This is a genomic window from Isoptericola sp. NPDC057559 (assembly GCF_042801555.1).
Lineage (GTDB): Bacteria > Actinomycetota > Actinomycetes > Actinomycetales > Cellulomonadaceae > Isoptericola.
The window spans coordinates 175,494-229,272 of sequence record NZ_JBHVFQ010000004.1; the positions used below are offsets into that span (position 1 = coordinate 175,494).

Annotated in this window: 44 protein-coding genes, 1 tRNA gene and 1 pseudogene; 32 read left to right on the forward strand and 14 right to left on the reverse strand. The window is 73.0% G+C overall.

The genetic code is table 11. The features are described 5' to 3' along the window. Positions 1–102: 102 nt before the first annotated feature. From ACFU5J_RS06860 to ACFU5J_RS06870, 3 genes are all read right to left on the reverse strand, one after another. On the reverse strand, positions 103–1,809 hold the full coding sequence (locus ACFU5J_RS06860; RefSeq protein WP_430578216.1) for a serine hydrolase: 1,707 nt from the start codon (positions 1,807–1,809) through the stop codon (positions 103–105). A gap of 41 nt (positions 1,810–1,850) precedes the next feature. Continuing rightward, positions 1,851–3,206, reverse strand: a complete 1,356-nt coding sequence (locus ACFU5J_RS06865) for an exo-beta-N-acetylmuramidase NamZ domain-containing protein (protein ID WP_430575526.1) — start codon at positions 3,204–3,206, stop codon at positions 1,851–1,853. Positions 3,207–3,495: 289 nt separating this feature from the next. Continuing rightward, a tRNA-Leu gene (locus ACFU5J_RS06870) sits at positions 3,496–3,569 on the reverse strand. 131 nt (positions 3,570–3,700) lie between these two features. Between ACFU5J_RS06870 and ACFU5J_RS06875 the strand changes: the two genes are divergently transcribed. Together ACFU5J_RS06875 and ACFU5J_RS06880 are read left to right on the forward strand one after the other, a co-directional pair. Then, positions 3,701–4,387, forward strand: coding sequence for an ANTAR domain-containing response regulator (locus tag ACFU5J_RS06875; RefSeq protein ID WP_380244664.1), 687 nt, complete (start codon positions 3,701–3,703; stop codon positions 4,385–4,387). A gap of 231 nt (positions 4,388–4,618) precedes the next feature. Further along, positions 4,619–5,383, forward strand: a complete 765-nt coding sequence (locus ACFU5J_RS06880) for a GNAT family N-acetyltransferase (protein ID WP_430578217.1) — start codon at positions 4,619–4,621, stop codon at positions 5,381–5,383. 64 nt (positions 5,384–5,447) lie between these two features. On the opposite strand, the gene ACFU5J_RS06885 is transcribed toward ACFU5J_RS06880, so the two are convergent. After that, positions 5,448–5,882 carry a hotdog fold thioesterase gene (locus tag ACFU5J_RS06885; protein ID WP_430578218.1) on the reverse strand — a complete coding sequence of 145 codons (435 nt, stop codon included), beginning with the start codon at positions 5,880–5,882 and terminating at the stop codon, positions 5,448–5,450. Between ACFU5J_RS06885 and polA the strand changes: the two genes are divergently transcribed. Next, positions 5,881–8,634 (forward strand): DNA polymerase I, encoded by a 2,754-nt coding sequence (polA, locus tag ACFU5J_RS06890; RefSeq protein ID WP_430578219.1) that lies wholly within the window; start codon positions 5,881–5,883, stop codon positions 8,632–8,634. The genes ACFU5J_RS06885 and polA overlap by 2 nt on opposite strands. A 26-nt stretch (positions 8,635–8,660) precedes the next feature. Here polA and ACFU5J_RS06895 read toward each other — a convergent pair whose 3' ends face one another. Further along, a complete protein-coding gene (locus tag ACFU5J_RS06895) occupies positions 8,661–9,482 on the reverse strand; it encodes a class I SAM-dependent methyltransferase (protein WP_430578220.1) in 822 nt (273 codons plus the stop codon). 232 nt (positions 9,483–9,714) lie between these two features. Here ACFU5J_RS06895 and rpsA point away from each other — a divergent pair, with 232 nt between their 5' ends. After that, entirely contained in the window at positions 9,715–11,205 is a 1,491-nt protein-coding gene (gene rpsA / locus ACFU5J_RS06900; protein WP_430575531.1) for a 30S ribosomal protein S1, read from the forward strand. A 198-nt stretch (positions 11,206–11,403) separates the two neighbouring features. On the opposite strand, the gene ACFU5J_RS06905 is transcribed toward rpsA, so the two are convergent. Then, positions 11,404–13,287 (reverse strand): ABC transporter ATP-binding protein, encoded by a 1,884-nt coding sequence (locus ACFU5J_RS06905; protein ID WP_430578221.1) that lies wholly within the window; start codon positions 13,285–13,287, stop codon positions 11,404–11,406. 79 nt (positions 13,288–13,366) lie between these two features. Between ACFU5J_RS06905 and coaE the strand changes: the two genes are divergently transcribed. Further along, a complete protein-coding gene (gene coaE, locus ACFU5J_RS06910) occupies positions 13,367–13,999 on the forward strand; it encodes a dephospho-CoA kinase (protein WP_430578222.1) in 633 nt (210 codons plus the stop codon). 59 nt (positions 14,000–14,058) lie between these two features. On the opposite strand, the gene ACFU5J_RS06915 is transcribed toward coaE, so the two are convergent. Next, positions 14,059–15,513, reverse strand: coding sequence for a choice-of-anchor A family protein (locus ACFU5J_RS06915; RefSeq protein ID WP_430578223.1), 1,455 nt, complete (start codon positions 15,511–15,513; stop codon positions 14,059–14,061). A 223-nt stretch (positions 15,514–15,736) separates the two neighbouring features. Between ACFU5J_RS06915 and uvrB the strand changes: the two genes are divergently transcribed. The 3 genes from uvrB (at position 15,737) to ACFU5J_RS06930 (ending at position 20,229) form a co-directional block, all read left to right on the forward strand. Then, the gene (gene uvrB, locus ACFU5J_RS06920) at positions 15,737–17,851 is read left to right on the forward strand and encodes an excinuclease ABC subunit UvrB (protein ID WP_430575535.1); all 2,115 of its coding nucleotides are present in this window, start codon (positions 15,737–15,739) and stop codon (positions 17,849–17,851) included. A 264-nt stretch (positions 17,852–18,115) separates the two neighbouring features. Next, the gene (locus ACFU5J_RS06925) at positions 18,116–19,135 is read left to right on the forward strand and encodes a TerC family protein (RefSeq protein ID WP_430575536.1); all 1,020 of its coding nucleotides are present in this window, start codon (positions 18,116–18,118) and stop codon (positions 19,133–19,135) included. Then, entirely contained in the window at positions 19,132–20,229 is a 1,098-nt protein-coding gene (locus tag ACFU5J_RS06930) for a TerC family protein (protein WP_430575537.1), read from the forward strand. The genes ACFU5J_RS06925 and ACFU5J_RS06930 overlap by 4 nt, the downstream gene beginning before the upstream one ends. 62 nt (positions 20,230–20,291) lie before the next feature. Here ACFU5J_RS06930 and ACFU5J_RS06935 read toward each other — a convergent pair whose 3' ends face one another. After that, positions 20,292–20,588, reverse strand: coding sequence for a YciI family protein (locus ACFU5J_RS06935; protein ID WP_430578224.1), 297 nt, complete (start codon positions 20,586–20,588; stop codon positions 20,292–20,294). Positions 20,589–20,728: 140 nt separating this feature from the next. Here ACFU5J_RS06935 and uvrA point away from each other — a divergent pair, with 140 nt between their 5' ends. The 15 genes from uvrA (at position 20,729) to ACFU5J_RS07010 (ending at position 38,420) form a co-directional block, all read left to right on the forward strand. Further along, the gene (gene uvrA / locus ACFU5J_RS06940) at positions 20,729–23,758 is read left to right on the forward strand and encodes an excinuclease ABC subunit UvrA (protein WP_430578225.1); all 3,030 of its coding nucleotides are present in this window, start codon (positions 20,729–20,731) and stop codon (positions 23,756–23,758) included. 18 nt (positions 23,759–23,776) lie between these two features. After that, the gene (locus ACFU5J_RS06945) at positions 23,777–24,274 is read left to right on the forward strand and encodes an OsmC family protein (RefSeq protein WP_430575540.1); all 498 of its coding nucleotides are present in this window, start codon (positions 23,777–23,779) and stop codon (positions 24,272–24,274) included. Positions 24,275–24,537: 263 nt separating this feature from the next. After that, positions 24,538–25,980, forward strand: coding sequence for an N-acetylglucosamine/diacetylchitobiose ABC transporter substrate-binding protein (gene ngcE, locus ACFU5J_RS06950; protein WP_430578226.1), 1,443 nt, complete (start codon positions 24,538–24,540; stop codon positions 25,978–25,980). Next, the gene (locus ACFU5J_RS06955) at positions 25,977–26,999 is read left to right on the forward strand and encodes a carbohydrate ABC transporter permease (protein ID WP_430575542.1); all 1,023 of its coding nucleotides are present in this window, start codon (positions 25,977–25,979) and stop codon (positions 26,997–26,999) included. Before ngcE ends, ACFU5J_RS06955 begins: the two co-directional genes overlap by 4 nt. After that, on the forward strand, positions 26,996–27,895 hold the full coding sequence (locus ACFU5J_RS06960) for a carbohydrate ABC transporter permease (RefSeq protein ID WP_430575543.1): 900 nt from the start codon (positions 26,996–26,998) through the stop codon (positions 27,893–27,895). The genes ACFU5J_RS06955 and ACFU5J_RS06960 overlap by 4 nt, the downstream gene beginning before the upstream one ends. A 69-nt stretch (positions 27,896–27,964) precedes the next feature. Then, positions 27,965–30,058, forward strand: a complete 2,094-nt coding sequence (gene uvrC, locus ACFU5J_RS06965) for an excinuclease ABC subunit UvrC (protein ID WP_430575544.1) — start codon at positions 27,965–27,967, stop codon at positions 30,056–30,058. Then, on the forward strand, positions 30,055–30,990 hold the full coding sequence (gene rapZ, locus ACFU5J_RS06970; protein ID WP_430575545.1) for an RNase adapter RapZ: 936 nt from the start codon (positions 30,055–30,057) through the stop codon (positions 30,988–30,990). The genes uvrC and rapZ overlap by 4 nt, the downstream gene beginning before the upstream one ends. A gap of 17 nt (positions 30,991–31,007) precedes the next feature. Next, positions 31,008–31,964, forward strand: coding sequence for a uridine diphosphate-N-acetylglucosamine-binding protein YvcK (gene yvcK, locus ACFU5J_RS06975; protein ID WP_430578239.1), 957 nt, complete (start codon positions 31,008–31,010; stop codon positions 31,962–31,964). 50 nt (positions 31,965–32,014) lie between these two features. After that, positions 32,015–32,995: a DNA-binding protein WhiA gene (gene whiA, locus ACFU5J_RS06980; RefSeq protein ID WP_430575546.1), complete on the forward strand. Its 981-nt coding sequence runs from the start codon at positions 32,015–32,017 to the stop codon at positions 32,993–32,995. Positions 32,996–33,304: 309 nt separating this feature from the next. Further along, positions 33,305–34,309: a type I glyceraldehyde-3-phosphate dehydrogenase gene (gene gap / locus ACFU5J_RS06985; RefSeq protein WP_430575547.1), complete on the forward strand. Its 1,005-nt coding sequence runs from the start codon at positions 33,305–33,307 to the stop codon at positions 34,307–34,309. A gap of 174 nt (positions 34,310–34,483) precedes the next feature. Next, positions 34,484–35,683 carry a phosphoglycerate kinase gene (locus ACFU5J_RS06990; RefSeq protein WP_430578227.1) on the forward strand — a complete coding sequence of 400 codons (1,200 nt, stop codon included), beginning with the start codon at positions 34,484–34,486 and terminating at the stop codon, positions 35,681–35,683. A gap of 64 nt (positions 35,684–35,747) precedes the next feature. After that, positions 35,748–36,515, forward strand: coding sequence for a triose-phosphate isomerase (gene tpiA, locus ACFU5J_RS06995; protein ID WP_430578240.1), 768 nt, complete (start codon positions 35,748–35,750; stop codon positions 36,513–36,515). Between the two features lie 185 nt (positions 36,516–36,700). Further along, entirely contained in the window at positions 36,701–36,943 is a 243-nt protein-coding gene (gene secG / locus ACFU5J_RS07000) for a preprotein translocase subunit SecG (protein WP_430575549.1), read from the forward strand. 134 nt (positions 36,944–37,077) lie between these two features. Further along, on the forward strand, positions 37,078–37,443 hold the full coding sequence (locus ACFU5J_RS07005; protein WP_430575550.1) for an RNA polymerase-binding protein RbpA: 366 nt from the start codon (positions 37,078–37,080) through the stop codon (positions 37,441–37,443). A gap of 80 nt (positions 37,444–37,523) precedes the next feature. Further along, positions 37,524–38,420, forward strand: a complete 897-nt coding sequence (locus ACFU5J_RS07010; RefSeq protein ID WP_430575551.1) for a phenylalanine 4-monooxygenase — start codon at positions 37,524–37,526, stop codon at positions 38,418–38,420. Positions 38,421–38,502: 82 nt separating this feature from the next. On the opposite strand, the gene pgl is transcribed toward ACFU5J_RS07010, so the two are convergent. The 5 genes from pgl to tkt all read right to left on the reverse strand — a co-directional run bounded on the left by pgl (position 38,503) and on the right by tkt (position 45,302). Beyond that, complete coding sequence (gene pgl, locus ACFU5J_RS07015) at positions 38,503–39,300, reverse strand: 6-phosphogluconolactonase (protein ID WP_430575552.1); 798 nt, start codon at positions 39,298–39,300, stop codon at positions 38,503–38,505. Next, a complete protein-coding gene (gene opcA / locus ACFU5J_RS07020; protein WP_430575553.1) occupies positions 39,297–40,247 on the reverse strand; it encodes a glucose-6-phosphate dehydrogenase assembly protein OpcA in 951 nt (316 codons plus the stop codon). The genes pgl and opcA overlap by 4 nt, the downstream gene beginning before the upstream one ends. Positions 40,248–40,335: 88 nt before the next feature. Beyond that, positions 40,336–41,877 (reverse strand): glucose-6-phosphate dehydrogenase, encoded by a 1,542-nt coding sequence (gene zwf / locus ACFU5J_RS07025; RefSeq protein ID WP_430575554.1) that lies wholly within the window; start codon positions 41,875–41,877, stop codon positions 40,336–40,338. 82 nt (positions 41,878–41,959) lie between these two features. Continuing rightward, positions 41,960–43,078, reverse strand: a complete 1,119-nt coding sequence (tal, locus tag ACFU5J_RS07030; protein WP_430578228.1) for a transaldolase — start codon at positions 43,076–43,078, stop codon at positions 41,960–41,962. 100 nt (positions 43,079–43,178) lie between these two features. Continuing rightward, entirely contained in the window at positions 43,179–45,302 is a 2,124-nt protein-coding gene (gene tkt / locus ACFU5J_RS07035) for a transketolase (protein ID WP_430575556.1), read from the reverse strand. A 424-nt stretch (positions 45,303–45,726) separates the two neighbouring features. Here tkt and ACFU5J_RS07040 point away from each other — a divergent pair, with 424 nt between their 5' ends. The 5 genes from ACFU5J_RS07040 to ACFU5J_RS07060 all read left to right on the forward strand — a co-directional run bounded on the left by ACFU5J_RS07040 (position 45,727) and on the right by ACFU5J_RS07060 (position 50,483). After that, positions 45,727–46,737, forward strand: coding sequence for a heme o synthase (locus tag ACFU5J_RS07040; protein WP_430575557.1), 1,011 nt, complete (start codon positions 45,727–45,729; stop codon positions 46,735–46,737). Positions 46,738–46,764: 27 nt separating this feature from the next. Further along, complete coding sequence (locus ACFU5J_RS07045; RefSeq protein WP_430578229.1) at positions 46,765–47,766, forward strand: site-specific tyrosine recombinase XerD; 1,002 nt, start codon at positions 46,765–46,767, stop codon at positions 47,764–47,766. A gap of 125 nt (positions 47,767–47,891) precedes the next feature. Then, entirely contained in the window at positions 47,892–48,824 is a 933-nt protein-coding gene (locus ACFU5J_RS07050; RefSeq protein ID WP_430576461.1) for a ParA family protein, read from the forward strand. Continuing rightward, a complete protein-coding gene (locus ACFU5J_RS07055; RefSeq protein ID WP_430578230.1) occupies positions 48,808–49,761 on the forward strand; it encodes a segregation and condensation protein A in 954 nt (317 codons plus the stop codon). Before ACFU5J_RS07050 ends, ACFU5J_RS07055 begins: the two co-directional genes overlap by 17 nt. Then, positions 49,758–50,483, forward strand: coding sequence for an SMC-Scp complex subunit ScpB (locus ACFU5J_RS07060; RefSeq protein ID WP_430578231.1), 726 nt, complete (start codon positions 49,758–49,760; stop codon positions 50,481–50,483). The genes ACFU5J_RS07055 and ACFU5J_RS07060 overlap by 4 nt, the downstream gene beginning before the upstream one ends. An 11-nt stretch (positions 50,484–50,494) precedes the next feature. Here ACFU5J_RS07060 and ACFU5J_RS07065 read toward each other — a convergent pair whose 3' ends face one another. Next, positions 50,495–50,917, reverse strand: coding sequence for an organic hydroperoxide resistance protein (locus tag ACFU5J_RS07065; protein WP_430575561.1), 423 nt, complete (start codon positions 50,915–50,917; stop codon positions 50,495–50,497). Between the two features lie 130 nt (positions 50,918–51,047). Here ACFU5J_RS07065 and ACFU5J_RS07070 point away from each other — a divergent pair, with 130 nt between their 5' ends. From ACFU5J_RS07070 to ACFU5J_RS07085, 4 genes and pseudogenes are all read left to right on the forward strand, one after another. Continuing rightward, entirely contained in the window at positions 51,048–51,668 is a 621-nt protein-coding gene (locus ACFU5J_RS07070; RefSeq protein WP_430578232.1) for a TetR/AcrR family transcriptional regulator, read from the forward strand. 84 nt (positions 51,669–51,752) lie between these two features. Continuing rightward, on the forward strand, positions 51,753–52,622 hold the full coding sequence (locus tag ACFU5J_RS07075) for a pseudouridine synthase (protein ID WP_430575563.1): 870 nt from the start codon (positions 51,753–51,755) through the stop codon (positions 52,620–52,622). Between the two features lie 71 nt (positions 52,623–52,693). Further along, positions 52,694–53,398 carry a (d)CMP kinase gene (cmk, locus tag ACFU5J_RS07080; RefSeq protein ID WP_430578233.1) on the forward strand — a complete coding sequence of 235 codons (705 nt, stop codon included), beginning with the start codon at positions 52,694–52,696 and terminating at the stop codon, positions 53,396–53,398. A 109-nt stretch (positions 53,399–53,507) separates the two neighbouring features. Further along, a pseudogene (locus ACFU5J_RS07085) lies at positions 53,508–53,779 on the forward strand (ribosome biogenesis GTPase Der); the annotation flags it as partial.

Sequence of the window (53,779 nt, forward strand, 5' to 3'; positions counted from 1 at the left end):
TCATCCGCCCCGCCCGCCGGGCGCCGCGGCGGGGGGGGGGGGGGGGGGGCGGCCCCCCCCCCCCCCCACGCCCCCGGCGTCGTTCCGTCCGGTGGAGGCCGGTCAGCGGGCCACGAGCCTCCAGCCCACGGCCTGGAACCCTCCCGGGTCCGCCTCGCCGTCGAGCAGCAGCCCGCCCTGGGCCCGCGCGACGACGTCGTCCACGAGGACGCCACGGCCGAGATAGAGCGGGTCGGTCACGACGCGCCAGCGCACCAGCTGCGAGCCCGGCGCGAGGTCGGCGCGCGCCTGCGTCCACCGGCGGGTGCCGGAGCCGGACGTGACGCCGTCGGGGTGGTCGACCGGGCCGCGGTCGCGCACGACGAACGGCAGCGGCGCCCAGGTGGCCCCGCCGTCGGCGGAGGTCTCCAGGTGCAGCAGGTCGCTCTCCTCGGTGTCGAGGTAGAGGTCGAACGCGAGGCGGCCCCCCTTCGCGGGGACGTCGAGGGCGGTGGTGAGGGTCGACGTGGTGGCGTTCGCGTCGCCGGAGAACCAGGCGTCGTCGCCGCGGCTGGCGTCGATCCCCTGGGCGTAGGCGAGGCCGTGCGTCCACTCGCGCCGCGCGCCGTTGACGCTGCCCGAGTCGCGCGACGGGTGCACGCGGTTGGTCAGCAGGATCGCGAACGAGTGCGTGTCGAAGTCGATGACGATCGACGTGCCCGTGTACCCGGTGTGCCCGGCCGTGTGCGGGCCGGACATCGCGTCCATGTACCACCGCTGGTCCAGCTCGAAGCCGAGCCCGTGGTTGTCCCCGGGGAACGCGGTGTTGAAGTCGGTGACCATGAGGCGCACCGACGCGGGGGACAGGATGCGGGCCTTGCCGTACCGGCCGCCGTTGAGCAGGGCCTGGGACAGGACGGCCATGTCGCCGGCGGTCGAGAACACGCCCGCGTGACCGGCGACCCCGCCGAGGGACCAGGCGTTCTCGTCGTGCACCTCGCCCCGGACGACGCCGCGCGGCGGGCTGGACTGGTACTCGGTCGCCGCCGTGCGGTCCACGGCGGTCGGGTTGTACCCGGTGTCGGTCATGCCGAGCGGGCCGGTGATCCGGTGCGCCACGACCTGGTCGAGCGGCTCGCCCCGCAGCTTCTCGACGAGGACGCCGAGGGTGATGAGGTTGAGGTCGCTGTACAGGTAGCGGGTGCCGGGTGGTGCGTCGAGCGGCTGCGCCATGACGGCCGCGATCCGCGACTCGCGGTCGGGGTAGGCGCTCCAGAGCGGCAGCCACGCCACGAAGCCGGAGGTGTGGGTGAGCAGCTGCCGCACCGTGACCTGCTCCTTGCCGCCGGCGGCGAACTCCGGCAGATAGGTCGCGACCGGCTCCTCGAGCCCGACCTTCCCCTCCTGGATCAGCTGCACCACGGCGATCGACGTGAAGAGCTTCGACACGGACGCGAGGTCGAAGATCGTGTCCTCGCGCATGGGGACGCGCTGGTCGGCGGGCAGTGCCACACCCTGGTCGCCGTACGCGACCGCCCAGCCGCTGGCGTCGGTGCGCACGACCTTGCCCTCGTACCCCATGAGCCCGACGGCCCCGGGATAGAGGGGGTACCGGGCGCTGCCGACCGGCTGCTCGTGCGAGCGCACCTGGGCGACGGCGGCCTCGATGGGCGCCGGGTCCAGCCCGACGTCCGTGGGGGAGGCCGTGCCGAGCGTGGTCGACGGCGGCATGAACTTCACGGCGGGCCCGCCGCCGGCCGCGGCGCTCGTGGTCGTGGCGTGCACGAGCGGCACGACGAGGAGGCCGGCCGCCAGCCCCGCCGCGATCATCGCGCGACCTCGCCGAGCTCGTCCCGACCCCACCGGGCGGCTCACGACCGCGGCCCGCGGTAGAGGAGGTACTGCCGGCGCCGGCGGTCGAAGTCGGCCAGCTCGTCGTGCCAGGCGGCGACGACCTCGTCGGTGGTGGCGCCGCCGTCGATCTGCTGGCGCAGCCGCGGGGAGCCGGTGAGCTTGTCGATCCAGAAGGGCCGCGCGGTGTCCCACGCGTCCTGCCGCCACTCGAACTCGGGGTACAGCTCCGCGGCGGCGACGAGCATCGCGACGCCCGTGCGGACGGGGTCGAAGCGGGCCGGGTCGTCGACGGTGACCTGGACGCCCCCGCACACGGTGTTGGCGTGCTTGTTGAACGTCGGGTTGAAGTAGGCCTCGCGGAAGAGGACGCCGGGCAGGCCCGCGTCCGTGAGCGCCTCCGCCCAGCGGTGGTCGACGAACGGCGCGCCGATGAGCTCGAACGGCCGGGTCGTGCCGCGCCCCTCGGAGAGGTTCGTGCCCTCGAACATGCACGTGCCGGGGTAGGCGAGCGCGGTGTCCGGGGTGGGCATGTTGGGGCTCGGCATGACGAAGTCGAGGCCGGTCCCGGCGAACGTGACGTCGCGACGCCAGCCCGCGACCTCGACCACGTCGAGGCGGGCGAGGCGGTCCCCGACGACGTCGGGCAGGAACTCGCCGTCGAAGAACCGGGCGAGCTCGCCGACCGTCATGCCGTGCGCCTGCACGATCTCCTTGGCGCCCACGCCCGAGGTGAACGCGCTGGTCATCATCGGCCCCCGGGCGGTGCCGCCCACGGGGTTGGGGCGGTCCAGGACGACGAAGCGCGAGCCCGTCGCCACGGCGGCCTGCATCGCGGTCCACATCGTCCAGATGTACGTGTAGAAGCGGGCGCCGACGTCCTGGATGTCGAAGACGACGGTCTCGACGTCGGCGGCGGCGAACATCTCGGTCATCTTCGCGACCCCGGCGCCGTAGGCGTCGTAGACGGTCAGGCCGGTGCGCTCGTCGACGAACGTCCCCTCGGAGCTCCCCGCCTGCGCGGTGCCGCGGAAGCCGTGCTCGGGCCCGAACACGCCGACGAGGTCGACGGCTCCGGACGCGTGCATCTCGTCGACGACGTTGCGCAGGTTGCGCAGCACGCCGGTCGGGTTGGTGATGATGCCGACCCGCTCGCCGCGGAGCGTGGCCCAGCCGTCGGCGTGGGCGCGGTCGGCGCCCGGGACGACCTGCCGGGCCGGCACGCCCGCGCCCGCGGACGTGCCGGGCCGGGCCTGTGCGCCGAGCGCGGCGAGGGGGACGGTCGCCGCGCCCAGCGCGGTGCCGGTCAGGAGCTGGCGGCGGTTGAGCCGTGGGCCGCGGTCGGCCGGTGGGCGGGCGTCGGGATGGTGGCGCATCGTCAGGGGTCCTTCCTGCCTCATGCTGCGTGCAGGGCGTCCCGGGGCGTCGTCGGGCCCGGGTCGTCCCGCGAGGAGCGCCGGCGTCGTCGCCGGCGTGATGGTGCCGTCGCGGCCCGCCTCGTCGCGGGACGAGTCGGCGCCGGACACGTCGCGTCTTCGTCAATGGTTGCCCCGCAGGGCCATGCTCCTGAAAGTTACCGACACCGGGAGGCCGCGGCAAGGGACCCGGGCGGGGAGGTGCGGGAGCGGTGCTGCGGCGGGGGCGGGTCCCCGGGAGTGCGTGAGGTGCCCCGGGCGGGATTCGAACCCGCACTGGATCGGGTTTGAGCCGATTGCCTCTGCCGGTTGGGCTACCGGGGCGGTGCGAGCCCCATCGAACCACAGGTGCAGGTCGCGGGCCGAGCCGCCCAACTCGGGCGCGCGGGCGACGCGCGACCCGTCGCCCTCGTCACACCCGGCACGGGACGCGGCGCCCCGTCGCGACCACTAGGATGGGACGCGTGACCGACGAGAAGCCCCACGACGCGAAGCCCGAGGCGACGGTGCCGCTCGACCTGCCGCCCCTGATCGATCAGGAGCCCGAGGCCCCGAAGACGCCGGAGCGACCCGCGCGTCGCGCGGTCGTCGTCGAGGACGAGGCCCTCATCCGCATGGACGTCGTCGAGACGCTGCGCGAGGCCGGCTTCGACGTCGTCGGCGAGGCCGGCGACGGCGAGACCGCCGTCCGCCTCGCGACCGAGCTCAAGCCCGACGTCGTGGTCATGGACGTCAAGATGCCCGAGCTGGACGGCATCTCGGCGGCCGAGCGGATCGGCAAGGCGCACGCTGCGCCGGTCGTGCTGCTCACCGCGTTCTCGCAGACCGAGCTCGTCGAGCGGGCGCGCGACGCCGGCGCGATGGCCTACGTCGTCAAGCCGTTCACCCCGGCGGACCTGCTGCCGGCCGTGGAGATCGCCATCTCCCGGTACCAGCAGATCGGCGCCCTCGAGTCGGAGGTCGCGGACCTCACCGAGCGCTTCGAGACCCGCAAGCGCGTGGACCGCGCCAAGGGCCTGCTGATGACCAAGATGGGTCTGAGCGAGCCGGAGTCCTTCCGCTGGATCCAGAAGACGTCGATGGACCGCCGCCTCACCATGCGCGAGGTCGCGGACGCCGTCATCGAGCAGGTCGGGGCCTGACTCGCAGGGCCGTGGCCCGGTCGCAGGACTCGTCCTGCGACCGGGCCACGGCCATTGTGCGACGTCCTGTCGGCCGCTATCGTCGCCTGGGTGTCGTAACCGATCTGTGATATTCATGCTTCAACGACCGTGAGTCCGGGCGCCGCCCGGACCGGTTCCCGAGCAGTCGGGTGGGAGGTCTCCCGCCCCGCCGGGGGCAGGGGACGCGGTCTTTTCGTCGAGGAGGTGCCGATGCGTGCAGCGGTCGAGGTCCGGCTGGCCGAGCAGGACGACATGGTCGCCGTCGCGCACCTCGCCGAGCGTGCGGTCGAGGAGTCGCCGTCGGCGGTGCAGGGTTCCCCTGCCGACGCGTCGCGGCTGCTGGAGCACCTGAGCGTCCTGCTGGGCGCGGGTGGTCAGGTCCTCGTCGCGACCCACGAGGACGAGATCGTCGGCTTCGCCGTGCTGCGCGTCATCGACCCCCTGCTCTTCGCGACGACCACGAGCCTGTACGTCGACGCCGTCTTCGTCTCCCCGGCGGCGCGGCGGCGCGGCGTCGGCCACGCGCTGATCGCGGCGGCCGCGGCCGTCGCGGGGGAGCGCGGCGCCGAGAACGTCTACTGCGCACCCGCCCCCGGCGCGCGGGGGATGCACCGCTTCCTCGCCCGCCTCGGGTTCGCCCCGACGTCCGGGCACCGCGTGGTCGCCACGGCGACCCTGCTGCGCCGCCTGGCCCAGGAGAACCCCCGGTCCTCGCGCGCCGCGGTGCGCGTCGGGCGCCGCGAGGCGACCCGGGCCGCGATCGAGGACCTCGTGGCGCGACGCCGGCGCGCCCGCGCCGCGGGGCTGCCGACCGGCCCCGTGGACCTGCGGGCCTTCCAGGAGGAGCGGGACGCCGCTCTGCGCGAGGCGGCCGAGCGGGCCGCCGACGGCTCGGAGGGCGGCGCGGACGAGGTGCTCGGCGAGCTGGGCGTCGTCCCGCGGCGCGACGCCACGAGCGAGTCCGTCCCCTCCTGAGCCCGCGGGCGCGCCCGGGCCGCACGGCCGCCGAGCGGCCGGTCCCGTGTTCCGTCGACGCGGCCTAGCGGCCCTCGAGGATCATGCAGGTCAGCCGCGCGGTGCACACGCGCCGGCCGGCGTCGTCGGTGACGACGATCTCGTAGGCCGCCGTCGACCGCCCCAGGTGCAGGGCGCTGGCCTCCCCGTGCACGGTCCCCGACCGCACCCCGCGGTGGTGCGTGGCGTTGAGCTCCAGCCCGACGGCGGCGCGCCCCGGCCCGGCATGCTGCTGGGCGGCGACCGACGCGAGCGTCTCCGCGAGAGACGCCGTCGCCCCGCCGTGCAGCAGGCCCGCGGGCTGCGTGTTGCCGGCCACCGGCATGGTGCCCGTGGTGAGGTCGGCGGCGACGCCGGTGAGCTCGATACCGAGGCGCTCGATGAGCGTGCCGCGGCTGGCGGCCGCCCACTGGTCCAGGGTGCTGGGGAACTCGGGCGTGCCGGTGGAGGTGTCAGCCATGGGCGATAGGTTGGCACCCGTGACGACCTCCGCGCGAACCGGGACCCGCCCACGCCTCCTCCTGATCGACGGCCACTCCATGGCCTACCGCGCGTTCTTCGCGCTGCCGGACACGCTGGTGACCTCCAGCGGCCAGGTGACGAACGCCGTCTACGGGTTCACGTCGATGCTCACCAACCTGCTGCGCGACGAGCAGCCGACGCACGCGGCCGTGGCGTTCGACGCCGGCCGCGTGACGTTCCGCACGGAGCGGTTCCCGGAGTACAAGGGCAACCGCGACGCGACGCCCGAGGTCTTCCGCGGCCAGGTGCCGCTCATCAAGGAGGTCCTCGAGGCGCTGCGCATCCCGGCGCTCCAGCGCGAGGGCATCGAGGCCGACGACATCCTGGCGACGCTCGCCCGCGAGGGCGCCGAGGCGGGCCTGGACGTGCTGGTCTGCTCGGGGGACCGCGACTCGCTGCAGCTCGTGAACGAGCGCGTGACCGTGCTCTACCCGAAGCGCGGGGTCTCGGACCTCGCCCGCATGACGCCGGAGGCGGTCGAGGAGAAGTACGGCGTGCCCCCGCACCAGTACCCCGACCTCGCCGCGCTGGTCGGGGAGTCCAGCGACAACCTGCCGGGCGTGGCCGGCGTCGGGCCCAAGACCGCCGCGAAGTGGGTCACCACCTACGGCGGTCTGGACCCGCTCCTCGAGCACGTGGACGAGCTCAAGGGCAAGGCAGCGGGGAACCTGCGCGAGGCGATCGACCAGGTGCGCCTCAACCGCGAGCTGAACGCGCTCCTCGACCGCCTGGAGCTGCCCCTCGCGATCGACGACCTGAGCCTGGCCGGGTTCGACCGCGAGGCCGTGCACCGGGTCTCCGACACCCTGCAGTTCGGCACGCTGCGCGACCGGTTGCTCGCCGTCGACCCGGCGGCCGAGCCGGCCGAGGAGGCCGCCGTCGCGGGGGTCCAGGTCGACCTCGCCGCCCTGGAGCCCGGCGGGCTGGGCGACTGGCTCGCGGCCCGAGCCGGGCGCGCTCTCGGCCTGGAGGTCACGGGCACCCCGACGCCGGGCGCGGGCGACGCCTGGGAGGTGGCGGTCGCGGAGGGGCCCTCGGACGCCGGCCAGGGCGCGGCCGCCGTCGTCGACCTCGCGGACGTGACGCCCGAGGACGAGCGCGTCCTCGCCGCATGGCTCGCGGACCCCGACGCGCCCAAGGTCGTGCACGGCGCCAAGGCGGCGTGGCACGAGCTCGCCGGCCGAGGGCTCGACCTGCGCGGCGTCACGTTCGACACGGAGCTCGCGGCCTACCTGTGCTACCCGGACCAGCGCGGCTACGACCTCGCCGACCTCACGGTGCGCCTCCTCGGGCGCGAGCTGTCCGCGGGCGAGGCGGCCGACGCCGCCGGCCAGGGCGCGCTGGACCTGGCCCTCGACGGCGGGGACGACGCCGACGACCCGCGGGCCCGGCAGGCGGCCGTCCGCGCCGCGGCCGTCGTGGAGCTCGCCGAGGCCCTCACGGGGCAGCTCGCCGACCGCGGGGCGGCCGACCTGCTCGTCGACCTGGAGCTGCCGCTGACGGCCGTGCTGGGCCGGATGGAGTCCACCGGCATCGCCGCGGACGTCGAGTACCTCACCGAGCTCGAGCGCCAGTTCGCCTCGATGGTGGCCGACGCGGCGGCGGACGCCTACGACGTCATCGGGCGGCAGGTGAACCTCGGTAGCCCGAAGCAGCTGCAGGAGGTGCTCTTCGACCAGCTCGGGATGCCCAAGACCAAGAAGATCAAGACGGGCTACACCACCGACGCCGCGTCGCTGCAGGACCTGTACGTCAAGACGGAGCACCCGTTCCTCGAGCACCTCCTGGCGCACCGGGACGCCACCCGCCTGCGCTCCACGGTGGAGGGCCTGCTGAAGTCGGTCGCCCCCGACGGGCGGATCCACACGACCTTCCAGCAGACCATCGCCGCCACGGGCCGGCTGAGCTCCACGGACCCCAACCTGCAGAACATCCCGATCCGCACCGAGGAGGGCCGCCGCATCCGCCGCGCCTTCCGGGTCGGGGAGGGCTACGAGACGCTGCTCACCGCCGACTACAGCCAGATCGAGATGCGGATCATGGCGCACCTGTCGGGCGACGAGGGGCTCATCGAGGCGTTCCGCTCGGGGGAGGACCTGCACCGGTACGTGGGCTCGCGCGTCTTCGAGGTGGCCCCCGAGGACGTCACCGCCGAGATGCGCTCGAAGATCAAGGCGATGAGCTACGGCCTCGCCTACGGGCTGAGCGCGTTCGGCCTGTCGCAGCAGCTCACGATCCCCACGGGCGAGGCGCAGTCGCTGATGGACGACTACTTCACGCGGTTCGGCGGCGTGCGCGACTACCTGACCGGCGTGGTGGAGGAGGCGCGCGCCACCGGGTACACGGCCACGATCCTGGGCCGCCGGCGCTACCTGCCGGACCTCACCAGCGACAACCGGCAGCGCCGCCAGATGGCCGAGCGCATGGCGCTCAACGCCCCGATCCAGGGCAGTGCGGCGGACATCATCAAGGTGGCGATGCTCGGCGTCCAGCGCGAGCTGGACGAGCGCGGCCTGGCCTCGCGCCTGCTGCTGCAGGTGCACGACGAGCTCGTGGTCGAGGTCGCGCCGGGGGAGCGGGAGGCGGCCGAGGACGTGCTGCGCTCCCAGATGGGGTCGGCGGTGTCGCTCGACGTCCCGCTGGACGTGTCGGTCGGCGCCGGGCCCACCTGGCACGACGCCGGTCACTGACCGCCACGGCCGCCCGACGGGGCCGGTCAGTCCTTGGTGGTGACGAACACCGCGGTGCCCGGCAGGACGGCGCCGCGCTCGGGGCTCCAGCCGCCCCAGGTCGCGGTGTTCCACGCCGGCCACTCGGGCTCGACGACGTCGCGGAGCCGCAGCCCGGCGGCGGCGACGTCGCGCACGTGGTCGCCGACGGTGCGGTGGTACTCCGCGTACCGGACCTCGCCGCGGTCGTCGGCCTCCACGTAGGGGCGCCGGTCGAAGTACGACCGGTCCGCGGTGAGTCCGCGGGTCGTGGGGTCGTCGGGGAACGCCCAGCGCACGGGGTGGGTCACGGAGAACACCCACCGGCCGCCGGGGCGGAGCACGCGCGCCGCCTCGGCGTGGACCCGGCGGGCGTCGGCCACGAAGGGGATCGCCCCGTAGGACGTGAAGACCACGTCCGCGCTGCCGGCGGCGAACGGCAGACGGCGGGCGTCGGCCTGGACGAGCGGGACGGCCAGGCCGGTGGCGTCGTTGAGGTGCGCGGCGCCGGCGAGCATCCGGGCCGACACGTCGGTGGCGACCACGCGGGCCCCCCGGGTCGCGAGCCACCGGGCGCAGTGCGCGGCGCCGGCGCCCACCTCGACGACGCGGGCGCCCGACACGTCGCCGAGCAGCCCCGCCTCGGCCTCGGTCAGCCCCTCGGGGCCCCAGCGGAAGCCCGCGTCGCCCAGGAAGTCGCCGTGCTCGGCGAGGTACTCGGCGGCGTTCTCGTCCCACCATCCGCGCGAGGCCGCGTTGCCGGCGTCGTCCGGGACGTCCTGATAACCCGCGTGCGAGATCGGGCGCGGCGCGGGAGGATGGCGGCTCACCCGGTCATCGTGGCACGGGCTCCGGACGGGCGGTCGGCGGTCACGTCGGCGGCGCGGCCGGCGCGTTGACCCATCGCAGCGCCGTCGATAAGATGTTCGGCGGTGCAGTGCGCCCGAGGACGTCTTGACCTTCGGATCGCAGACGTGCGGATCGCTTGTCGCGTCGCCTCCCGGTGCACGTACCACAGACCCTGTCCGCACTACGTCCTGTCCGCATCGGAGCATCTACTCAATGACCATCTCCACCACGAAGTCCGCCCCCCAGGTTGCCGTCAACGACATCGGCACCGAGGAAGACTTCCTTGCCGCCGTCGACGCCACCATCAAGTACTTCAACGATGGTGACATCGTGGAAGGCACGATCGTCAAGGTCGACCGCGACGAGGTCCTCCTCGACATCGGTTACAAGACGGAGGGCGTGATCCCGTCCCGGGAGCTCTCCATCAAGCACGACGTCGACCCGGGCGAGGTTGTCGCCGTGGGCGACGCCGTCGAGGCTCTCGTCCTCCAGAAGGAGGACAAGGAGGGTCGCCTGATCCTGTCCAAGAAGCGCGCCCAGTACGAGCGCGCCTGGGGCACGATCGAGAAGATCAAGGAGGAGGACGGCGTCGTCACCGGCACCGTCATCGAGGTCGTCAAGGGTGGCCTCATCCTCGACATCGGTCTCCGTGGCTTCCTCCCCGCCTCCCTCGTGGAGATGCGTCGTGTCCGCGACCTCGCGCCGTACGTCGGCAAGGAGATCGAGGCCAAGATCATCGAGCTCGACAAGAACCGCAACAACGTGGTCCTGTCGCGCCGTGCCTGGCTCGAGCAGACGCAGTCCGAGGTTCGCTCCACCTTCCTGCAGACCCTGCAGAAGGGCCAGGTGCGCCCCGGTGTCGTCTCCTCGATCGTCAACTTCGGTGCGTTCGTGGACCTCGGCGGCGTCGACGGTCTGGTGCACGTCTCGGAGCTGTCCTGGAAGCACATCGACCACCCGTCCGAGGTCGTCGAGGTGGGCCAGGAGGTCACCGTCGAGGTTCTCGACGTCGACTTCGACCGCGAGCGTGTCTCCCTGTCGCTGAAGGCGACGCAGGAGGACCCGTGGCAGACCTTCGCCCGCACGCACGCCATCGGCCAGGTCGTGCCCGGCAAGGTCACCAAGCTGGTGCCGTTCGGTGCATTCGTCCGCGTGGAGGACGGCATCGAGGGTCTCGTGCACATCTCGGAGCTGGCCGTGCGCCACGTCGAGCTGCCCGAGCAGGTCGTCAGCGTGGGTGCCGAGGTGTTCGTCAAGGTCATCGACATCGACCTCGAGCGTCGCCGCATCTCGCTCTCGCTCAAGCAGGCCAACGAGGGCATGGACCCGGAGTCCGAGGACTTCGACCCCGCGCTCTACGGCATGGCTGCCGAGTACGACGAGAACGGCGAGTACAAGTACCCCGAGGGCTTCGACCCGGAGACCAACGAGTGGCTCGAGGGCTTCGAGACGCAGCGCGAGGCCTGGGAGGCGGAGTACGCCAAGGCGCACGCCCGCTGGGAGTCGCACCGCGAGCAGGTCCGTGCGGCCATCACGGCCGACGCGGACGCGGCCGTGAACGACGCGGTCCCCGGCAGCAGCTCGTCGAGCAGCAGCTCCTCGTCGTCCTCCTACTCGTCGGCCCCGCCGGCGCAGGAGGCCGCGGGCACGCTCGCCTCGGACGAGGCGCTCGCCGCGCTTCGCGAGAAGCTCACCGGCAACTGATCCGGCCGGGTCGGCAACGACCCACCGGACGCCCACGGCGGCCCGTCACCCCTCGGGGTGGCGGGCCGCCGTCGTGCGTGCGGGGGAGTGCGGTGGCGCCGGTCGCGGACGACCGGTCGCGGGATGAGGCGTGGGGCTCCGCTGCGCCCGACGGCGCAGGGGCCGCCGGTCCGCGCGCGGCCCGGGCTCCGCGCCTGCCTAGTCGGTCGGGGACGGTTCGGCGTCGGCGAACTGGGTGGCGTAGAGCTCGGCGTACAGGCCGCCGGCGGCCAGGAGCTCGGGGTGGGTGCCGACCTCGACGACGCGGCCCTCGGCCAGCACGACGATGGCGTCCGCGGCGCGGACGGTCGAGAGCCGGTGGGCGATGACCAGGGAGGTCCGGTCGGCCAGAGCCTGGTCGAGGGCCGCCTGCACGGCGGCCTCGGACTCGGAGTCGAGGTGCGCCGTGGCCTCGTCGAGCACGACGACGTCAGGCGCCCTGAGCAGGAGCCGGGCGATGGCGAGGCGCTGGCGCTCCCCGCCGGAGAGGCGGTAGCCGCGGTCGCCCACGACCGTGTCGACCCCCTCCGGCAGCCGGGCGACGAGGTCCCAGATGCGCGCCTGCCGCAGGGCTCGCTCGAGGTCCTCGTCGGAGGCGTCGGGGCGGGCGAAGCGCAGGTTGGCCGCGACGGTGTCGTGGAAGAGGTGCGCCTCCTGGGACACCACGCCGACGGTGCCGCGCAGCGAGGCGGCCGTGACGTCGCGCAGGTCCGTCCCGGCGATCCGCACCGCCCCCGAGGTCGGGTCGTACATGCGCGACACGAGCTGGGAGATGGTGGTCTTGCCGGCACCCGACGGCCCGACGAGCGCGACCATGGCGCCCGCGGGCACGGTGAAGGAGACGTCGTGCAGGGTGTCGCCGGTGGGGTCCGAGCTCAGCGTCGCGACGGACTCGAGCGAGGCGAGCGAGACCTCGTCGGCGGTCGGGTAGCGGAAGGTGACCCGGTCCAGCTCGACGGAGGCGCCGCGGCGCGCCACGGCCTCGCGGAGGTCGACGGCGCCCGGCTTCTCGGCGATGGCGGGCTCGAGGTCGAGCACCTCGAGCACCCGCTCGAAGCTCACCAGGGCGGTCATGACGTCCACCTGGACGTTCGACATCGCGGAGAGCGGGCCGTACAGGCGCCCGAGATAGGCGGTGAGTGCCACGACGGTGCCCACGGTGAGCTCGCCGGCGATCGCCTGCAGCCCGCCCAGCCCGTAGACCAGGGCGATGGCGACGGAGGCCAGCGTCGTGAGGCCCACGCGGAACCAGGTGCCGAGCAGCGCCGTGCGTACGCCGAGGTCGCGCAGGTGGCCCACCTGGGCCGCGTAGCGCTCGCTCTCGAGGTCGGGGTCGCCGAAGACCTTGACGAGGTGCGCGCCCGCGACGTTGAAGCGCTCGTTCATCATCTGGCCCGCGTCCGCGTTGAGGTCGTAGCCGGTGCGCGCGAGCGTGGCGAGCCGGCGGCCGAACCAGCGCGCGGGGAGCACGAACGCGGGCAGCAGGACGAGGGACACCAGGGTGAGCCGCCAGGACATGGCGAACATGGCGGCGAGGGTGAACGCGATCGTCAGGCCGTTGGACACCACGGTCTGCAGGGTGGAGGTGAACGCCTGCTGCGCGCCGAGGACGTCGCCGTTGAGGCGCTGCACGAGGGCGCCGGTGCGCGCCCGCGCGAAGAACGCGAGCGGCATCCGCTGCACGTGGTCGAAGACGGCGGTGCGCAGGTCGAGGATGAGTCCCTCGCCGACCCGCGACGAGAGCCACCGCTCGGCCACGGCCAGCGCCGCGGCCGCCAGCGCGATGGCGACGGCCGCCGCCGCCATCGAGACGACCAGAGCGCGGTCGCCGTGCGCGATGCCGTCGTCGATGAGGCGCCGGAACAGCAGCGGGGTCACGGCGCCGGCCCCGGCGCTGAGCACCAGGAGCGCGACGAAGCCGCTGAGCTGGGCCCGGTACGGCCGGGAGAAGGCGAGGATCCGCCGGAGGGTCGAGCCTGTCAGCCGCCGGTCCTTGACCGACGAGTCCTTCAGGTACGAGCGCATCATGCCGCCGCCCGCCATGCCACCTCCCCCTCGCGCCGCCGCCTGGTGCCGTGGGCGCTCATGGCGGGAAGCCTACGCCGGGGGCAGGATGGTCCCCATGCTTCGCATCGGCCTCACGGGCGGCATCGCCGCAGGCAAGTCCGTCGTCGCTCGCCGCCTCGCCGAGCTGGGCGCCGTCGTGATCGACCACGACGTCCTCGCGCGCGAGGTGGTGGCCCCCGGCACGGTCGGGCTGGAGGAGGTGGTGGCGGCCTTCGGGGACGGGGTGCTCGCCGACGACGGCTCGCTGGACCGGCCGGCGCTCGGTCGGCTCGTGTTCGACGACGCGGCGGCCCGGGAACGCCTCGAGGGCATCCTGCACCCCGAGATCCGGCGGATCGCCGCCGAGCGGGAGGCGCTGGCCGGTGCGGCCGACGACCGGGCGGTCGTCGTGCACGACATCCCGCTCCTGGTCGAGACGGGGCAGGCGGACCACTTCCACCTGCTCGTCGTGGTGCACGCCCCGGCCGAGCAGCGGGTCCGCCGCCTCGTCGAGGGGCGCGGGCTCGACGAGGCGGCGGCGCGCGCCCGGGTCGCGGCCCAGGCGACGGACGAGGAGCGGACCGCGGTCGCCGACGTCACGCTCGACGGGGCGGGCACCGAGGACCGGCTGCGCGAGCAGGTCGACGCGCTGTGGCAGCGGCTGTGCGCCGAGGTCGACGAGGAGTCCGCCGCCGCGGCCGAGGCCTGACGCGCGACGGCGCCCGGAGCGCCGACACGGTCGCTCCGGGCCTGCCGCCGGGCGCCGGCTCAGGCCCCGGCGTCGGCCCCCGCCCGGCGGCGTCGCAGGGCCACGAGCAGCGCGCCCGCCCCGAGGAGCGTCGCGCCGAGCGCCGCCGTCATGACGACCGCCGCGCCGGTCCGGGGCAGCTCCGCCACCTCGTCCGGTCGTCCGGCGACCGGGGCCGGGGCGTCCGTGCTCGCCAGGACGTCCGCCGCGACGTCGGCGTCGGGGGTGCCGGCGTCGCCGCCCCCGTCCACGATCGTGCCGGACGGCGTGCCGGCCGACGGCGTCGGGGCGGGAGAGGTGGCCTCCGCCGACGGGGTGGGGCCGGGCGCCGGCTCCGTCGGGGTCGGCGTCGGGGTGGCGCCCTCCTCCTCGCCCTCGTCGGGGGTCGTCTCCCCGGGAGGGGTGGTGGTGCCCTCGCCCGGGACCGTGTCGCACTCGCCGGCCCACGGGTAGTTGTGGTGCTCGAGCCCGCTCCCTCCCGTCCCGAGGTCGAGGTCGCCGCCCACCCACAGGCGCCCGTTGGTGTGGGCGCCCTGACGGACGTCGGCGCGCGGCGCGAGGATCGAGCCGACGAGCTGGCTGCCCCCGGCGAGCTCGAGCGTCGCGGCCTGACCGAAGTTCCACACGATCCGCGGCGCCCAGGCGCCGAGCGCCGCGCCGTCGTCGATCCGGTCGCCGACGGTCCCGGCGGCCGCGTGGACCGTGCCGAGGCGCGCGTCGACGCCGCGCACGTTCACGACCACGCCGGCGTCGCCCACGTGGGTGAGCACGAGCGTGTCGAGGCCCGCGGCCTCGGCGGTCGTGATCGAGAAGACCTGCGGGTCGGAGACGTCGTCCCCGACGAGCGTCGGGTACGCCCCGGAGGTGTCGAGACGCCCGGTGGGCGCGAGGTCGGTGAGTGCGGCCGAGACCGCGTCGAGGTCCGCCCCCGCGCGCGCGGCGATCGCGGCGGCGTCGGGGGAGCGCTCCACGCTCGCCCCGCCGTTGAGCTCGATCTCGCCGCTGGTGGCCCCGCCGGTGCGCAGGTCACCGCCGCCGGGCACGCCGTGGTTGACGTCCAACCGCGAGCCCGGGGCCACGGTGACGTCGCCCACCGAGACGAGGACGTCGCCCGGGGTGGGCACGACGCCCGAGCCGACGCCGACGCGGCCGAGGTTCAGCAGGCCGGCGTCGACCGTCGTGCTGCCCGCCACGACCAGCCGGCCCTCGCTCTCCGCCGCGGCCTGGTGGGCCACGTAGTCGCCGCCGACGTACACCGCGACGCCCGAGTCGGTGGAGGTGAGGCCGCCCTGGGGCCCGGGGAGGAGCCCGAGCGAGCAGACAGGGTTGCCCGACCCGCCCGTGGTGACCGTCGCGGGGAGTGCTGCCGCACCCCCCGCGACCGTCCCGGCGGCGACGACGGCCGCCCCCAGGCCCAGCGCGAGCGGGCGGAGCAGGAGCCGGGAACGGGCAGGGCGAGGGGCGGTGGCGCGCATGGGTCTCCAGGGTGAGGGCGGCCCGTCGCACGGTCTTCGGGCCAGGGCCGGACGGTCGGTCCCGCGCCCGGGCCGAAAGGGGGTCCGCCCGGGCGCGGGCTCGCCGCCACCCTAGGGTTTGCGTGGAGACCTGACAAAACCGATGTCGGATATTTCACCCGCCCGTCCGGAGCGGAGGAGTCCGAGCAGGCCTCCTGTCGGAGGGTCGCCGTACGGTGGTGGCATGCGACCCGTGACCGACCTGCAGCGTGCGGTGGCCCCTTTCGAGGTGGTGTCCGAATACCAGCCGTCCGGTGACCAGCCCACGGCGATCGCGGACCTGACCGCGCGCGTGCAGGCGGGGGAGAAGGACGTCGTGCTGCTCGGTGCCACCGGTACCGGCAAGAGTGCGACGACGGCATGGCTCATCGAGAAGCTGCAGCGGCCCACCCTCGTGATGGCGCCGAACAAGACCCTCGCCGCGCAGCTCGCCACGGAGTTCCGGGAGCTGCTGCCGAACAACGCCGTCGAGTACTTCGTCTCGTACTACGACTACTACCAGCCCGAGGCGTACATCGCGCAGACGGACACCTACATCGAGAAGGACTCCTCGATCAACGACGAGGTCGAGCGCCTCCGGCACTCCGCGACGTCGTCGCTGCTGACCCGTCGCGACGTCGTCGTGGTCGCGTCCGTGTCCTGCATCTACGGCCTCGGCACACCGCAGGAGTACGTCGACCGGATGGTGCGGCTCGACGTCGGCGACCTCGTCGACCGCGACGACATGCTGCGGCGCTTCGTGCAGATGCAGTACACGCGCAACGACACGGCCTTCACGCGCGGCACCTTCCGGGTCCGGGGCGACACGGTCGAGATCATCCCGGTGTACGAGGAGCTCGCCGTGCGCATCGAGATGTTCGGCGACGAGATCGAGTCGATCCAGACGCTCCACCCGCTGACGGGCGAGGTGATCCGGTCGGAGCAGAGCGTGTACCTCTTCCCGGCCACGCACTACGTCGCGGGGCCGGAGCGCATGGAGCGCGCGATCGGGGGGATCGAGACCGAGCTCGCCGACCGCCTCGCCGAGCTCGAGCGGCAGAACAAGCTGCTGGAGGCGCAGCGCCTGCGCATGCGCACCACGTACGACATCGAGATGATGCGCCAGATCGGCACCTGCAGCGGCATCGAGAACTACTCGCGGCACATCGACGGTCGCGAGCAGGGGTCGCCGCCGAACACGCTGCTCGACTACTTCCCCGAGGACTTCCTGCTCGTCATCGACGAGTCGCACCAGACGGTGCCGCAGATCGGCGCCATGTTCGAGGGCGACATGTCCCGCAAGCGGTCGCTCGTCGAGCACGGGTTCCGCCTGCCGAGCGCGATGGACAACCGGCCGCTGCGCTGGGAGGAGTTCGTCGAGCGGATCGGCCAGACGGTCTACCTGTCCGCGACGCCCGGTGACTACGAGCTGTCGATGTCGGACGGCGTCGTCGAGCAGGTCATCCGCCCGACCGGGCTGGTCGACCCCGAGGTCATCGTCAAGCCGACCACGGGCCAGATCGACGACCTGCTGCACGAGATCCGCGAGCGCGTCGACAAGGACGAGCGCGTGCTCGTCACCACCCTCACCAAGAAGATGGCCGAGGACCTCACGGACTACTTCCTCGAGAAGGACGTGCGGGTGCGCTACCTGCACTCGGAGGTGGACACGCTGCGGCGCGTCGAGCTGCTCCGCGAGCTGCGGCTGGGGGAGTACGACGTGCTGGTGGGCATCAACCTGCTGCGCGAGGGCCTCGACCTGCCCGAGGTGTCGCTCGTCGCGATCCTCGACGCGGACAAGGAGGGCTTCCTGCGGTCGGAGCGGTCGCTCATCCAGACGATCGGCCGCGCGGCCCGGAACGTCACCGGCCAGGTGCACATGTACGCGGACAAGATCACGCCCGCCATGCGGTACGCGCTGGACGAGACCGACCGCCGCCGCGCCAAGCAGGTCGCGTACAACACCGAGCGCGGCATCGACCCGCAGCCGCTGCGCAAGAAGATCGCCGACGTCACCGACATGCTGGCCCGCGAGGACATCGACACCCAGGAGCTGCTCTCCGGCGGGTACCGGAAGGCGCCCGCCTCGGGCCAGGGGCGGGGCCGCGCGCCCGTCCCGGGGTCGCCGAAGGAGGGCGCGACGACGGGCAACCGCCTCGCCGGCGCGGCCGCGGGCGAGCTCGCGGAGCTGATCCAGGAGCTGAGCGACCAGATGCACGCCGCCGCGGCGGAGCTGCAGTTCGAGGTCGCCGCCCGGCTGCGCGATGAGATCGGCGGCCTGAAGAAGGAGCTCCGGCAGATGCAGGCGGCCACGGCCTGAGGCGAGGTCGTCACGTCGGGGCGGCGCCGGAGGGCCTCGGACCTGCGTCGTCGCGTCGGATTCGCCCCCTGACGTGCGCGGATTCGTCGCCCGGGGTGTCATGTAGGGTATGCGGGTTGGAGGGGAGTACCCCGCCCACGATGAGGTCGTCATCACGTCCGGCACCGACGCCGGTCCGGCCTCTTCGGCCCGGACGCACGGCGCGCAGCCCGTCCGGGTGGGGAAGACCTCCGGTGCTCAGTGCTACGTACCGGAGGTTTGTCCATGAACGTGCCCTTGTGGGTCTGGATCGTCACCGTCGTCGTCATCCTGGCGATGCTCGCCGTCGACTACGTCGGCCACGTGCGCACCCCGCACGCCCCGACGCTCCGCGAGTCCGCCACGTGGTCCCTCGCCTACGTCGCGGTCGCCCTGGTGTTCGGCGTCGTCGTCTGGATCGTGTGGGGCGGCGAGTACGGCGGGGAGTACTTCGCCGGCTACATCACGGAGAAGTCGCTCAGCGTCGACAACCTGTTCGTCTTCGTCCTCATCATGACGAGCTTCCGGGTGCCCCGGGAGTACCAGCAGCGCGTGCTGCTCATCGGCATCACGATCGCCCTGGTGCTGCGCACGATCTTCATCGCCGCGGGTGCCGCGATCATCGCGAACTTCGCCTGGGTCTTCTACGTCTTCGGCGCGTTCCTCATCTGGACCGCGATCGTCCAGGCCCGCTCGGGCACGGGGCACGACGAGGAGTGGAACGAGAACGGCGTCCTGCGCCTGACGCGGCGACTGTTCCCGACGACGGAGACCTACGTCGGCGACAAGATGATCGCGAAGATCGACGGCAAGCGGTTCATCACGCCGATGCTCATCGTCATGGTCGCGATCGGCAGTGCCGACCTGCTGTTCGCCGTGGACTCCATCCCCGCGATCTTCGGCCTCACGCAGGAGACGTACCTCGTCTTCGCGGCCAACGCCTTCTCGCTGCTCGGCCTGCGACAGCTCTACTTCCTCGTCGACGGCCTGCTCGACCGGCTCGTCTACCTCAACTACGGCCTGGCGGCGATCCTCGGCTTCATCGGCGTCAAGCTGGTGATCCATGCCCTGCACACCAACGAGGTGCCGTTCGTCAACGGCGGGCAGCACGTGGAGGCGATCCCCGAGATCCCGACCACGGTCTCCCTCGGCTTCATCGTGGTGGTGCTCGCCGTCACGACGATCGCCTCCCTCGCGCGCGACCGGCGGGACAGGCAGGTCCGAGCGGCCGCCGAGCCCGCTTCCACCCCTGAAGGAGATGCATGACCCACGAGCTGCCGTTCTGGTTCGAGGCGGCGTCGCTCGCAGCACTGATCCTGCTGCTGGCCGTCGACCTCGCGATCGTGGGCCGCCGACCCCACGTCCCGTCGATGAAGGAGAGCGGCCTGTGGGTCGCCTTCTACGTGGGCCTGGCGCTGGTGTTCGGGCTGGTCATGCTCGCGGTCGGGGGCGCGGCGCCGGCGGGCGAGTTCTACGCCGGCTGGCTCACCGAGTACTCGCTGAGCGTCGACAACCTGTTCGTCTTCGTCATCATCATGTCCCGTTTCGCCGTGCCCAAGCAGCACCAGCAGATGGTGCTCATGGTCGGCATCATCATCGCGCTCGTGCTGCGGGGGGCGTTCATCCTGGCGGGCGCGGCCATCCTCGAGCAGTTCGTGTGGGTGTTCTACCTGTTCGGGGCGTTCCTCATCTACACCGCGATCAAGCTGGTCGCGGGTGACGACGAGGACGAGTACAAGGAGAACGTCGCGATCCGCATGCTGCGGCGCGTGCTGCCGCTGAGCGAGAAGTACGACGGGGCGAAGGTGCGCACCGTCGTCGACGGCAAGAAGCTCTTCACGCCGATGCTCGTGGTCTTCGTCGCGATCGGCTCGACGGACCTGCTGTTCGCGCTCGACTCGATCCCGGCGATCTTCGGCCTGACGAAGGACCCGTTCATCGTCTTCACCGCGAACATCTTCGCGCTCATGGGCCTGCGGCAGCTGTACTTCCTGCTGGGCGGTCTCCTGGAGCGGCTGGTGTACCTGCCGATCGCGCTCGCGGTCATCCTCGGGTTCATCGGCGTCAAGCTCATCCTCGAGGCGCTGCACACCAACACGCTGCCGTTCCTCAACGGCGGCGAGCCGGTCGAGTGGGCGCCGGAGATCCCGATCTGGCTGTCGCTCGTGATCATCCTCGGGTCGATCGCGATCGCGACCGTCGCGAGCCTCGCGAAGACGCACCGCACCGCCGTGGTGGCGGCAGAGGCCACGACGGGCGCGCCGGAGGGCGCGACGGCGACCGACGTGGCGGGTGGAGGCACCGCTCCGGAGGGCACGGCCGAGACGACCCCGTCCGGTCCGGAGGCGCCCGGCCGCTGACGGTGGCCGCGCACACGACGAGGGCCCCGGACGACACGTCGTCCGGGGCCCTCGTCGTCGGGTCAGGCGGCGAAGCCGCCGATCACCGGCACGAACTCTCGTGCCGCACGGTGGGCGACCAGGCCCTCGCGACGCATCGGGTCGGCCCCGAGCAGCTCGAGGGCGGCCGTGGCGTCGTCGGCCTCGACGACGAGGAGGGCGCCCCCGGGCTCGCCGTCGGGGGTGGCGGGCAGCGGGCCGGACACGTGCAGCGCGCCGGTCTCGTGCAGGCCGCGCAGGAACTCCCGGTGCTCGGGCCGGACCTCGGCGAGGCGGTCTGGGTCGGTGACGTAGACGTAGGTGACGGCGAAGACGGGCATGGCCGTATCCAAGCACCCGCCGGTCGGGGGAGCGGCCCGCGTCCAGGGGCCCGGCCCGGTGTCGCGGTGTGACCGGATCGACGCCCCCGTTCGCATAGAACGCCTGTACGAATGTCGGCGCGCCGACGTAGGATGCCCGGGTGAGCAACCGCCTCGTCATCTCCGGCGCCCGCGAGCACAATCTGCGCAACGTCGAGCTCGACCTCCCGCGTGACGAGCTCATCGTCTTCACCGGTCTGTCGGGCTCCGGCAAGTCCTCCCTGGCGTTCGACACGATCTTCGCCGAGGGGCAGCGCCGCTACGTGGAGTCCCTCTCCGCCTACGCGCGCCAGTTCCTCGGGCAGATGGACAAGCCCGACGTCGACTTCATCGAGGGCCTGTCGCCCGCGGTGTCGATCGACCAGAAGTCGACCAACCGCAACCCGCGGTCCACGGTCGGCACGATCACGGAGGTCTACGACTACCTCCGCCTGCTGTTCGCGCGCGCGGGTACGCAGCACTGCCCCGTGTGCGGCGAGCCGGTGCGCTCGCAGACGCCGCAGCAGATCGTCGACAAGCTGCTGGAGCTGCCCGAGGGCACCCGCTACCAGGTCCTGGCCCCGGTCGTCCGTGGGCGCAAGGGCGAGTACGCCGACCTGTTCGCCGAGCTGCAGACGCAGGGCTTCGCCCGCGCGCGGGTCGACGGCGAGGTGGTGCAGCTGACGAGCCCGCCGGCGCTGGAGAAGAAGCTCAAGCACGACATCGAGGTCGTGGTCGACCGCCTCGTCTCCCGCGACGGGGTGCAGCGGCGGCTGACGGACTCGGTGGAGACGGCCCTGCGCCTCGCCGGCGGGCTCGTCATGGTGGAGCTCGTCGACGCCGACATCGACGACCTCGACCGCGTCCGCAAGTTCTCCGAGAAGCGGGCGTGCCCCAACGACCACCCGCTGGCGCTGGACGAGATCGAGCCCCGCACCTTCTCGTTCAACGCCCCGTACGGCGCGTGCCCGGAGTGCACCGGCATCGGCTTCCGGCTCGAGGTCGACCCCGACCTCGTCGTGCCCGACGAGGAGAGGACGCTGCGCGAGGGCGCCGTCGTGCCCTGGGCGCTGACGTCGTCGGAGTACTTCGAGCGTGTCCTGACGGCGCTGGCCGAGGAGATGAGCTTCTCGATGGACGTGCCGTGGCGTGCGCTGCCGCAGCGTGCCCGCGACGCGATCCTCTTCGGGCGCAACCACCAGGTGCACGTGCGCTACAAGAACCGGTGGGGCCGCGAGCGGCAGTACTCCACGGGCTTCGAGGGCGCGGTGACCTTCCTGGAGCGGCGGCACCGGGAGACCGAGTCCGACTGGTCCAAGGAGAAGTACGAGGCCTACATGCGCGAGGTCCCGTGCCCGGTGTGCTCGGGCGCGCGGCTCAAGCCCGAGGTCCTCGCCGTCACCGTCGGCGGTAAGTCGATCTGGGACGTCTGCCGGCTGCCGATCGACGAGGCCAAGCGGTTCCTCGACGGCCTGGAGCTGGGGCAGCGCGAGCGCGCGATCGCGACCGAGGTCCTCAAGGAGATCCACGCCCGGCTCGGCTTCCTCGTCGACGTCGGCCTGCACTACCTGTCCCTCGAGCGCCCGGCCGGCACCCTGTCGGGCGGCGAGGCGCAGCGCATCCGGCTGGCCACGCAGATCGGCTCCGGTCTCGTCGGCGTGCTGTACGTGCTCGACGAGCCGTCCATCGGCCTGCACCAGCGGGACAACCGCCGTCTGATCGAGACCCTCACGCGCCTGCGCGACCTCGGGAACACGCTGATCGTCGTCGAGCACGACGAGGACACGATCCGGGCCGCGGACTGGATCGTCGACGTCGGCCCCGGCGCCGGCGAGCACGGCGGGCGCGTCGTGCACTCCGGGGACTACGCCGGGCTGCTCGAGGCCGAGGGCTCGATGACGGGCGCCTACCTGTCCGGTCGGCGCTCGATCGCGCTGCCGGCGGAGCGTCGTGCGACGGACCCCCGCCGCAAGGTGACGGTCGTCGGCGCGCGCGAGAACAACCTGCGCGGCATCGACGTGTCGTTCCCGCTGGGCGTGCTCACCGCGGTGACGGGCGTCTCCGGCTCGGGGAAGTCCACCCTCGTGAACTCGATCCTGCACACCGTGCTCGCGAACGAGCTCAACGGGGCGCGCCAGGTGGCCGGCCGGCACACCCGGGTCACCGGCGTGGACCAGCTCGACAAGGTGGTGCACGTCGACCAGGGGCCGATCGGGCGCACGCCGCGGTCCAACCCGGCCACCTACACGGGGGTGTGGGACCGGATCCGCAAGATCTTCGCGGAGACGGAGGAGGCGAAGGTCCGCGGGTACGGGCCGGGCCGCTTCTCGTTCAACGTCAAGGGCGGGCGCTGCGAGGCGTGCAACGGCGACGGCACGCTGAAGATCGAGATGAACTTCCTGCCGGACGTCTACGTGCCGTGCGAGGTCTGCCACGGGGCGCGGTACAACCGCGAGACCCTCGAGGTGCACTTCAAGGGCAAGACCGTCGCGGACGTCCTGGACATGCCGATCGAGGAGGCCGCGGAGTTCTTCGCCGCGTTCCCGGCGATCTCGCGCTACCTCACCACGCTGGTGGAGGTCGGCCTCGGCTACGTGCGGCTCGGGCAGCCCGCCCCGACCCTGTCCGGTGGCGAGGCGCAGCGCGTCAAGCTCGCGAGCGAGCTGCAGAAGCGGTCCACGGGCCGCACCATCTACGTGCTGGACGAGCCGACGACGGGCCTGCACTTCGAGGACATCCGCAAGCTGCTGGGCGTGCTGCAGTCGCTGGTCGAGAAGGGCAACACCGTCCTGGTGATCGAGCACAACCTCGACGTCATCAAGAGTGCCGACTGGATCGTCGACATGGGCCCCGAGGGCGGCTCCGGCGGCGGCACGGTCGTCGCGGAGGGCACCCCGGAGGAGGTGGCCCGGGTCGAGGCGAGCCACACCGGCACGTTCCTCGCGCGCATCCTCGACGAGCACCCGGCCGTGCCCGTGGCCGGCCGGACGTCGACGCGCAGCGCCGCCGCCACCTCGGCGTCCTCGGCACCCCGGACCCGCAGCTCCGCGAAGGGTGCGGGCACGGCCAAGGGCAAGGGCGCCGCGAAGGCGAAGGAGCCCGGGAAGGGCAAGGGCACGACGAAGCGGTCCGGAGGGCGCAGCGCGGCGTGACGCCCTAGCGTGTGGGCCATGGGTGCGCACCACAACTACGCCGTCACCGTGTCCTGGCCCGACCCGGGCGGGGGCGGGGCGGGCACGACGTCGTACACCGCCTACTCGCGCGACCATCAGGTCGTGCTGGCCGGCAAGCCCGCGCTGGCGGGCAGCGCCGACCCCGCGTTCCGCGGCGACCCCTCCCGGTACAACCCGGAGGAGCTCTTCGTCGCGAGCCTGGCGCAGTGCCACATGCTGTGGTTCCTGCACCTCGCGGCGGAGTCGGGACTCGTCGTGCGCGAGTACGTGGACGACACCACGGGCACGATGCGCGTGGAGTCCCGCGGCGAGGGCCAGTTCACCGACGTCACCCTGCGTCCGCGCGTCACCGTCGACGCCGGACCCCAGGCCACGGACGAGGCGGTGAGCGCCCTCCATCACCGTGCCCACGCCCTGTGCTTCATCTCTCGCTCGGTGAACTTCTCGGTGCTCATCGAACCGGCTCCGGTGCGTCTCTCCGCGCCCGCGGGCTGATCGCGCCGGTGCCCTGGAGCGGGTGATCTATACCAGTACGGTCACAGGTCCGTGTTGCCTGTTGACGTGGCGCCGTCGCGTGAATATTTTCCACTCCATCGCTCCAATGGAGGAGAGATATTTCCGTGAGCGTTGCGGGCCTCCGCACACGCCCACAGAGCGCGAGACGAGGAGGTCGGCGCAAGCGCCCCGCGCGGGGCAGTGCAGGCACCGGTTGACGGGGCGCCGCGAGGCGCACCCTGACACGAAGGGCATCTACGAGGATGACCAGCAACTTCACCACCAGCACCACCACCACTCCTGAGCCCAGCCGTCGGTCCGTTCTCCGGGCCGTCATGTTCACGGCCGCCGCGGTGCCGTTCGGCCTGCCCCTGGCAGCCTGCGCCACCGGCGGCGGCAGCAACGAGGGCGAGAAGTCGGCGTCGCCCACGGGCAATTCCGACCCGAAGAACCCGTTCGGCATGGCGGAGAACACGACGGTCGACGCCGTGATCTTCGACGGCGGGTACGGCGTCGACTACGTCGAGTTTGCGGGGAAGGTCCTCGCGGGCCTGCACGCGGGCTCGACCGTCAAGGTCTCGCCCTCCACGCAGATCGCCACCGAGCTCCAGCCGCGGTTCGTCGGCGGCAACCCGCCGGACCTCATCGACAACTCCGGTGCCCAGTCGATCGGCTTCAACACGATCCTCGACCAGCTCGAGGACCTGACCGACGTCATCGACGCGCCGAACGTCGAGGGCACGACCATCCGCGACACCCTCTACGAGGGCGTGCTCGCCCCGGGCACGTACGGGGACAAGTTCGCCGCCCTCAACTACGTGCTCACGGTGTACGGGGTCTGGTACTCCGGCAGCCTCTTCGACAAGAACGGCTGGACGCCTCCCGCCACGTGGGAGGAGGCCAAGGCCCTCGGCGCGGAGGCGAAGAAGGCCGGCAAGTACCTCTTCCTGTGGGGCACCGAGGCCGCGACGTACTACCAGACGCTCGCCATCGAGTCGGCCATCAAGGAGGGCGGCGACGAGGTCCGGCTGTCGCTGGAGAACCTCAAGCCCGACTGCTGGTCGCAGGACGCGCTCCAGGCGACCTTCACGATCATGAAGGAGATCATCGACGCCGGGTACTTCAAGCCCGGCGGCTCGGGCACCCAGTTCACGGCCGCCCAGGCGCAGTGGAGCAACAAGGAGGAGGCGCTGCTCTACCCGTCGGGGTCCTGGATCGAGAACGAGATGAAGGACCAGACGGCGCCGGACTTCCAGATGAAGGGCGTGCCGAGCTTCTCGGTGACCTCGAGCCCGGCGATGCCTGCCACGGCCCTCCACTCGACGGCCGGCGAGCCGTTCATCGTGCCGTCGCAGGCGAAGAGCGTCGCGGGCGGCAAGGAGCTGCTCCGCGTCATGCTCTCGAAGGAGTCGGCGACGAACTTCTCCAAGACGAAGCTCGCTCCGACCATCGTCAAGGACATCGTGCCCGCCGACGGGTTCGGGTCCACGGCGCTGGTGTCCCAGACCGACATGCTCAGCGCGGCCGGGACGGACATCTTCACGTTCAACTTCGTCAACACCTACGGCATGAACCAGGAGCAGCTGCCGATCTGGAACTCCTTCCTCGACGGGAAGAAGTCGGTGGCCGACCTGACCAAGGAGCTGCAGGCGATCACCGACCGGATCGCCAACGACGACACCATCGACAAGATCGAGGTGTCATGAGCGCCATCCCTGGCGCCGGGCAGGTTCTGCCCACCGACGAGGGAACTCTTGCGGGGCCCGGCAACGGGCCCCGCAGGGGGCGGGCCGGTGGGGTGTCGTTCGACAGCGTCAGCTTCTTCGTCGTCTGCCTCGGCATCCCGCTGGCGCTCTTCCTCGTCTTCGTGATCTGGCCGTTCATCCAGGCGGTGTTCTACGCGCTCACCAACTGGTCGGGCTTCACCGCCGACTTCGACATCATCGGGCTCTCCAACTTCACCACGCTCGTGCAGGACCCGCGGTTCATCAACGCCGTCGGCAACAGCGTCATGTTCGGCATCTTCATCCCCCTGATCACCATCGTGATCTCGCTGGCGTTCGCCATCCTCATCACGGTGGGCGGATCGGGCATGGGGCAGGTGCGGGGCGTCCGCGGGTCGGGCTTCTACCGTGTGGTCTCGCTCTTCCCCTACGTCATCCCGGGTATCGCGGTCGGCATCATGTGGCGCCTGATCCTCGACCCGAGCAACGGGCTGGTCAACGGGGTGCTCACCGGACTCGGGCTCGACAAGTTCCAGTCGTTCGCCTGGCTCGGCAACGTCGGCACGGCGATGCCCGTGACGATGTTCGTGGTCGTGTGGGGCTTCGTGGGGTTCTACATGCTGCTGTTCATCGCTGCCATCAAGAGCGTCCCCTCGGAGATCTACGAGGCGGCGCGGATCGACGGCGCGGGACGCTGGCGCACGTCGTGGTCCATCACCGTCCCGCTCATCCGGGACAACGTGCAGACCGCCTACATCTACCTCGGGATCATCGCCCTCGACCTGTTCGTGTACGTGCAGGCGCTCAACCCGACGGGCGGCCCGGACAACTCGACGCTCGTGATGTCCCAGCAGCTGTTCCGCACGGCGTTCACGGAGGGGAAGTTCGGCTACGCCAGCGCCATGGGCGTGGCGATGGCCATCGTCACCCTGGTGTTCGCCGCGCTGGTGTTCACCGTGAACCGCCTGACCGGCGGCCGGGACGAAGGAGGCCGCCGATGAGCGCCAACACGCAGGTGGCGCGCGACGCGGCGGCTCCGGCCCCGCGGATCAAGCCCACGGGCAGCAACGGGGGCGACAAGGTCGCCGCCGGGGTGTCGCACACCGTCCTGGTGATCTGGTGCGTCCTCGTGATCGCGCCGATGATCTGGGTGTTCATCGGTTCGTTCAAGACGAGCTCGGAGATCTTCGCCTCTCCGTTCTCGCTCCCGTCGAACTGGTCGTTCATCAACTACGAGCACGCGTGGGTGGACGCCGAGATCGGTCGGGCGTTCGTCAACACGATCATCGTGGTCGGCTCGGCACTGATCCTCGTGATGCTCCTCGGTGCGATGTGCGCCTACGTGCTCGCCCGGTTCGAGTTCCCGTTCCGGCGGGCGATCTACTACCTCATGCTCGTCGGGCTCACGTTCCCGGTGTTCCTCGCGATCGTCCCGCTGTTCTTCGTGATGCAGAACGCCGGGCTGCTCGGGACGTTGCCCGGGCTGATCGTGGTGTACGTGGCGTTCGCGCTGCCGTTCACGGTGTTCTTCCTGTACTCGTTCTTCCGCGGGCTCCCGGACGAGATCGCGGAGGCCGCCGCGATCGACGGCGCCGGCAACTGGCGCACCTTCTTCCAGGTGATGCTCCCGATGGCGACGCCGGGCATGGCGTCGGTCGCGATCTTCAACTTCCTCGGCCTGTGGAACCAGTTCATCCTGCCGATCGCGCTGAACCCGGAGCAGGACAACTACGTGCTGTCCCAGCGGCTCGCCGCGTTCGTGTCCTCCGCGGGGTACGCGGTGGACTTCGGCGCGATGTTCGCGGCCGTGGTCGTGACCATCGTGCCCGTGCTGATCGCCTACGTGATCTTCCAGCGACAGCTCCAGGGCTCGGTCACGGCCGGCACCAACAAGTAGGGGAGCGCCCCGGCCTCGGGCGGCCGGTCGGCAGGGGGAGACGTCGGTGGCCTGACCTAGGCTGACGGCATGGCCGACCCTGCGACCTACCGCCCGAAGCCGGGGGAGATCCCCACGTCGCCCGGCGTCTACCGGTTCCGCGACCCGCACGGCCGCGTCATCTACGTCGGCAAGGCCAAGAACCTGCGTGCGCGGCTGTCGAGCTACTTCCAGGACGTCGCGCACCTGCACCACCGCACCCAGACGATGGTCACGACGGCCGCGTCCGTCGAGTGGACGGTGGTGGGCACGGAGGTCGAGGCGCTCGCCCTCGAGTACTCGTGGATCAAGGAGTACGACCCCCGCTTCAACGTGAAGTACCGGGACGACAAGTCGTACCCGTACCTCGCGGTCACGATGGCGGACGAGGTGCCGCGGGCCCAGGTGATGCGCGGTGCCAAGCGCCGGGGCACGCGGTACTTCGGCCCCTACGGCCACGCCTGGGCGATCCGGGAGACCCTCGACCTGCTGCTGCGGGTGTTCCCGATCCGCACCTGCTCGTCCGGCGTCTTCCGGCGGGCGCACCAGACGGGCCGCCCCTGCCTCCTCGGGTACATCGACAAGTGCTCGGCGCCGTGCGTCGGGCGGATCAGCGTCGACGACCACAAGCAGCTCGCGCAGGACTTCTGCGACTTCATGGCCGGCGACACGCAGCGCTTCGAGCGCCGCCTCACCGCGCGGATGAACGAGGCCGCGGCGTCCATGGAGTACGAGCAGGCCGCCCGCCTGCGCGACGACATCCAGGCGCTGCGCCGCGCCACCGAGAAGAACGCCGTGGTGCTCCCCGACGCGACGGACGCCGACGTCTTCGCCCTGGCCGGCGACGAGCTGGAGGCGGCCGTCCAGGTGTTCCACGTGCGCGGCGGGCGCATCCGCGGCCAGCGCGGCTGGGTCGTGGAGAAGGTCGAGGACGTCACCGACGAGGAGCTGGTGGAGCACCTCCTCCAGCAGGTCTACGGCGCCGTCGAGGACGCGCGTGCGGCGGCGGACGGGGCCGAGGGCGACGCCGAGGCGCGTGCGTCGGCCCGCCGCGAGGCCCGGGACGCCGTCCCGCGCGAGGTGCTCGTCCCGGTGCTGCCGCCCGACCCGGCCCAGATGACCGCGTGGCTCACGGGCCTGCGCGGCGCCCGCGTGGAGCTGCGGGTGCCGCAGCGCGGCGACAAGCGAGAGCTCGCGGGGACCGTCAGGGCCAACGCCGAGCACGCGCTGGCGCTGCACCGGACCCGGCGTGCCGGCGACCTCACGACCCGCAGCCAGGCGCTGCGCGAGATCCAGGAGGCGCTGGGCCTCGAGTCGGCCCCGCTGCGCATCGAGTGCTACGACGTGTCCCACACCCAGGGCACGTACCAGTCGGCGTCGATGGTGGTCTTCGAGGACGGCCTGCCGCGCAAGAGCGAGTACCGCACGTTCTCGGTGCGCGGCCCCGAGGGCGACGGGGCGCGCGACGACACCGCGGCGATGCACGAGGTGATCACGCGCCGGTTCCGGCGGTACCTGGCGGACCGGCTCGCCGCGGGCGACGTCGAGCTCGACGACGCCTCGGACCGGGACCAGGACGAGACCTCGACGGGAGCCACGCGGCCGCGGTCCGGGGAGGTGCCGGCCGAGGAGCCGGGGGAGCGCAAGCGGTTCGCGTACCCGCCCAACCTCGTCGTCGTGGACGGTGGCCCCCCTCAGGTCGCGGCGGCGCAGCGGGCGCTGGACGAGCTCGGCGTCACCGACGTGGCGCTGTGCGGCCTCGCGAAGCGCCTCGAGGAGGTCTGGCTGCCGGGCGAGGACTACCCGGTCATCCTGCAGCGCTCGTCGGAGGGCCTCTACCTGCTCCAGCGCGTGCGCGACGAGGCGCACCGGTTCGCCATCACCCAGCACCGCCGCCGGCGGAGCAAGGGCATGACGGTGTCGGTCCTCGACGACGTCCCGGGGCTCGGCCCCACCCGGCGCAAGGCGCTGCTGACCACGTTCGGTTCGGTGAAGCGGCTGCGGGCGGCGAGCGTGGACGAGATCGCGGAGGTCAAGGGCATGGGCCGGCGCACGGCGGAGGCGGTCGTCGCGGCGCTCGCCGCCGACGGGGGCAGCGCGCCGTCGTCCCAGGACGGTCCGGGCACTGGCATGCTGGGCGCATGAGCGAGCCGGAGCCCACCACCGTCCCGCAGGGCATCCCCGAGATCGAGGCGACGACCCCCGCACCGGAGCCGTCCGACCCGGAGGTGCTGATCATCACCGGCATGTCGGGCGCCGGGCGGTCGCGGGCCGCGGGCGTCCTGGAGGACCTCGACTGGTTCGTCGTCGACAACCTCCCGCCGCTGATGATGGTGCCGCTCGTCGACCTCATGACGCGCGCCGGCTCGTCGGTGGAGCGGCTCGCCGTCGTCGTCGACGTCCGCGGCCGCGAGTACTTCGCCGAGCTCACCCGCGCGCTGCTGCACCTGCGCGAGGCGGGCGTGAACTACCGCATCCTGTTCCTCGACGCGCGGGACGAGACGCTGGTGCGCCGGTACGAGAGCGTCCGGCGGCCGCACCCCCTGCAGGGGGAGGGGCGGATCCTGGACGGCATCGCCGAGGAGCGCCGCCGGCTGGCGTCGATCGAGGAGCGCGCGGACGTGGTCATCGACACGTCCGAGCTGTCGGTGCACGACCTCGCCCGCGAGGTGCGGGCCGCGGTGGCGGACGGCGCCCCGGACGCGCTGCGCGTGAACGTGCTCGCCTTCGGTTTCAAGTACGGCATCCCGCTGGACGCCGACCACGTGGTGGACGTGCGCTTCCTGGCGAACCCCTACTGGATCACCGAGCTGCGGCACCTCACGGGCCGCGACGCGCCCGTGCGCGAGTACGTCCTGGCCCGGCCCGGCGCGCGGGAGTTCGTGGACCGGTACGTCGCCGCGCTCGAGCCCGTGCTGGCCGGGTACCTCGCGGAGGAGAAGCGGTACGTGACGATCGCCGTCGGCTGCACCGGGGGCAAGCACCGGTCGGTCGCGATCGCGGGCGAGATCGCCCAGCGGCTGCGCGACGCCGGGCAGCGCGTCACCCTCACGGCGCGCGACCTGGGGAAGGAGTGACGACGCCGGCCCTGAGCATGGGCGCGCCCGCGGTCACCGCGCTGGGCGGCGGGCACGGGCTGTACGCGAGCCTCTCGGCGCTGCGGCTGATGTCCGACCGGCTCACCGCGGTCGTGACCGTGGCGGACGACGGCGGCTCCTCGGGCCGGCTCCGCGACGAGCTGGACGTGCTCCCGCCGGGCGACCTGCGCATGGCGCTCGCGGCGCTGTGCGACGACTCGGAGTGGGGCCGCACCTGGAGCGACCTGCTGCAGCACCGGTTCGTGTCGGGCGGGAGCCTCGACAAGCACGCCATGGGCAACCTCATGATCGTGGCGCTGTGGGAGCTGCTGGGCGACACGGTGACCGGGCTGGACTGGGTCGGCAAGCTGCTGGGTGCGCGGGGGCGGGTGCTGCCCATGGCGTCGGTGCCCCTGGTCGTCGAGGCGGACGTGCGGCGCGACGGCGTCGCCGGGTCCGATCGCCTGGAGACCGTCGTCGGGCAGTCGCGCGTGGCGTTGACGGAGGGCCGTATCGAGCAGCTGCGGCTGGTCCCCGCGGACCCCCCGGCGTGCCCGGAGGCGGTCGAGGCCGTGCGGTCGGCCGACTGGATCGTGCTGGGACCGGGGTCCTGGTACTCGTCGGTGCTGGTGCACCTGCTGGTCCCCGAGCTCGCCCGGGCGCTGCACGAGACGGACGCGCGCATCTGCGTGACCCTGAACCTGGCCGCGGAGCTCGGCGAGACGCAGGGGCTGACGGCGACGGGCCACCTCGAGGCGCTGCACCGGCACGCCCCCGGGCTGCGGGTGGACGCGGTCCTCGCGGACCCGTCCGCGGTGGAGGACGTCGACGAGCTGGCCGACGCCGCGCGCATCATGGGGGCGGAGCTGCTCATGCGCCAGGTACGCCGCGGGGACGGCAGCGCGCGGCACGACCCGCTGCGTCTGGCCGCTGCCTACCGCGACGTGTTCGAGGGGATCTACGGCGACGTCTGACGCCTTCCTCCGGCGCCGAGAGTGCTTGCCGCGCGTGGCAGGATGACGCCATGGCGCTCACGGCAGAGGTGAAGGACGAGCTCACGCGGATCAAGGTGACCCGGACGTCGTGCCGCAAGGCCGAGGTCTCGGCGACGCTGCGGTTCTCGGGCGGGCTGCACATCATCTCGGGCCGCGTGGTCATCGAGGCGGAGCTGGACGACGAGGCGGCCGCGGCGCGGCTGCGGCAGTCGATCACCGAGCTGTACGGGCACACCAGCGACCTCATCGTGGTGCAGGCCGGCGGCCTGCGGAAGAACAACCGCTACGTGGTGCGCGTGGTGCGCGACGGCGAGTCGCTCGCCCGTCAGACCGGGCTGCTGGACTCGCGCGGGCGCCCGGTGCGCGGCCTCGCGCCCGAGGTCGTGTCGGCGGGTGTCGCCGAGGCGGAGGCCGTGTGGCGGGGGGCCTTCCTCGCGCACGGCTCGCTGACGGAGCCCGGCCGCTCGATGGCGCTGGAGGTCACGTGCCCGGGACCGGAGGCGGCACTGGCGCTGGTCGGCGCCGCCCGCCGGCTCGGCGTGCAGGCGAAGTCGCGCGAGGTGCGCGGCGTGGACCGCGTGGTGGTGCGCGACGGGGAGGCGATCGGCGAGATCCTGCGCCGGATGGGCGCCGTCAGGACCCGGGAGGTCTGGGAGGAACGACGCGCGCGGCGCGAGGTGCGCGGCACCGCGAACCGCCTGGCGAACTTCGACGACGCGAACCTGCGCCGGTCGGCCCGGGCGGCGGTGGCGGCGGGCGCCCGCGTGCAGCGGGCGTTCGAGATCCTCGGCGAGGAGGTGCCGGACCACCTGCGGCAGGCGGGGGAGCTGCGCCTGGCGCACAAGCAGGCCTCCCTCGAGGAGCTGGGCCAGCTGGCGGACCCGCCGCTGTCGAAGGACGCCGTGGCGGGCCGGATCCGCCGGCTGCTGTCGACGGCCGACAAGCGCGCGATCGAGGTGGGCATCCCCGACACGGAGGCCGGGCTGAGCCCGGACCTGCTCGACCTCTGAGGGGCGGGGGGCGGGGGCGGCGCGGACCGTGCCCGCCGCTCCGCGGGCCCAGGGCGCACGCCCTGTCCATATGGTCAGACCACACGTCTCACGGCAGCCGCGAGGGTCGGCGGTACCGCCGATTCGGGTATAGGCTCATGACGTCAGGTGACGACGACGTGACCCAAGGCTGACCGCCCGGAGGAAGACGTCGGGGGTCCCAGTCCCAGGGTCGCGGCGTGAATCATCAGCGCGCCCGTCGTGGCGCGCGGAAGTCGGCATCAACCGTGTGCGCCGGACCCCCACCGGCGCGCCCTGAGGAGGGCAATCGTGACCATCCGCGTCGGGATCAACGGCTTCGGTCGGATCGGACGGAACTTCTACCGCGCTCTCGTGGAGTCGGGTGCGGACATCGAGGTCGTCGGCGTCAACGACCTGACCGACAACAAGACTCTGGCCCACCTGCTGAAGTACGACACGGTGCTGGGCCGCTTCCCGAAGTCGGTCGACTTCGACGACGACAACATCATCGTCGACGGCCACAAGATCCGTGCGCTCGCCGAGCGCGACCCCGCCAACCTGCCCTGGGGCGAGCTGGGCGCGGACATCGTCATCGAGTCCACCGGTTTCTTCACGGACGCCACCAAGGCCAAGGCGCACATCGACGCCGGCGCCAAGAAGGTCATCATCTCCGCCCCGGCGAAGAACGAGGACGCGACCTTCGTCATGGGTGTGAACAACGACCAGTACGACCCGGCCGCGCACCACATCATCTCGAACGCGTCGTGCACCACGAACTGCCTCGCGCCGCTGGCCAAGGCCCTCAACGACTCGATCGGCATCGAGCGTGGCCTCATGACCACGATCCACGCGTACACGGGTGACCAGAACCTGCAGGACGGCCCGCACAAGGACCTCCGTCGCGCCCGCGCCGCCGCGCAGAACATCGTGCCCACCACGACGGGTGCCGCCAAGGCCGTCGCGCTGGTGCTCCCGGAGCTGAAGGGCAAGCTGGACGGCTACGCCCTCCGCGTCCCGGTCATCACCGGCTCGGCCACGGACCTCACCTTCGAGGCGCCGCGCGAGGTCACGGTCGACGAGGTCAACGCCGCGGTCAAGGCCGCCGCCGAGGGCCCGCTCAAGGGCACCCTCGAGTACGTCGAGGACGAGATCGTCTCCTCGGACATCGTCACCAACCCGCACACGAGCATCTTCGACTCGAAGCTCACCAAGGTGATCGGCAACCAGGTCAAGGTCGTCTCCTGGTACGACAACGAGTGGGGCTACTCCAACTCGCTCGTCGCGCTGACCGTTCACGTCGGCGAGAAGCTCTGACGACTCCGGCGCCCGACATCGCTCGAGCGTGAGTCACGACGTCCGCGTGCGCGCCGAACCCCGGCCGCGCACGCGGACGTCGTCATGTACGGAACAGATCACCCCCCGCCCGGGACGCACGGCCGCCCGACGGCCGCACGGCACGCACCGGGCCCTGACGGACAGGTGTGCCTCATGAAGACCATCGACTCCCTGGGCGAGCTGCGCGGCAAGCGCGTCCTCGTCCGCTCGGACTTCAACGTGCCGCTCGACGGCACCACCATCACGGACGACGGCCGCATCAAGGCCGCGCTGCCGACCCTGCGCCGCCTGGTCGACGCCGGCGCCCGCGTCGTCGTGACGGCCCACCTCGGCCGCCCCAAGGGCGAGCCGAACCCCGCCTACTCGCTCGCGCCCGTGGCCGCCCGCCTCGGCGAGCTGCTCGGCCAGGACGTCTCCCTCGCGGCCGACGTGACCGGCCCCTCGGCCCAGGAGACGGTCGCCGCGCTGGCCGACGGCCAGGTCGCGCTGCTGGAGAACGTGCGGTTCGACGCCCGGGAGACGTCGAAGGTCGACGCCGAGCGCGAGGAGCTGGCCGGCGAGCTGGCCGCGCTGGCCGACGCGTTCGTCTCCGACGGCTTCGGCGTCGTGCACCGCAAGCAGGCCTCGGTCTACGACGTGGCCAAGGTGCTCCCCGCGGCCGCCGGCGACCTGGTGCTCAAGGAGGTCGAGTCGCTCTCGCGCGCCACGACCGACCCGCAGCGCCCGTACGCCGTGGTCCTCGGCGGCTCGAAGGTCTCCGACAAGCTCGGGGTCATCGAGAACCTCCTCACCAAGGCCGACCGCCTGCTCATCGGGGGCGGCATGGTCTTCACGTTCCTCGCGGCGCAGGGCCACTCCGTGGGCTCCTCGCTGCTCGAGGCGGACCAGGTGGACACCGTGAAGGGCTACCTGGCGCAGGCCGCCGAGCGCGGCGTCGAGATCGTGCTGCCCACGGACATCGTGGCCGCGGACTCGTTCGCCGCCGACGCCGCGCACCGGACGGTGCCGGCCGACCAGATCCCTGACGGGACCATGGGCCTCGACATCGGCCCGGAGTCCGGCGCGCTGTTCGCGGCCCGCCTCGCGGACGCGAGGACCATCGTCTGGAACGGCCCCATGGGCGTGTTCGAGTTCGCCGCCTTCGCCGCCGGGACCCGCGCCGTCGCGCAGGGCATCGTCGACGCGACCGCCGCGGGCGCCTTCTCCATCGTGGGGGGCGGGGACTCCGCCGCGGCCGTGCGCGTGCTCGGCTTCGACGAGGACGGATTCAGCCACATCTCCACGGGCGGCGGCGCGAGCCTCGAGCTCCTCGAGGGCAAGGAGCTCCCGGGGCTCGCGGTCCTCGGCGCCTGACCCTCACGACCCTTCCGCACGAGAGAACAAGGAGCCCATCGTGGCCACCACCCGCACGCCCCTGATGGCGGGCAACTGGAAGATGAACCTGGACCACACCGAGGCGATCGCCGCGGTGCAGAAGCTCGCGTGGACGCTCAAGGACGCGAAGCACGACTACGAGGCCGTCGAGGTGGCCGTCCTGGCCCCGTTCACGGACCTGCGCTCGGTGCAGACCCTCGTCGACGCCGACAAGCTCGAGGTGCGCTACGGCGCCCAGGACCTGTCGACGCACGCGTCCGGCGCGTACACCGGTGAGATCTCGGGCCCGATGCTCGCCCGCCTCGGCTGCACCTACGTGGCCGTCGGCCACTCCGAGCGCCGCGAGTACCACGCCGAGGACGACGCCGTCGTCAACGCCAAGGTGCGCGCCGCGTTCGAGCACGGCCTCGTGCCGATCCTCTGCGTGGGGGAGGGCCTGGACGTCCGCAAGGCGGGCGAGCAGGTCTCTTACACCCTGGCGCAGGTCGACGCCGCGCTCGCCGACGTGACCGCCGAGCAGGCCGCGCAGGTGGTCATCGCCTACGAGCCCGTGTGGGCCATCGGCACGGGCGAGGTCGCCACCCCGGAGGACGCGCAGGAGGTCTGCGGCGCGATCCGCGGACGCCTCGCCGAGCTGTACGACGCCGAGCTCGCCGCGGGCGTGCGCGTGCTGTACGGCGGTTCCGTGAAGTCGGGCAACGTCGCGCAGATCATGTCGCAGCCGGACGTGGACGGCGCCCTCGTGGGCGGCGCGAGCCTCGACCCGGTCGAGTTCGCCAAGATCGCTCGGTACCAGTCGCACATCGGCTGACACGACACGCACGACGGCGGGCCCGGCCCGTCGGACGGACGCCTCTCGGGATCGTCACCAGATGGAGACATCGGTGTTCGCTTCGAGAGGCGTCCGTCACTTACTCTTGACCCGGCCGGGACGACGTCCTGGCACCGAACCCGTCCCGCGGGACGGACGACGAACGAAGGACAGCCGAGGACACCGTGGACGCTTTGCAGATCATCCTTCAGGTTCTCCTGGTCATCACCAGCGCCTTCCTGACCCTGCTGATCCTGATGCACAAGGGCAAGGGTGGCGGTCTGTCCGACATGTTCGGCGGGGGGATCTCGAGCGCTGCCGGCAGCTCCGGTGTCGCCGAGCGCAACCTCAACCGGATCACGGTGAGCTTTGCGCTCGTCTGGTTCGTCGTGATCGTGCTGCTCGGCCTCATCACGAAGGTCAGCTGACAGCACGGCACGACCGTCACCGGCCCCGGCCGGTGCGGGGGGGCACGGGCCCGGGCGACGACGCACCGGACCACGGTTCACGAAGATCGTCCGTGGGTGAACGCCCACTGAGTCGAAGGTGAGGACGACAGGACGTGGCTAATGCCGGTCATGCGATCCGGGGCTCGCGCGTAGGCGCGGGGCCCCTGGGAGAGTCCGAGCGCGGCGATGCGGCACCCCGGGTGCGGGTGTCGTACTGGTGCGCGAACGGGCACGAGACGACGCCGAGCTTCTCGGCGAACGACGACGTGGAGGCCCCGGAGTTCTGGGACTGCCCGCGGTGCGGCTTCCCCGCCGGCCTGGATGCGGCGAACCCGCCGTCGCCGGTGCGCAACGAGCCGTACAAGACGCACCTCGCGTACGTGAAGGAACGCCGGTCCGAGGAGGACGGTGCGGCCCTCCTGGAGGAGGCGCTCGCGACGCTGCGAGCCCGCCGCACCACCCTGCGCCAGGCGAGCTGACACCTCGACCGGTGCCCCGGGGCGATGCCTCGGGGCACCGGGGGATGTCCACCTGTCGAGACGGGGCGTAGTCTTTCGGCATGTTCGAGGAAGGACAGCTCTACGCCCCCGTCACCGAGGACGAGAACGGCGTCACGGTGCACCTCACGGACGACCACCCCGGCGCGAACGACCCGGAGTACCGCCGCCGTCGCGAGGCCATCGCCGGCCCCGCGCTGCGCTGGTCACCCGGCGATCCCGTGCCTCAGGTCGACTACACCCCCGCGGAGAACGAGATCTGGCGCACCGTGTGCACCGAGCTCGCGCCCAAGCACGAGCGGCTGGCGATCCGCGGCTACCTCGAGGGCAAGGAGGCCCTCGGTCTGCCCACCGACCGCGTGCCGCAGCTCGACGAGGTCAGCGCGGGCCTGGAGCCGCTGAGCGGCTTCCGCCTGCACCCCGCCGCCGGTCTCGTGCCGCTGGACCAGTTCTACGGCTCGCTCGCCGACGGCGTCTTCCACTCCACGCAGTACCTGCGGCACGGCTCGCAGCCGCTGTACACCCCGGAGCCCGACATCATCCACGAGGTGGTGGGTCACGGGAACCTGCTCGCGAACCCGGCGATCGCCGACGTGAAACGGCGGGCCGGCGAGGCGGCGCGGCGGTGCGAGACCGCGGAAGGGCTGCAGTTCGTCGCGGACGTCTTCTGGTTCACGATCGAGTTCGGCGTCATGTACGAGGAGGGCGAGCTGCGCGCCTACGGCGCGGGCCTGCTGTCGTCCTACGGCGAGATCGAGGAGTTCCGCGGCGCGACCATCCTGCCGCTCGACTTCTACTCGATGGGCACCGTCGAGTACGACATCTCCCACTACCAGCCCACGCTCTTCGCGTGCGACGGCATGAACGAGCTGACCGAGCGGGTGGGTCAGTTCTTCGCCGAGTTCGACGACGAGACCCCCGGACGCCTGCTGGCCGCCCGCCGGCGGTCGGCGAGCTGACCCCCTCGTCCCCAGGACGACGACGGCCCCCTCGCCGAAGAGCGAGGGGGCCGTCGTGCGTCTCCCGACCGGGCGCGCGGCCTCAGGAGGAGGGCGCCGCCGCCGCGGCGTCGAGCAGCCACAGCGTGCGCTCGGTGCCTCGCGCGCCGGCGGCCGGGACGTCCGTCACGGGGCCGCCCGCCAGCGCGGCCGCGGCCTGGGCCGCCTTCTCCGCGCCCGCCGCCACGACCCACACCTCGCGCGCACGGCGCAGGGCGTCGAACGTGAGCGAGACGCGCTCCGGCGGCGGCTTGGGGGAGGCGTGCACCCCGACCGTGGCGCCGCGGGCCCCGAGGCCCTCGTGGCCGGGGAACAGGGACGCGACGTGCCCGTCCGGCCCCATGCCGAGCAGGAGGACGTCGAACTCCGGCACGGCCGGGGTGTCGTCCTCGCCGGCGGGCGGAGCGAAGCGCGCCAGCTCCGCCGCGTAGGCCGCGGCGGACTCCTCGGGCGTCCCGATCGTGGTCCCGTCGACGACGGCGCCGGGCGCCGGCATCGCGTGCACGTGCTCGGCGGGCAGGCCGGAGCCGGCGACCAGCGCGTCCACGAGGGCGGACCGGGCCTGGGTCTCGTTGCGGTCCGGGTCGCCGTCGGGCAGGAACCGCTCGTCGCCCCACCACAGGTGCACGCCCGACCAGTCCACGGCCGCGGACAGCGGGCTCGCCGCGACGGCGGCGAGGGTCTTGATGCCCACGGTGCCGCCGGTGAGGACGGCATGCACCGGGGTGCGCACGGACTGGGCGTCGAGGAGGCGCGTCAGCAGCCGCGCGGCGGTGGCCTCGGCGAGGACGTCGGCGTCCGGGTGGACGACGACGAGCGGTGCGGCGCCGGGCGTGCTCACGCCTTCGCCTTCGACGTCGCCGTGACGGTCTCGACGCGCGTGATGCCCTTGGTGAGCACCTCCCCGTACAGCTCGTCGGGGTCGAGGCGCCGCAGCTCCTCGATGAGTGCCTCGCTCAGGGCGCGGATCGGCAGGGCCATCCGCCGCTCGGGCTTCTCGGGCTGCGTGATCGACACGACGCGGCCGTCCGGCCGGTCGAGCACGATCGGCCCGCTCTTGCGCTCCAGCGTGACGCGCGTGATGGCGTCGTCGCTGTCGGTGCGCACCACGGTGGCGGGGCAGCGCAGCCGCTGGCCGAGCCAGGCGGCCAGCAGGTCCAGGGAGGTGTGCTGCTCCTGGCCCTCGACGCTCACCGCCGTGACGGGCTCGTACGGGGGCTGCTCGACGGCCGCGGCGATGAGGCCGCGCCACAGGGTGACGCGGGCCCAGGCCAGGTCGGTGTCGCCGGGGCTGAACGTGCCCGCCAGGCGGTGGAGCATGGCGACCGGGTCGGCCGCGGTGGTGGTGTCGGTGATGCGGCGCTGCGCCATCGCGCCCATCGGGTCGGCCGACGGGTCGTCCGGGCCGCCGGTCGGCCACCACACCACGATCGGCGCGTCGGGCAGCAGCAGCGGCATGACGAGGGTGTCGGGGTGCTCGAGCATCGGGCCGGCGGCCCGCAGGACGACGACCTCGGAGGCGCCCGCGTCGCCGCCGACCCGGATCTCGGCGTCGAGCCGCGGGGCGCTCGAGCCGCGCTGGGCGAGCGGGGCGATCACGACGACGCGGCACGGGTGCTCGTGGCTGGCCTGGTTCGCCGCGCGCACCGAGTCCTCGATGTCGGCCTCCTCGGCGACCACGACGAGGGTCAGGACGCGGCCGAGCGCCACGGCGCCGCCCTCGTCCCGCAGGTGGGCGAGCCGCTTGCCGACCGCGTTGGTGGTCGTGTCCGGCATGTCGATGATCATCGGGGGTCTCCTGGGTGGAAGCGGCACAGGCGGGTGCGGCTCGCCGCGGCGCGGGCGGCGTCGTGCGGGGGACGGGCCGGGCGGGCCGTCACGGCCGCCGCCACGACCGGCCGTCGCGGGCCATCATCGCGTCCGCCGACGGCGGGCCCCAGGTGCCCGACGGGTAGGACTCGGGCTTGCCCTTGCCGGCCCAGTAGGACGTGATCGGGTCGAGGATCTTCCAGGAGAGCTCGACCTCCTCGCGGGTCGGGAACAGCGGCGGATCGCCGAGCAGCACGTCGAGGATGAGCCGCTCGTAGGCCTCCGGCGACGACTCGGTGAACGAGTGGCCGTAGCCGAAGTCCATCGTCACGTCGCGCACCTCCATCGCGGTGCCCGGCACCTTGGCGCCGAACCGCAGCGTGACGCCCTCGTCCGGCTGCACGCGGATGACCAGGGCGTTGCTGCCGAGGTCGGAGGTCAGCGACGACTCGAACGGCAGGTGCGGCGCCTTCTTGAAGACGACGGCGACCTCCGTCACGCGCCGGCCGAGCCGCTTGCCCGTGCGCAGGTAGAACGGCACGCCCGCCCAGCGGCGGTTGTCGATCTCGAGCTTGACCGCCGCGAACGTCTCCGTCGTGGAGTCGGGGTTGAACCCCTCCTCCTCGAGGAAGCCGACGACCTTCTCGCCGCCCTGCCAGGCGGCGGCGTACTGGCCGCGCGCGGTGTGGCGGCCGAGGTCGCGGGGCAGGCGCACGGACGACAGCGCCTTGATCTTCTCCGACCGCAGGGCCTCGGCGTCGAAGTTCACCGGCTCCTCCATGGCGACCAGCGCCAGGAGCTGCATCAGGTGGTTCTGGATGACGTCGCGGGCGGCGCCGATGCCGTCGTAGTAGCTGGCGCGGCCGCCGATGCCGATGTCCTCGGCCATCGTGATCTGCACGTGGTCGACGTAGTTGTTGTTCCACAGCGGCTCGAACATCTGGTTCGCGAACCGCAGGGCCAGGAGGTTCTGGACCGTCTCCTTGCCCAGGTAGTGGTCGATGCGGAAGACCGACTCGGGGTCGAAGACCTGGGAGACGACCGCGTCGAGCTCGCGGGCGCTCTCCAGGTCGTGCCCGAACGGCTTCTCGATGACGACGCGGCGCCAGGCGTCCGCGGACGACTTCGACAGGCCGGACTCCGACAGCTGCCGGCACACGACCGGGAAGGCGCTGGGCGGCACGGACAGGTAGAAGGCGTGGTTGCCGCCGGTGCCGCGCTCGGCGTCGAGCTGCTCCACCGTCTGGCGCAGCCGCTCGAAGGCGTCCTCGTCGTCGAACGAGCCCTGCACGAACCGGATGCCCTCGGCGAGCTGGCGCCACGTGGCCTCGCGGAACGGGGTGCGGGCGTGCTCCTTGACCGCGTCGTGCACGACCTGCGCGAAGTCCTGGTCCTCCCAGTCGCGGCGGGCGAAGCCCGTCAGCGCGAAGCCGGGCGGCAGGAGGCCGCGGTTCGCCAGGTCGTAGACGGCGGGCATGAGCTTCTTGCGCGACAGGTCGCCGGTGACCCCGAAGATCACGAGCCCGCAGGGGCCGGCGATGCGGGGGAGGCGCAGGTCGAGCGGGTCGCGGAGCGGGTTGTGCTCGGCGGTGATCTTGGCCGGTCTCACGAGGTGGGCACCGTTCTTCGTCGTGCGGGCGGGGGATGGTGCGGGCCCGGGGCGCGGCGCGCGCCCCGGGCCGGGGCGGAGGTCAGGCGCCCTGGGCCTTGAGGCCGGCGGTGGCGGTGTCCAGGAGCTCGGTCCAGGAGTCCTCGAACTTGCGGACCCCGTCGGTCTCGAGGTGGTCGGTGACCTCGCGCAGCGAGACGCCGAGCGACTCGATGGCCTCGACGGTGCGCCGCGCGGCGCCCGCGGTGCCGCGGACCGTGTCGCCCGTGACGGTGCCGTGGTCGGCGAACGCCTGGAGCGTGGGCTCGGGCATCGTGTTGACGACGCCGTCGGTGACCAGCTCGGAGACGTAGAGCGTGTCGGGGTACTCCGGGTTCTTCACGCCGGTCGAGGCCCACAGGGGCCGCTGCGGGTGGGCGCCGGACGCGACGAGCGAGCGCCACTCGTCGGTGCCGACGAACTGCTCGTACGCCTCGAACGCGAGGCGCGCGTTGGCGACGGCGGCCTGCCCGCGCAGGTCGAGCGCCTGCGGGGAGCCGATCTTCTCGAGCGCCGCGTCGACCGAGGAGTCCACGCGCGAGACGAAGAAGGAGGCCACGGAACCGATCGGGCCGAGGTCGATGCCGTCGGCGCGGGCCTGCTCGAGGCCGATCGCGAACGCCTCCATCACGGACCGGTAGCGCTCGATGGAGAAGATGAGGGTCACGTTGACGCTGATCCCCTGGGCGAGGGTGCGCGAGATCGCGTCGAGCCCGGGGACCGTGGCGGGGATCTTGATGAAGACGTTCGGCCGGTCCACGGTGCGCCACAGGCGCTCCGCGACCACGACGGTCTTGTCGGCGTCGTACGCGAGGCGGGGGTCCACCTCGATCGACACCCGGCCGTCCACGCCGTCCGTGGCGTCGTAGACGGGGCGCAGCAGGTCGGCGGCCGCGCGCACGTCGTCGGTCGTGATGGTCTCGACCGCGGCGTCCACGTCGCTGCCCGCGAGCTCGGCCAGCTGGGCGTCGTAGGCGTCCCCGCTCGAGAGCGCCTTGGCGAAGATGGTCGGGTTGGTCGTGACGCCGACGACGCCGCGCTCGGCGACGAGGGCCGCGAGGTTGCCGCTGCGCAGCCGCTCCCGCGAGAGGTCGTCGAGCCAGATGGACACCCCGGCTCCGGTCAGGTCGGTGATCGGTGCGGGGACGGTGCTCTGCGTCATCGGACGTCCTTCCGAGGTCGGAGGCCCCCGCCGGCGTTGTGTCGACGGGAGCCGGGTGGGGCGCCGGCGCGCGGCGCCCCACCGGGGAATCTACGAGGGCTCAGGCGGCGTCGCCAGCGCCGCGCACGGCGGCGAGCGACTCCCGCGCGGCGGCCGCGACGGCCTCCGCGGTGATCCCGAACTCGCGGTAGAGCGTCTGGTAGTCCGCCGACGCCCCGTAGTGCTCGAGCGAGACGCTGCGGCCGGCGTCGCCGACCACGTCGCGCCAGCCCTGCGCGATGCCCGCCTCGACCGAGACGCGGGCCTTCACCGCGGCCGGCAGCACCGACTCGCGGTACGCGGCGTCCTGCTTGTCGAACCACTCGCGGCTCGGCATGGACACGACGCGGGCGGCCACGCCCTCGGCCGCGAGCTGCTCGCGGGCCTGCACGGCGAGCTGCACCTCGGAGCCCGTGCCGACGAGGATCACGTCGGGGGTGCCGTCGGTGTCCAGCAGCGTGTAGGCGCCCTTGAGGGTGCCCTCGGCGCCGGCGAAGCCCTCGGCGCCGCGGGGGAACGTGGGCACGTTCTGGCGGGTGAGGACGATGCCGGCCGGGTTCGCCGTGTTCTCGAGGATCCCTCGCCAGGCCCAGGCGGTCTCGTTCGCGTCCGCGGGGCGCACGACGTCGAGGCCGGGGATGGCGCGCAGCGCCGCGAGGTGCTCGACCGGCTGGTGCGTCGGCCCGTCCTCGCCGAGGCCGATCGAGTCGTGGGTCCACACGAAGGTCGTGGGGATCTCCATGAGGGCCGCGAGGCGCACCGAGGCGCGCATGTAGTCGGCGAACTGGAGGAACGTGCCGCCGTAGGGGCGGGTGAGGCCGTGCAGCACGATGCCGTTGAGGATCGAGCCCATGCCGTGCTCGCGGATCCCGAAGTGCAGCGTGCGGCCGTACGGGTTGCCCGGGAACTTCTTGGTCGCGTGCTCGACCGGGATGAACGACGGCTCGCCGTCCATCGTCGTGTTGTTTGAGCCCGCGAGGTCGGCGGAGCCGCCCCACAGCTCGGGCAGCACGTCCTTGAGCGCGGTGAGCACCTTGCCCGAGGCGGCGCGGGTGGCGACGCCCTTCTCGGAGGCCTCGAAGACGGGCAGCTCGTCGGTCCAGCCGGCGGGCAGCTCGTGGGCGACGAGTCGGTCGAGCAGCGCGGCACGCTCCGGGGTGGCGGTGCGCCACGCCTCGTACGAGCGGTCCCAGGCGGCGCGCTGGTCGCCCTGGCGGCCGGCGACGGCGCGCGTGTACTCGAGCACCTCGTCGTCCACCGCGAACGTGGCCTCGGGGTCCAGGCCGAGCGCGACCTTGAGGCCGGCGACCTCGTCGGCGCCCATGGCGGACCCGTGGATGCCACCGGTGTTCTGCTTGGTGGGCGAGGGCCAGCCGATGATGGTGCGCAGCGCGATGAACGACGGCCGGTCGGTCTCGGCCTTGGCGGCGGCGATCGCCGCGGCGAGCGCGTCGACGTCCTCCGCGTAGCCGGTGCCGCCCTGCGTCCAGTCGACGCGCTGCGTGTGCCAGCCGTAGGCGGCGTAGCGGGCCAGCGTGTCCTCGGTGAACGCGATGTCGGTGTCGTCCTCGATGGAGATCTTGTTGTCGTCCCAGATCACCACGAGGTTGCCGAGCTTCTGCGTGCCGGCGAGCGACGAGGCCTCGGAGGTGACGCCCTCCTGCAGGTCGCCGTCGGAGGCGATGACGTACACGTGGTGGTCGAACGGCGACTCGCCGGGCGCGGCGTCGGGGTCGAGCAGGCCCCGCTCGCGGCGGGCCGCGAACGCCATGCCGACGGCGGAGGCGAGGCCCTGGCCGAGCGGACCGGTCGTGATCTCGACGCCGGCGGTGTGGCGGTACTCCGGGTGGCCGGGGGTCTGGGAGCCCCAGGTGCGCAGCGCCTCGAGGTCGCCGAGCTCCATGCCGTAGCCGGAGAGGAACAGCTGCAGGTACAGCGTGAGCGAGGAGTGGCCCGCGGAGAGGACGAACCGGTCACGGCCGACCCAGTGCGGGTCGGACGGGTCGTGCCGCATCGTCTTGCCGAAGAGCAGGTACGCGGCGGGTGCCAGGGAGATCGCGGTGCCGGGGTGGCCGTTGCCGACCTTCTCGACGGCGTCCGCGGCCAGCGCCTTGATGGTCTTCACCGCGCGGTCGTCGAGCGAGTTCCACTCGAGCGGGGCGACGACGGGGTCGAACGCGTTCACAGATGTGCCTCTTTCCTGCCCGGAGCGAGCCCCCGGGTGATTGCTGCTGCTCTGCCGGTACGGGGCGCCGTCGCGTCGGACACCGCACGGGTCCTGCGTGCGACGGCGGGGCACGGTGGCGAGGGTCCGACCGGGTGGGCGGTCCGCTGTTCACCGTTGTGCAGCACCACCCTAGCGCCGAGCATTCCCGCCCCGCCCGTCCCGAGCCGCTCCGTCCCATCAGGTGGGCGCGCGTGGACAGCGGGGCGCGCGGGCGGACGCCGGGGGAGGGCGCGGGGACATGACGACGAGCCGGGCATTTCTCACAGCGCCCCGGGTCCGGCCCGGGCCGCCCCGCCGGTGACCTCGGCGTACGATGAGGCGGCGGCAGACCCACGCCGCCCGAGCTCCCCGGACCCCCAGCCGAGAACGGACAAGCACGCGCGTGAGCACCACGAGCACCACGACGCCCCATCCCTCGACGCCCACCCGTGCCGCGGTGCGGGCGGAGCGGGAGCGTGCCGATGCCGTCCGGGCGGAGCGCCGCGGCGCTCCCGCGGGTCCGAGCAAGGGGTGGCGCGACCGCGTCGCCGCCTATGTCGCGCTGACCAAGCCGCGCATCATCGAGCTGCTGCTCGTCACCACGCTGCCCACGATGATCCTCGCCCAGGGCGGGCTCCCGTCGCTGTGGCTGGTGGTCAAGACCCTGGTCGGGGGCACCCTCGCGGCCGCGTCGGCCAACGTCTTCAACTGCTACCTGGACCGTGACATCGACCAGGTGATGAACCGGACCAAGCGGCGCCCGCTGGCCACGGGGGAGATCACGCCGCGCGCCGCGCTCGTGTTCGCCACCGTGCTCGGGGCCGTGTCCCTGCTCTGGTTCGCGCTGCTGGTCAACCCGGCGTCCGCGTGGCTCACGTTCGCCGCCATCGCCATCTACGTGGTCGGCTACACGATGATCCTCAAGCGGCGCACGCCGCAGAACATCGTGTGGGGCGGCATCGCGGGCTGCATGCCCGTCTTCATCGGCTGGGCCGCCGTCACGGAGTCGCTGAGCTGGGCCGCCGTCGCGCTGTTCGGCGTGATCTTCTTCTGGACGCCGCCGCACTACTGGCCGCTGTCCGTGAAGTTCAAGAAGGACTACGCGAACGCCGGCGTGCCGATGCTCCCGGTGGTCGCCACCGACCGCCGCGTCGCGATCGAGATGGTCGCGCACACCGTCGCGATGATCGCCTGCTCGCTCGCCCTGGTCCCGCTCGCCGGGATGTCGTGGTTCTACACCGCCGTCGCGGTCGTCTCGGGCGGCTGGTTCCTCTACCTCGTGATCGCGATGCTGCGCCGCGCGGGCCACCCCGAGCGGGGCAAGCTCGGGGCGATGAAGGTCTTCCACGGCTCGATCACGTACCTCACGGTGCTGTTCATCGCCGTGGCGGTGGACGTCTTCCTGCCCTTCTGACCCCGCGCCGCGGGGCATGATGGCCCGGTGCCCGACACGTCGCCCGCCCCGACCCTCCCGCCCGCACTGACGGCCGCGCTGCAGGACTACCTCGCGCACCTCGGCGTCGAGCGCGGGCTGTCGGCCAACACCGTGGCGGCCTACCGGCGCGACCTCGGCCGCTACGCCCGCCACCTCGACGCCACAGGCCGCTCCGGCCTGGACGACGTGGGGGAGCGCGACGTCGAGGGCTACGTGGTGGTGCTGCGCCAGGGGTCGGACGGCGGCGCCCCGCTGTCGCCCTCGTCCACGGCCCGGGCCCTGGCCGCCGTGCGGGGCTGGCACCGGTTCGCGCACGCCGAGGGCGTCACGCGCGCCGACCCCGCGTCGCAGGTGCACGCCCCGAGCTCCCTGCGCCGCCTGCCGCACGCGCTGTCCGTGGACGAGGTGGCCCGACTGCTCGACGCGGCGGGGACGGGCGAGGGGGCCGTCCCCCTGCGCGACCGCGCGCTGCTGGAGCTGCTGTACTCCACCGGCGGGCGGATCAGCGAGGTCGTCGGCCTGGACGTCGACGACGTCGACGGGCTGCGTCCCGCCGTCGGCGCCCCGGGCGGGCCCGACGACGGCCTGGCCGGGTCCGGCTCGGTGCGGCTGCGGGGCAAGGGGGACAAGGAGCGGGTCGTGCCGGTCGGGTCCTACGCCCGCACCGCCCTGGACGCGTACCTGGTCCGGGCCCGGTCGCCGCTGGCGTCCGCGGGCCGCGGCACGCCGGCGCTGTTCCTCAACACCCGCGGCGCGCGGCTGTCGCGGCAGAGCGCCTGGTCCGTGCTGCAGGGCGCGGCCGAGCGGGCGGGGCTGACCCAGCACGTCTCGCCGCACACGCTGCGGCACTCGTTCGCGACCCACCTGCTGGCCGGCGGCGCCGACGTCCGCGTGGTGCAGGAGCTGCTCGGCCACGCGTCGGTGACGACCACGCAGATCTACACGATGGTGACGCCCGACGCCCTGCGCGAGGTCTACGCCGCGGCGCACCCGCGCGCCCTCGGCTGACCCGCCGCACGACCCGGCGCACGACCCGGCGCGGACGAAGGGCGGCGCGCCCGGCGTGCCGCCCGGGCCCCGGGAGGCGCTGGGGTAGCGTGACGCAGGTGAGCGAGGGACTCGGGAGCGACACCATGACGCAGACGACCACGAGCGACGCCTCACCGGCCGCGGCCACCGCGACCAGCCCGACCCCGGGCAGTCCGGCCGCCGGGATCGAGGAGCCGCGTACCGACGTCGTCGGGCGGCCGCTGCCCGACTTCCGGGACCCGGAGCCGCTGTCGTCGCACGGGCCTGCGCGCATCGTCGCCATGTGCAACCAGAAGGGTGGCGTCGGCAAGACCACCACCACGATCAACCTGGGCGCCGCGCTGGCCGAGTACGGCCGCCGCGTGCTGCTGGTCGACTTCGACCCCCAGGGCGCCGCGTCGGTGGGCGTGGGCGTCAGCCCGCACGACCTCGACCTCAGCGTCTACAACCTGCTGATGGAGCGCGACGTCAGCTTCACCGACGTGCTGCAGCCCACGAACATCGAGGGCCTGGACGTGCTCCCGGCCAACATCGACCTGTCCGCGGCGGAGGTGCAGCTCGTCGGCGAGGTGGCCCGCGAGTCGGTGCTGGCGCGCGCGCTGCGCCCGGCGCTGGACGACTACGACGTCATCCTCGTGGACTGCCAGCCGTCGCTCGGCCTGCTCACCGTCAACGCGTTGACGGCCGCGCACGGCGTGCTCATCCCGCTGGAGTGCGAGTTCTTCGCGCTGCGCGGCGTCGCGCTCCTCGTGGAGACCATCGAGAAGGTGCGCGACCGCCTCAACCCCGCGCTCGAGATCGACGGCATCCTGCCGACGATGTACGACTCGCGCACGCTCCACTCCCGCGAGGTCGTGGCCCGCGTGCACGAGGCCTTCGGCGACACGCTGCTGCACACCGTCATCGGGCGCACCGTGAAGTTCCCGGACGCCTCCGTCGCCGCGGAGCCGATCACCAACTACGCCCCGACGCACGCCGGAGCCGCCGCGTACCGGCAGCTCGCGCGCGAGCTCGTCGCCCGTGGTGACGCCGCCTGACGTCGCCGCGGAGCCTGCCGCCGACGCCGCGGAGCCCGAGGCGTCGGTCGACGCCCCGTCCGCCGGCTTCGAGGTGCACCTCGCGAACTTCACCGGCCCGTTCGACCTGCTGCTGTCGCTGATCGCGAAGCACGAGCTCGACGTCACGGAGGTGGCGCTCGCGGCCGTGACCGACGAGTTCGTCGCGCACATCCGCGCCGCCGACACGGCGGCGCGCGAGGCGACCGCCCGCGGCGAGGAGCACCCGTCGTGGGACCTGGGCACCGCGAGCGAGTTCCTGGTCGTGGCCGCCACCCTGCTCGACCTCAAGGCGGCGCGGCTCCTGCCCGGCGTCGTCGAGGAGGACGCGGAGGACCTGGAGCTGCTCGAGGCACGCGACCTGCTGTTCGCGCGGCTGCTGCAGTACCGCGCCTACAAGGAGGTCTCCGGGATCCTGGCCGAGCGGCTCGAGACCGAGGGGCGCCGCGTGCCGCGCTCGGTGCCGCTCGAGCCGCACCTGACGGCCCTGCTGCCCGAGCTCGTGTGGACGCTCGACGGCGCCCGCCTGGCAGAGCTGGCGGCGCGGGCGCTCGAGCCGAAGCCGCCGCCCGTCGTCGGCCTCGACCACCTGCACGCTCCCGCGGTGAGCGTGCGCGAGCAGGCGGGGGTGGTCGCGCGCCGGCTGCGGCGGGAGCACGTCGCGACGTTCCGGGCGCTCGTCGCGGGGGAGGAGCGGCTCGTGGCCGTCGCGCGGTTCCTCGCGCTGCTGGAGCTGTTCCGTAACGGCCGGGTCGCCTTCGAGCAGGCGACCGCGCTGGGGGAGCTCACGGTGCGGTGGACCGCCGGCGGGGACGAGCAGGACGTGGACGACGACGGCGCGCTCGCGGCCGGGTTCGAGGAGTTCGACGGGGCCGCGCCGCAGGGCGGCGGGCCGCACGTGACGGAGGTCGTGGCATGACGCAGGAGACGGGCACGACCGGCGCGGGGGCGGGCGGCGTGGAGGCGACCGGCTCCGACGGGGCGGCACCCGCGGAGGCCGTCGGTCGCCCGGTGCCCGAGCTCGACGTCGACGTCGACGAGCTGCCCGGGGGCCTGGCAGCCGCGCTGGAGGCCGTGCTGATGGTCACGGAGTCGCCCGTGCCCGTGGAGCGGCTGGCTGCCGGCGTCGCGCGGCCGGTGCCGGAGGTCGCCGCGGTGCTGGAGGACCTCGCCGCGGAGTACCGCGGCGAGACGGGCGGGCGCCCGCGCGGCTTCGAGCTGCGGCAGGGTGCGGACGGGTGGCGGGTCTACTCCGCCCGGGCGCAGGCCGACGTGGTGGGGGCGTTCGTGCTGGAGGGGCAGTCGTCGCGGCTCAGCCAGGCGGCGCTGGAGACCCTCGCGGTCGTCGCGTACCGCCAGCCGGTCACGCGCGGGCAGGTCTCGGCGGTGCGCGGCGTCAGCGTGGACGGCGTCGTGCGCACGCTGCTCGCGCGGGGGCTGATCGCCGAGACCGGCCAGGACCCGATGACCGGCGCCGTGCTGTTCGGCACCACGGGGGAGTTCCTGGACCGGATGGGCTGGACGTCGCTCGACGCGCTGCCCCCGCTGGCGCCGCACCTGCCGGACGTGGGGGAGGCGATCGGCCTGGACCCGTCCTCGGCCGGCCTCGCGGGCCTGACCGAGGACGGGCTCGGCGCGTGAGCGCCTGACGCTCAGGCGACGGTGGCGTCGACCGTGACGTCGACGTTGCCCCGCGTGGCGTTCGAGTAGGGGCACACCTGGTGGGCGCCGGCCACGAGGGCGTCGGCGGTGGCCTGGTCGACGCCGCCCATCTCGGCGTGCAGCGCGACGGCGAGACGGAACCCGCCCTCGTCCGTCGGCAGGAGCGACACCTCCGCGACGACCGCGGAGTCGGTCATCGGGGCCTTCTCGCGCCGGGCGACGACCTTCAGCGCCGAGTGGAAGCACGCGGCGTACCCGGCGGCGAAGAGCTGCTCGGGGTTGGTGGCGCCGCCCGCGCCGCCCATCTCCTTCGGGATGGCGAGGTCGACGTCGAGCAGGCCGTCGTCGGACCGCGAACGGCCGTCCCGTCCGTCTCCGGTGGCGGTGGCGACCGCGGTGTAGAGCACGCTCATGCTGGTCCTCCTGGGTAGGCGGCTAGTAGGGTTACTAGTTCGTCTACTAGATCACGCGGCGTCCGTTGCCGCAAGCACCCTCGGGCGCGACCCGCGCCGGGGAGGTGCCCCGACGTGAGAGGTTGGTGGGATGGGAACCAGGACGGCGGGCGCGACGCCCGAGCGGGCGCCTGCGCGCGGGCCGGTGCGCGAGCGGATCCTCGAGGCGGGGAGCCGGCTGTTCTACGCGGACGGCATCCGCGCCGTGAGCGCCGACAAGGTGATCGCCGCGGCGGAGGTGTCCAAGGTCACGTTCTACCGGCACTTCCGGACCAAGGACGACCTCGTCGTCGCCTACCTGGACGCGATCGCGGAGGAGGAGCGGGCGCAGCTCGCACGGCTGCGCGCCGAGCACGCGGGCGACCCCGCCGCCGCCCTCGCCGCCCTGGCCCGGGTGCTGGGCGCCGTGGCGCGCGCCCCGGAGTTCCGGGGCTGCGCGTTCGTCAACGCCGGCGCGGAGTACGCCGACCCCGCCCACCCCGTCCGTCAGGCGGTGGCGCGGCACCGCGCCTGGTACGCCGACTTCTTCGCCGACGTGGCGCGGGAGGACGGCGCGGACGACCCGAGGGCGGCCGCCGCCGAGCTGATGATGCTGCGCGACGGGGCCATGGTGTGCGGGGACGTGGACGACGCCCGCGCCGTCGCGCCCCGCCTCGCGTCCGCGTTCGCGGCGGTGCTGGCCGCCCACCGCGGGGCCGTGGCCGGCGCCTGACGGTCGTGCCCCGCGACCGCCCGGCGCGGGTCGCCGGGCGGCGCCGTCGAGCGGGACCGGCCCGACCTGAGAGAATCGGGCACCATGAGCACCGAACGCCGCGGCGGGAGCCGCCGCACCAACCGCCCGCAGGGACCCGCCGCGCAGCGCTCGCAGCGCCCGCGCAAGACCGCCCCCCGTCGCCCCGCGCCGCGCTCCGGCGAGCCGGACCGCGACGTCCACGTCGCCGACGGCGTCCGCCTGCAGAAGGTGCTCGCGCAGGCCGGCCTGGGCTCGCGCCGCAAGTGCGAGGAGCTCATCGCCGAGGGGCACGTCGAGGTGGACGGCGTGCTCGTCACCGAGCTCGGCGTGCGCGTGGACCCCGCGAAGGCCCAGGTGCACGTCGACGGCATGCGCATCCAGCTGGACGCGTCCAAGGTGACGATCGCCCTCAACAAGCCCCTCGGCGTGGTGTCGACGATGAGCGACCCGGACGGCCGCCCGACGCTCGCCGACCTGGTCAGGGACCGCCCCGAGCGCCTGTTCCACGTCGGCCGGCTCGACGCCGACAGCGAGGGCCTGCTGCTGCTCACCAACGACGGCGAGCTCGCGAACCGCCTCGCCCACCCGCGGTACGAGATCCGCAAGACCTACCTCGTCACGGTGACGGGCGGGGAGTTCTACCCGCGCCACGCCAAGCAGCTGACCGAGGGCGTGGAGCTCGAGGACGGCGTGGCCCGCGCCGACAAGGTGCGCGTGGTGGACTCCGTGCCCGGCGAGACGATGCTCGAGATCGTGCTGCACGAGGGCCGCAACCGCATCGTGCGCCGCATGCTCGACGCCGTCGGCTTCCCGGTGACGCGCCTCGTGCGCACCCGCATCGGCCCGATCGCCCTGGGCGACCTGCGCGTCGGGCGCACGCGGGTGCTCGGCCGCACGGAGCTCGGCACCCTGATGCGCGACGTCGACATGTGACGTCGCGGCCCCGCACCCTCGTCCTCCCCGCCCAGCAGATTCCGCGCGGCACCGCCGCGCGACAACAGAAGGTGAGCTCTCACGTGGTCGTCATCGCCGTCGACGGTCCCTCCGGGTCCGGCAAGTCCAGCGTCTCGAAGGCGGTGGCGGCCCGGCTCGGGCTCGCCTACCTCGACACGGGCGCCATGTACCGCGCCGCGACGCTGTGGTGCGTCGAGGGCGGCACGGACCTGGCCGACCAGGCCGCCGTCGCCGACGCGGTGCGGGCCATGCCGCTGGAGATGGGCGTCGACCCCGCCGCGCCGACCGTGCACCTGGGCGGGCGCGACGTGGCCGAGGCGATCCGCACCACCGCGGTCTCCACCGCCGTGTCGCAGGTGGCGACCAACCTCGAGGTCCGCGCCGAGCTGCGCCGACGCCAGCGGGCCGTCATCGAGGCGGAGAACGCGCCCGGCGGCTTCTCGGGCGGGCAGGGCATCGTCGCCGAGGGCCGCGACATCACCACCGTCGTGGCGCCCGACGCGGACGCCCGCGTGCTGCTCACCGCGAGCGAGGAGGCGCGCCTGCGCCGCCGGTCCCTCGAGGTGCACGGCGCGGCCGACGCCTCCGCCGTCGAGGCCACGCGCGACCAGGTGCTGCGCCGCGACCGCGACGACTCGACGGTCAGCCAGTTCCAGGTCGCGGCCGACGGCGTCGCCACCGTCGACTCGTCCGACCTCGACTTCGACCAGACGGTCGACGCGGTCCTGGCGGTCGTCGCGCAGGTCACCGCCTGACCTCGACCCGCCCTCGGCGGGCCCGTCGCGGCCCCCGTCGCCCGGCCTCGCGGCCGGGTGACGGGGGTCTCGTTCGTGACACGCCGCCGGGCCTGGGAGAATGGTGCCCATGACCACTCCCGCCGACGGCTCCGTGCCCGCTGCCGAGCCCACCGACGACCCCACCACCGCGCCCGCGGACGCCGCCCAGGCGGCGGAGCCCGCGCGCGACGCGGTGGCCGAGGTCCTCGAGTCCGAGGGTGACGACGAGGCGCGCGAGCGCGCCCTGCGCGCGGGCCTGGAGGACTTCGAGCTCGACGAGGCCGACCGCGCCCTGCTGGACGCCGACTGGGACGAGGAGGGCTTCGGCCCCGGAGACGCCCCGCTGCCCGTCCTCGCCGT

Excerpts from the sequence above, each read along its gene's own strand:
- ACFU5J_RS06860 (WP_430578216.1), bottom strand. The coding sequence starts at position 1,809 with ATGATCGCGGCGGGGCTGGCGGCCGGCCTCCTCGTCGTGCCGCTCGTG.
- ACFU5J_RS06865 (WP_430575526.1), bottom strand. The coding sequence starts at position 3,206 with ATGCGCCACCATCCCGACGCCCGCCCACCGGCCGACCGCGGCCCACGG.
- ACFU5J_RS06875 (WP_380244664.1), top strand. The coding sequence starts at position 3,701 with ATGGGACGCGTGACCGACGAGAAGCCCCACGACGCGAAGCCCGAGGCG.
- ACFU5J_RS06880 (WP_430578217.1), top strand. The coding sequence starts at position 4,619 with ATGCGTGCAGCGGTCGAGGTCCGGCTGGCCGAGCAGGACGACATGGTC.
- polA (WP_430578219.1), top strand. The coding sequence starts at position 5,881 with ATGGGCGATAGGTTGGCACCCGTGACGACCTCCGCGCGAACCGGGACC.
- ACFU5J_RS06885 (WP_430578218.1), bottom strand. The coding sequence starts at position 5,882 with ATGGCTGACACCTCCACCGGCACGCCCGAGTTCCCCAGCACCCTGGAC.
- rpsA (WP_430575531.1), top strand. The coding sequence starts at position 9,715 with ATGACCATCTCCACCACGAAGTCCGCCCCCCAGGTTGCCGTCAACGAC.
- ACFU5J_RS06905 (WP_430578221.1), bottom strand. The coding sequence starts at position 13,287 with ATGGCGGGCGGCGGCATGATGCGCTCGTACCTGAAGGACTCGTCGGTC.
- coaE (WP_430578222.1), top strand. The coding sequence starts at position 13,367 with ATGCTTCGCATCGGCCTCACGGGCGGCATCGCCGCAGGCAAGTCCGTC.
- ACFU5J_RS06915 (WP_430578223.1), bottom strand. The coding sequence starts at position 15,513 with ATGCGCGCCACCGCCCCTCGCCCTGCCCGTTCCCGGCTCCTGCTCCGC.
- uvrB (WP_430575535.1), top strand. The coding sequence starts at position 15,737 with ATGCGACCCGTGACCGACCTGCAGCGTGCGGTGGCCCCTTTCGAGGTG.
- ACFU5J_RS06925 (WP_430575536.1), top strand. The coding sequence starts at position 18,116 with ATGAACGTGCCCTTGTGGGTCTGGATCGTCACCGTCGTCGTCATCCTG.
- ACFU5J_RS06930 (WP_430575537.1), top strand. The coding sequence starts at position 19,132 with ATGACCCACGAGCTGCCGTTCTGGTTCGAGGCGGCGTCGCTCGCAGCA.
- ACFU5J_RS06935 (WP_430578224.1), bottom strand. The coding sequence starts at position 20,588 with ATGCCCGTCTTCGCCGTCACCTACGTCTACGTCACCGACCCAGACCGC.
- ACFU5J_RS06945 (WP_430575540.1), top strand. The coding sequence starts at position 23,777 with ATGGGTGCGCACCACAACTACGCCGTCACCGTGTCCTGGCCCGACCCG.
- ngcE (WP_430578226.1), top strand. The coding sequence starts at position 24,538 with ATGACCAGCAACTTCACCACCAGCACCACCACCACTCCTGAGCCCAGC.
- ACFU5J_RS06955 (WP_430575542.1), top strand. The coding sequence starts at position 25,977 with ATGAGCGCCATCCCTGGCGCCGGGCAGGTTCTGCCCACCGACGAGGGA.
- ACFU5J_RS06960 (WP_430575543.1), top strand. The coding sequence starts at position 26,996 with ATGAGCGCCAACACGCAGGTGGCGCGCGACGCGGCGGCTCCGGCCCCG.
- uvrC (WP_430575544.1), top strand. The coding sequence starts at position 27,965 with ATGGCCGACCCTGCGACCTACCGCCCGAAGCCGGGGGAGATCCCCACG.
- rapZ (WP_430575545.1), top strand. The coding sequence starts at position 30,055 with ATGAGCGAGCCGGAGCCCACCACCGTCCCGCAGGGCATCCCCGAGATC.
- yvcK (WP_430578239.1), top strand. The coding sequence starts at position 31,008 with ATGGGCGCGCCCGCGGTCACCGCGCTGGGCGGCGGGCACGGGCTGTAC.
- whiA (WP_430575546.1), top strand. The coding sequence starts at position 32,015 with ATGGCGCTCACGGCAGAGGTGAAGGACGAGCTCACGCGGATCAAGGTG.
- ACFU5J_RS06990 (WP_430578227.1), top strand. The coding sequence starts at position 34,484 with ATGAAGACCATCGACTCCCTGGGCGAGCTGCGCGGCAAGCGCGTCCTC.
- tpiA (WP_430578240.1), top strand. The coding sequence starts at position 35,748 with ATGGCGGGCAACTGGAAGATGAACCTGGACCACACCGAGGCGATCGCC.
- ACFU5J_RS07010 (WP_430575551.1), top strand. The coding sequence starts at position 37,524 with ATGTTCGAGGAAGGACAGCTCTACGCCCCCGTCACCGAGGACGAGAAC.
- opcA (WP_430575553.1), bottom strand. The coding sequence starts at position 40,247 with ATGATCATCGACATGCCGGACACGACCACCAACGCGGTCGGCAAGCGG.
- tal (WP_430578228.1), bottom strand. The coding sequence starts at position 43,078 with ATGACGCAGAGCACCGTCCCCGCACCGATCACCGACCTGACCGGAGCC.
- ACFU5J_RS07050 (WP_430576461.1), top strand. The coding sequence starts at position 47,892 with ATGACGCAGACGACCACGAGCGACGCCTCACCGGCCGCGGCCACCGCG.
- ACFU5J_RS07060 (WP_430578231.1), top strand. The coding sequence starts at position 49,758 with ATGACGCAGGAGACGGGCACGACCGGCGCGGGGGCGGGCGGCGTGGAG.
- ACFU5J_RS07065 (WP_430575561.1), bottom strand. The coding sequence starts at position 50,917 with ATGAGCGTGCTCTACACCGCGGTCGCCACCGCCACCGGAGACGGACGG.
- ACFU5J_RS07070 (WP_430578232.1), top strand. The coding sequence starts at position 51,048 with ATGGGAACCAGGACGGCGGGCGCGACGCCCGAGCGGGCGCCTGCGCGC.
- ACFU5J_RS07075 (WP_430575563.1), top strand. The coding sequence starts at position 51,753 with ATGAGCACCGAACGCCGCGGCGGGAGCCGCCGCACCAACCGCCCGCAG.